This window comes from Kitasatospora sp. NPDC048286 (assembly GCF_043201735.1).
In the GTDB taxonomy this organism is placed as follows: domain Bacteria; phylum Actinomycetota; class Actinomycetes; order Streptomycetales; family Streptomycetaceae; genus Kitasatospora.
The window spans coordinates 229230-286900 of the sequence record NZ_JBICZE010000005.1 but is presented as its reverse complement, the minus strand read 5'-3'; the positions used below and the strand labels follow the sequence as shown (position 1 = coordinate 286900).

46 protein-coding genes, 1 tRNA gene and 1 riboswitch (1 of these 48 only partly in view) are annotated in these 57671 nt (G+C 72.5%); of the genes, 27 read left to right on the top strand and 20 right to left on the bottom strand.

Annotation, left to right across the window (positions count from 1 at the left end; translation table 11 throughout):
* From ACGF13_RS13835 to ACGF13_RS13825, 3 genes are all read left to right on the top strand, one after another.
* On the top strand, positions 1 to 1733 hold the 3' portion of the coding sequence (locus ACGF13_RS13835; RefSeq protein WP_392873367.1) for a UPF0182 family protein. The gene continues 1213 nt to the left of window position 1, outside the view; only the last 1733 of its 2946 coding nucleotides appear in the window; its start codon lies beyond the left edge, outside the window; it ends in the stop codon at positions 1731 to 1733.
* Between the two features lie 64 nt (positions 1734 to 1797).
* Positions 1798 to 1871, top strand: a tRNA-Met gene (locus ACGF13_RS13830).
* Positions 1872 to 2239: 368 nt separating this feature from the next.
* Entirely contained in the window at positions 2240 to 4216 is a 1977-nt protein-coding gene (locus tag ACGF13_RS13825) for a tetratricopeptide repeat protein (RefSeq protein ID WP_392873364.1), read from the top strand.
* A 78-nt stretch (positions 4217 to 4294) separates the two neighbouring features.
* On the opposite strand, the gene ACGF13_RS13820 is transcribed toward ACGF13_RS13825, so the two are convergent.
* Positions 4295 to 4708, bottom strand: coding sequence for a Fur family transcriptional regulator (locus ACGF13_RS13820; RefSeq protein WP_392873362.1), 414 nt, complete (start codon positions 4706 to 4708; stop codon positions 4295 to 4297).
* Positions 4709 to 4812: 104 nt separating this feature from the next.
* On the opposite strand from ACGF13_RS13820, the gene ACGF13_RS13815 reads away from it, so the two are divergent.
* Entirely contained in the window at positions 4813 to 6288 is a 1476-nt protein-coding gene (locus ACGF13_RS13815) for a catalase (protein WP_392873359.1), read from the top strand.
* 163 nt (positions 6289 to 6451) lie between these two features.
* On the opposite strand, the gene hisN is transcribed toward ACGF13_RS13815, so the two are convergent.
* From hisN to ACGF13_RS13790, 5 genes are all read right to left on the bottom strand, one after another.
* On the bottom strand, positions 6452 to 7249 hold the full coding sequence (hisN, locus tag ACGF13_RS13810; protein WP_355259466.1) for a histidinol-phosphatase: 798 nt from the start codon (positions 7247 to 7249) through the stop codon (positions 6452 to 6454).
* A 41-nt stretch (positions 7250 to 7290) separates the two neighbouring features.
* The gene (locus ACGF13_RS13805; protein ID WP_392873356.1) at positions 7291 to 7614 is read right to left on the bottom strand and encodes a DMT family transporter; all 324 of its coding nucleotides are present in this window, start codon (positions 7612 to 7614) and stop codon (positions 7291 to 7293) included.
* A gap of 128 nt (positions 7615 to 7742) precedes the next feature.
* Positions 7743 to 8795, bottom strand: coding sequence for a ribosome small subunit-dependent GTPase A (rsgA, locus tag ACGF13_RS13800; RefSeq protein WP_392873353.1), 1053 nt, complete (start codon positions 8793 to 8795; stop codon positions 7743 to 7745).
* Positions 8796 to 8810: 15 nt separating this feature from the next.
* Positions 8811 to 10142, bottom strand: a complete 1332-nt coding sequence (aroA, locus tag ACGF13_RS13795) for a 3-phosphoshikimate 1-carboxyvinyltransferase (protein WP_392873350.1) — start codon at positions 10140 to 10142, stop codon at positions 8811 to 8813.
* A gap of 92 nt (positions 10143 to 10234) precedes the next feature.
* A complete protein-coding gene (locus ACGF13_RS13790; protein ID WP_392873348.1) occupies positions 10235 to 10960 on the bottom strand; it encodes a M50 family metallopeptidase in 726 nt (241 codons plus the stop codon).
* Positions 10961 to 11111: 151 nt separating this feature from the next.
* On the opposite strand from ACGF13_RS13790, the gene ACGF13_RS13785 reads away from it, so the two are divergent.
* From ACGF13_RS13785 to ACGF13_RS13730, 12 genes are all read left to right on the top strand, one after another.
* Positions 11112 to 11864: an SOS response-associated peptidase gene (locus tag ACGF13_RS13785; protein WP_392873345.1), complete on the top strand. Its 753-nt coding sequence runs from the start codon at positions 11112 to 11114 to the stop codon at positions 11862 to 11864.
* Positions 11865 to 11884: 20 nt separating this feature from the next.
* Positions 11885 to 12523, top strand: a complete 639-nt coding sequence (locus ACGF13_RS13780) for an alpha/beta family hydrolase (protein ID WP_392873342.1) — start codon at positions 11885 to 11887, stop codon at positions 12521 to 12523.
* Positions 12524 to 12676: 153 nt separating this feature from the next.
* Positions 12677 to 13582 (top strand): sigma-70 family RNA polymerase sigma factor, encoded by a 906-nt coding sequence (locus ACGF13_RS13775; RefSeq protein ID WP_392873339.1) that lies wholly within the window; start codon positions 12677 to 12679, stop codon positions 13580 to 13582.
* Complete coding sequence (gene rsrA / locus ACGF13_RS13770) at positions 13579 to 13986, top strand: mycothiol system anti-sigma-R factor (protein ID WP_392873336.1); 408 nt, start codon at positions 13579 to 13581, stop codon at positions 13984 to 13986. Before ACGF13_RS13775 ends, rsrA begins: the two co-directional genes overlap by 4 nt.
* A gap of 412 nt (positions 13987 to 14398) precedes the next feature.
* Positions 14399 to 15814: an HD-GYP domain-containing protein gene (locus ACGF13_RS13765; protein ID WP_392873333.1), complete on the top strand. Its 1416-nt coding sequence runs from the start codon at positions 14399 to 14401 to the stop codon at positions 15812 to 15814.
* 146 nt (positions 15815 to 15960) lie between these two features.
* Positions 15961 to 17223: an HD-GYP domain-containing protein gene (locus ACGF13_RS13760; RefSeq protein WP_392873330.1), complete on the top strand. Its 1263-nt coding sequence runs from the start codon at positions 15961 to 15963 to the stop codon at positions 17221 to 17223.
* 351 nt (positions 17224 to 17574) lie between these two features.
* On the top strand, positions 17575 to 18567 hold the full coding sequence (locus tag ACGF13_RS13755) for a tetratricopeptide repeat protein (protein WP_392873328.1): 993 nt from the start codon (positions 17575 to 17577) through the stop codon (positions 18565 to 18567).
* A 43-nt stretch (positions 18568 to 18610) separates the two neighbouring features.
* Positions 18611 to 19252: a peptide deformylase gene (gene def / locus ACGF13_RS13750; RefSeq protein ID WP_392873325.1), complete on the top strand. Its 642-nt coding sequence runs from the start codon at positions 18611 to 18613 to the stop codon at positions 19250 to 19252.
* 264 nt (positions 19253 to 19516) lie between these two features.
* On the top strand, positions 19517 to 20164 hold the full coding sequence (gene cseB, locus ACGF13_RS13745; RefSeq protein WP_392874242.1) for a two-component system response regulator CseB: 648 nt from the start codon (positions 19517 to 19519) through the stop codon (positions 20162 to 20164).
* Positions 20165 to 20181: 17 nt separating this feature from the next.
* Positions 20182 to 21405, top strand: a complete 1224-nt coding sequence (locus ACGF13_RS13740) for a sensor histidine kinase (protein ID WP_392873322.1) — start codon at positions 20182 to 20184, stop codon at positions 21403 to 21405.
* A gap of 164 nt (positions 21406 to 21569) precedes the next feature.
* Positions 21570 to 22331, top strand: coding sequence for an ABC transporter ATP-binding protein (locus ACGF13_RS13735; RefSeq protein WP_392874239.1), 762 nt, complete (start codon positions 21570 to 21572; stop codon positions 22329 to 22331).
* Between the two features lie 32 nt (positions 22332 to 22363).
* Complete coding sequence (locus ACGF13_RS13730; protein WP_392873319.1) at positions 22364 to 24859, top strand: ABC transporter permease; 2496 nt, start codon at positions 22364 to 22366, stop codon at positions 24857 to 24859.
* 55 nt (positions 24860 to 24914) lie between these two features.
* Here the strand turns inward: ACGF13_RS13730 and ACGF13_RS13725 are convergent, their stop codons facing one another.
* The 6 genes from ACGF13_RS13725 to ACGF13_RS13700 form a co-directional block, all read right to left on the bottom strand.
* Complete coding sequence (locus ACGF13_RS13725; RefSeq protein WP_392873316.1) at positions 24915 to 25976, bottom strand: ferritin-like protein; 1062 nt, start codon at positions 25974 to 25976, stop codon at positions 24915 to 24917.
* 185 nt (positions 25977 to 26161) lie between these two features.
* On the bottom strand, positions 26162 to 27157 hold the full coding sequence (locus ACGF13_RS13720; RefSeq protein ID WP_392874237.1) for a ribonucleotide-diphosphate reductase subunit beta: 996 nt from the start codon (positions 27155 to 27157) through the stop codon (positions 26162 to 26164).
* 20 nt (positions 27158 to 27177) lie between these two features.
* Positions 27178 to 29583, bottom strand: coding sequence for a ribonucleoside-diphosphate reductase subunit alpha (locus ACGF13_RS13715; RefSeq protein WP_392874234.1), 2406 nt, complete (start codon positions 29581 to 29583; stop codon positions 27178 to 27180).
* Between the two features lie 191 nt (positions 29584 to 29774).
* A riboswitch (cobalamin riboswitch) is annotated at positions 29775 to 29934 on the bottom strand.
* 46 nt (positions 29935 to 29980) lie between these two features.
* A complete protein-coding gene (locus ACGF13_RS13710; RefSeq protein WP_392873313.1) occupies positions 29981 to 31645 on the bottom strand; it encodes an ArnT family glycosyltransferase in 1665 nt (554 codons plus the stop codon).
* Entirely contained in the window at positions 31642 to 32730 is a 1089-nt protein-coding gene (locus tag ACGF13_RS13705) for a glycoside hydrolase family 26 protein (protein ID WP_392873310.1), read from the bottom strand. Before ACGF13_RS13705 ends, ACGF13_RS13710 begins: the two co-directional genes overlap by 4 nt.
* 5 nt (positions 32731 to 32735) lie before the next feature.
* Positions 32736 to 34154, bottom strand: a complete 1419-nt coding sequence (locus tag ACGF13_RS13700; protein WP_392874231.1) for a glycosyltransferase family 2 protein — start codon at positions 34152 to 34154, stop codon at positions 32736 to 32738.
* Between the two features lie 435 nt (positions 34155 to 34589).
* On the opposite strand from ACGF13_RS13700, the gene ACGF13_RS13695 reads away from it, so the two are divergent.
* The 3 genes from ACGF13_RS13695 (at position 34590) to ACGF13_RS13685 (ending at position 39153) form a co-directional block, all read left to right on the top strand.
* A complete protein-coding gene (locus ACGF13_RS13695; RefSeq protein ID WP_392873307.1) occupies positions 34590 to 35804 on the top strand; it encodes a ricin-type beta-trefoil lectin domain protein in 1215 nt (404 codons plus the stop codon).
* 388 nt (positions 35805 to 36192) lie between these two features.
* Positions 36193 to 37281: a LamG domain-containing protein gene (locus ACGF13_RS13690; RefSeq protein WP_392873304.1), complete on the top strand. Its 1089-nt coding sequence runs from the start codon at positions 36193 to 36195 to the stop codon at positions 37279 to 37281.
* A gap of 183 nt (positions 37282 to 37464) precedes the next feature.
* The gene (locus tag ACGF13_RS13685) at positions 37465 to 39153 is read left to right on the top strand and encodes an ArnT family glycosyltransferase (RefSeq protein WP_392873301.1); all 1689 of its coding nucleotides are present in this window, start codon (positions 37465 to 37467) and stop codon (positions 39151 to 39153) included.
* Positions 39154 to 39178: 25 nt separating this feature from the next.
* On the opposite strand, the gene ACGF13_RS13680 is transcribed toward ACGF13_RS13685, so the two are convergent.
* From ACGF13_RS13680 to ACGF13_RS13660, 5 genes are all read right to left on the bottom strand, one after another.
* Entirely contained in the window at positions 39179 to 39673 is a 495-nt protein-coding gene (locus ACGF13_RS13680; protein WP_392873298.1) for a GNAT family N-acetyltransferase, read from the bottom strand.
* 116 nt (positions 39674 to 39789) lie between these two features.
* A complete protein-coding gene (locus ACGF13_RS13675; RefSeq protein WP_392873296.1) occupies positions 39790 to 40668 on the bottom strand; it encodes a histidine phosphatase family protein in 879 nt (292 codons plus the stop codon).
* 154 nt (positions 40669 to 40822) lie between these two features.
* Positions 40823 to 42433: a monocarboxylate uptake permease MctP gene (gene mctP, locus ACGF13_RS13670; RefSeq protein ID WP_392873293.1), complete on the bottom strand. Its 1611-nt coding sequence runs from the start codon at positions 42431 to 42433 to the stop codon at positions 40823 to 40825.
* Positions 42430 to 42693 (bottom strand): DUF3311 domain-containing protein, encoded by a 264-nt coding sequence (locus tag ACGF13_RS13665; RefSeq protein ID WP_392873290.1) that lies wholly within the window; start codon positions 42691 to 42693, stop codon positions 42430 to 42432. The genes mctP and ACGF13_RS13665 overlap by 4 nt, the downstream gene beginning before the upstream one ends.
* 393 nt (positions 42694 to 43086) lie before the next feature.
* Positions 43087 to 43878, bottom strand: coding sequence for a GntR family transcriptional regulator (locus ACGF13_RS13660; protein WP_392873287.1), 792 nt, complete (start codon positions 43876 to 43878; stop codon positions 43087 to 43089).
* Positions 43879 to 44215: 337 nt separating this feature from the next.
* Between ACGF13_RS13660 and ACGF13_RS13655 the strand changes: the two genes are divergently transcribed.
* The 7 genes from ACGF13_RS13655 (at position 44216) to ACGF13_RS13625 (ending at position 54019) form a co-directional block, all read left to right on the top strand.
* Positions 44216 to 45487: an extracellular solute-binding protein gene (locus tag ACGF13_RS13655; protein WP_392873284.1), complete on the top strand. Its 1272-nt coding sequence runs from the start codon at positions 44216 to 44218 to the stop codon at positions 45485 to 45487.
* Positions 45488 to 45579: 92 nt separating this feature from the next.
* Positions 45580 to 46599, top strand: a complete 1020-nt coding sequence (locus tag ACGF13_RS13650; RefSeq protein ID WP_392873281.1) for a carbohydrate ABC transporter permease — start codon at positions 45580 to 45582, stop codon at positions 46597 to 46599.
* A complete protein-coding gene (locus ACGF13_RS13645; protein WP_392873278.1) occupies positions 46596 to 47426 on the top strand; it encodes a carbohydrate ABC transporter permease in 831 nt (276 codons plus the stop codon). Before ACGF13_RS13650 ends, ACGF13_RS13645 begins: the two co-directional genes overlap by 4 nt.
* A gap of 6 nt (positions 47427 to 47432) precedes the next feature.
* Positions 47433 to 48986, top strand: coding sequence for a glycoside hydrolase family 3 protein (locus ACGF13_RS13640; RefSeq protein ID WP_392873275.1), 1554 nt, complete (start codon positions 47433 to 47435; stop codon positions 48984 to 48986).
* 458 nt (positions 48987 to 49444) lie between these two features.
* Positions 49445 to 50725: an extracellular solute-binding protein gene (locus ACGF13_RS13635; protein WP_392874228.1), complete on the top strand. Its 1281-nt coding sequence runs from the start codon at positions 49445 to 49447 to the stop codon at positions 50723 to 50725.
* Positions 50726 to 50987: 262 nt separating this feature from the next.
* A complete protein-coding gene (locus ACGF13_RS13630; RefSeq protein ID WP_392873272.1) occupies positions 50988 to 52046 on the top strand; it encodes an SIS domain-containing protein in 1059 nt (352 codons plus the stop codon).
* Between the two features lie 452 nt (positions 52047 to 52498).
* Entirely contained in the window at positions 52499 to 54019 is a 1521-nt protein-coding gene (locus tag ACGF13_RS13625) for a sensor histidine kinase (RefSeq protein WP_392873269.1), read from the top strand.
* Between the two features lie 487 nt (positions 54020 to 54506).
* Here the strand turns inward: ACGF13_RS13625 and ACGF13_RS13620 are convergent, their stop codons facing one another.
* Both ACGF13_RS13620 and ACGF13_RS13615 read right to left on the bottom strand, forming a co-directional pair.
* Positions 54507 to 54758: a WhiB family transcriptional regulator gene (locus ACGF13_RS13620; RefSeq protein WP_014138019.1), complete on the bottom strand. Its 252-nt coding sequence runs from the start codon at positions 54756 to 54758 to the stop codon at positions 54507 to 54509.
* Positions 54759 to 55126: 368 nt separating this feature from the next.
* Positions 55127 to 56098 carry a diacylglycerol/lipid kinase family protein gene (locus tag ACGF13_RS13615; protein ID WP_392873266.1) on the bottom strand — a complete coding sequence of 324 codons (972 nt, stop codon included), beginning with the start codon at positions 56096 to 56098 and terminating at the stop codon, positions 55127 to 55129.
* A 50-nt stretch (positions 56099 to 56148) separates the two neighbouring features.
* Between ACGF13_RS13615 and ACGF13_RS13610 the strand changes: the two genes are divergently transcribed.
* Positions 56149 to 56577 carry a hypothetical protein gene (locus ACGF13_RS13610; RefSeq protein ID WP_392873264.1) on the top strand — a complete coding sequence of 143 codons (429 nt, stop codon included), beginning with the start codon at positions 56149 to 56151 and terminating at the stop codon, positions 56575 to 56577.
* Positions 56578 to 56633: 56 nt separating this feature from the next.
* Here the strand turns inward: ACGF13_RS13610 and ACGF13_RS13605 are convergent, their stop codons facing one another.
* Positions 56634 to 57647 carry an RNA polymerase sigma factor SigF gene (locus tag ACGF13_RS13605; protein WP_392873261.1) on the bottom strand — a complete coding sequence of 338 codons (1014 nt, stop codon included), beginning with the start codon at positions 57645 to 57647 and terminating at the stop codon, positions 56634 to 56636.
* Between the last annotated feature and the right edge of the window lie 24 nt (positions 57648 to 57671).

The following is a 57671-nucleotide window of genomic DNA, read 5'->3' as shown; positions in this document are numbered from 1 at the left end:
ACCGGTACGGCAGCGGGCAGGACAAGCAGGACAGTGTGATCGGCCTGCGTGAGCTGGACCTCAACGGCGTGCAGCGCAACTGGATCAACGACCACTTCAAGTACACCCACGGCTACGGCGCGGTGGTGGCCAAGGGCAACCAGGTCGACGACAAGGGCCAGCCGGTGTTCACCGAGTCGGGTCTGCCGGCCACCGGCACGCTGGGCGACTACCAGCAGCGGATCTACTACGGCGAGAAGACCACCACGTACTCGATCGTCGGCGGCTCCAACAAGGAGATCGACTACACCGACACCAAGACGGGCCAGAACGCGGAGACCACGTACCAGGGCGACAGCGGGGTCTCGCTGGACAACCCGCTGACCCGTGCCGCCTACGCGGTGCGCTTCGCGGAGCCGCAGATCCTCTACGCGGGGGCGATCACCGACGGCGCCAAGGTGATCTACAACCGGACGCCGAAGGAGCGGGTGGAGAAGGTCGCGCCGTGGCTGTCGATCGACGCCGACCCGTACCCGGTGGTGCAGGACGGCCGGATCCTGTGGGTGCTGGACGGCTACACCACCTCGGACGGCTTCCCGTTCTCGTCGAAGACGACGCTGGGCGCCGCCACCAAGGACTCGCTGACCAACCAGCGCGGTGAGCTGCTGACCGCCGCGAACCAGGTCAACTACATCCGCAACTCGGTCAAGGCCACGGTGGACGCCTACACCGGCGAGGTGAAGCTCTACCAGTGGGACGACAAGGACCCGGTGCTGAAGACCTGGATGAAGGCCTTCCCCGGCACCGTCGAGCCGAAGGCGGACATCCCGCGGACGCTGGTGCCGCACCTGCGCTACCCGCAGGACATGTTCAAGGTGCAGCGCGACCTGCTCGGCCAGTACCACGTCACCGACGCCAACTCGTTCTTCAACGGCAGTGACATCTGGCAGACCCCGGTGGACCCGACCAGCGACACCAAGCAGGTCCAGCCGCCGTACTACGTGACGGTGCGGATGCCGGACACCAGCGCCGCGAGCTTCTCGCTGACCAGTACCTTCGTGCCCAACCAGCGGCCCAACCTGGCGGCGTTCATGGCCGTCAACGCGGACCCGGGGGACGACTACGGGAAGATCCGCATCCTGAAGATGACGGGCGAGAGCGGCGCCCCCGGCCCCGGCCTGGTGCAGTCGAAGTTCAACTCCCGCCAGGAGGTGGCCTCGCAGATCACGCTGCTGAAGAGCGGTGGTGACTCCGAGCTGGAGTACGGCAACCTGCTGACCCTGCCGGTCGGCGGCGGTCTGCTCAACATCGAGCCGGTGTACGTGCGCGGACGCGGTGCCAAGTACCCGACGATGCAGAAGGTCCTGGCGGTGTACGGGGACGACAACGTGGCGTTCGAGGACACCCTGGAGGCCGCGCTGAAGAAGGTGTTCGGCGGGGCGCCCCCGGCGACCACCCCGACCGTGCCGACCACGCCCGGTACCGGGACCACACCCGCCCCGACCACGCCGGCGCCGGGCGGGACGATCTCGCCGGAGCTCCAGAAGGCGCTCACGGACGCGGAGAAGGCGTACGGCGACAGCCAGACGGCGTTCAAGAACGGCGACTGGGTGGCGTACGGCAACGCCCAGAAGGCGCTCGGCGACGCCCTGAAGGCCGCCGAGGCGGCGCGCGGCGCCGGTGCCGCGCCGGCCCCGGGCGGCACTCCCGCCCCCGGTGCCACCGGCGCCGGATCGCCCGCCCCGCAGCCGTAGGCCGCTGAGCTGCGGCAACCGTTTTCCGTTCCACCCCGCATCCGTGCTAAGGTTCAATCACCGACGCGGGGTGGAGCAGCTCGGTAGCTCGCTGGGCTCATAACCCAGAGGTCGCAGGTTCAAATCCTGTCCCCGCTACAAAGGCCAGAGGCCCGGAGGATCCTTCCTCCGGGCCTCTGGTGTTTTCCGTGCCGTTCTCGCCCCGGAAGCGGCGGGAACCGCTCCGGTACTATCGACCGTCGCCAAGGACGACGGCAGCGGGGTTTGTGGGGTTGAAGTGTCGGGAAATCGACAAAGCGCCGAAGCAATTCCGTCGGCTTCGGGTCGGCCCCGCCGGAATTCGGCCGGGGCAGGTGTACGCGGGTACTGGGTGATGCGACGATGGGACACATGGGGGACGGTGCACGGCCGCTGACCGGCCGTCGGGTCCGGCGCCTCTCCTGGGAGTCCCCCCGGCCGCGCGCCGGGGCACGATGCCGCGACACTCTGGGGGAGCGGGAGTCGGCATGAGGCTGATCGGCAAGTCAGGCGCCAGGTCCTCGGCGGCCGCCGAGGCGGACACCGACGCCTGGGCGGAGAGCGCCGAGGCCACCGCCAACCACCCCGGAGCCCTGCCCGCCCAGCGCACCAGCGGACTGTCCGAGCGCCCCCCGACCCCGGGCTACGGGCCGGACAGCCTGGTCCACGTGTCGACCCGTCAGTTCGCCGCCGCCGTCGGCGCGTACGGGGAGGACTCCGGCGGGAAGTCGGCCGCCGGCGCCGCGCTCGACCCGGCGGGCCTCGACTCGACCAGCTTCGAGACCGCCCTGGCCGCCCGCGAGTCCGCCGCCCTGGAGGCCCGCCACCGGCAGGCCGCCGACGGCGGCGACCCGGACGCCGCCTGCCGGCTCGGCACCCTGCTGCTGCGCCGCGGGGAGCTGGAGGACGCCGAGCCGTACCTGCGGGCCGCCGCGGCCGCCGGAGTGCGCGCCGCCGCCAACAACCTCGGCGTGCTGCTGCACCAGCAGGGCCACCGGGCCGAGGCCGGCCAGTGGTGGCGCCACGCCGCCGTGGCCGGCAGCGCGCCGGCCGCGCACGCGCTCGGGCTGCAACTGCGCGACCAGGGCGAGGAGGAGGCCGCCGAGTACTGGCTGCACTTCGCCGCCGACCACGGCCACCCGCTGGGCGCGTACGCGCTGGGCGACCTGATGGAGCACCGGCGGGACGTGCGCGCCGAGCGCTGGTTCAAGGTCTCCGCCGACGCCGGGCACCGGGAGGCCTCCTACCGGCTGGCCCGGATGCGCGAGGCCGCCGGGGACAAGGAGACCGCCGAGACCTGGTACCGCACCGCCGCCGCCCGCAGCCACGCCCGCGCCGCGCTGCGCCTGGGCGTGCTGCTGGAGGAACGCGCCCGCACCGACCGGTCGCTGCTGGACGAGGCGGCCCGCTGGTACCGGCAGGCCGCGCAGAACGGGGAGTCGCGCGCGGCGTGCGCGCTGGGCTTCCTGCTGCGCGACTCCGGGGACCTGGCGGCCGCCGCCGAGTGGTGGCAGGAGGCCGCCGAGGCCGGGGACGGCAACGCCGCCAACGCGCTGGGCGCGCTGCACGCGAGCCGCGGCGAGGCCGCCGAGGCCGAGCGCTGGTACCGCGCCGCGCTGGACGCCGGCGACCAGAACGGCGCCTTCAACCTCGGCCTGCTCTGCGCCGGCACCGGCCGTGAGCAGCAGGCCGAGCAGTGGTACCGCCGGGCCGCGTACGCCGGGCACCGGGAGGCCTGCAACGCGCTGGCCGTGGTGCTGCTGCAGCGCGGCGACGAGTCCGGCGCCCAGCCCTGGTTCTCCAAGGCGGCCGAGGCCGGCAGCGTGGACGGCGCGTTCAACCTCGGGGTGCTGCACGCCGGGCGCGGCGAGCAGCAGCAGGCCCACGAGTGGTACGCGCGGGCCGCGGCCGAGGGGCACGGCGAGGCGGCGCTGCAGCTCGCGGTCGTCCAGGAGCAGCGCGGCAACCTGGCCGGGGCGCTGGAGCGCTACCGGCAGGCGGCGGCGGGCGGTTCGGCCGAGGGCGCGTTCCGGCTGGCCTCGCTGCTGGACCGGCGCGGGGACGCGGACGCCGAGGCCGAGCACTGGTACGCGCTGGCGGCCGACGCCGGGCACCGCCGGTCGCAGGTGCGGATGGGGGTGCGGGCGGCCGAGCGCGGGGCGCTGGAGATCGCCGAGAGCTGGTACCGGCGGGCCGCCGAGGCGGGCAGCCGCAGTGCCGCGTTCAATCTGGGGCTGCTGCTGGCCCGGCAGGACAGCGAGGCGGAGGCGATGCTCTGGTACACCCGGGCCGCGGACGCCGGGCACGGTCGGGCGGCGCTGCGTCTGGCGCTGCTGGCGCTGCGGCGCGGGGAGCCGGTGCAGGCGGAGAACTGGTGCCGGCGGGCGATCGACTCCGGGCCGGCCGAGGTGGCCGAGCGGGCCGGGCGGCTGCTGGGCGCGCTCGACGCGGAGTTGAGCGCGTAGCGGCGGGCCCTGCCAAGTCCCGGGCGGGTGGCGGGAGTTCGGTCGGATCCGGCGGTTGGGTCGGATCCGGCGGTTCGGTCAGGGCCGGCAGTCGGGGCACAGGCCGCGGTAGGTGACCTCGGCGCCGGTGACGGCGAAGCCGAAGCGCTCGGTGGCGGGGAGCGCGGCGAGCGGGTCGCCCTGGGGGTGGACGTCGCGGATCGCGCCGCAGCCCGAGCAGACCAGGTGCTGGTGGGCGCGGTGCGTGTTGGGGTCGTAGCGCTTGGCGCGGCCGTCGGTGGCGACCTCCATGACCTCGCCGAGGGCGACGAGTTCGCCGAGCGTGTTGTAGACGGTGGCGCGGCTGATCTCCGGCAACCGGGCCGTCGCGCGGGTGTGCACCTCGTCCGCGGTGAGGTGGACGTGCTCGCCGTCCAGGACCTCGGCCACGACCCGGCGTTGCGAGGTCAGCCGCCAGCCTCTTCCGCGCAGTCTCTCCAGCAGGTCGCTCATGCCATCCAGAGTAGGTCAAGCTCTGAGATTGGTTCCAGTGTTGACTTGGACAAAGTCCAAGTTAGGATCGTGTCATCACGACCGGACATCGCGGAGGCACACCCATGACGACCCAGGACGAGCTGCGCCCGACCCTGACCACGGAGGCGGGTGCCCCCGTCGCCGACAACCAGAACACCGAGACGGCCGGCATCGGCGGCCCGGCGCTCATCCAGGACCAGCAGCTGTTCGAGAAGCTCGCGCACTTCAACCGCGAGCGGATCCCGGAGCGCGTGGTGCACGCCCGCGGCGCCGGCGCGTACGGCACCTTCACCGTGACCGCCGACGTGACGCCCTGGACCCGGGCGGCCTTCCTGTCCGAGGTCGGCAAGCAGACCGAGGTCTTCCTGCGCTTCTCCACCGTGGCCGGCAACCTCGGCGCGGCCGACGCGGTGCGCGACCCGCGCGGCTTCGCGGTGAAGTTCTACACCGAGGACGGCAACTACGACCTCGTCGGCAACAACACCCCGGTCTTCTTCATCAAGGACGCCCTGAAGTTCCCCGACTTCATCCACACCCAGAAGCGGGACCCGTACACCGGCTCCCAGGAGGCGGACAACGTCTGGGACTTCTGGGGCCTGTCGCCCGAGGCCACTCACCAGGTGACCTGGCTCTTCGGCGACCGCGGCATCCCCGCCTCGTACCGGCACATGAACGGCTACGGCTCGCACACCTACCAGTGGCAGAACGAGGCCGGCGAGCACTTCTGGGTCAAGTACCACTTCAAGACCGACCAGGGCATCCGCAGCCTCACCCAGGACGAGGCCAACACCCTCGCCGGCCAGGACCCGGACAGCCACCAGCGCGACCTGCGCGAGTCGATCGAGCGCGGCGAGTTCCCCAGCTGGACGGTGCAGGTCCAGCTCATGCCGGCGGCCGACGCGGCGAACTACCGCTTCAACCCCTTCGACCTCACCAAGGTCTGGCCGCACGCCGACTACCCGCCGATCGAGATCGGCAAGCTGGAGCTCAACCGCAACCCCGACAACATCTTCGCCGAGGTCGAGCAGTCGATCTTCTCCCCGGCGCACTTCGTGCCCGGCATCGGCCCGTCCCCGGACAAGATGCTCCAGGGCCGCCTGTTCGCGTACGCCGACGCCCACCGCTACCGGGTCGGCATCAACGCCGACCACCTGCCGGTGAACCGCCCGCACGCCACCGAGGCCCGCACCAACAGCCGGGACGGCCACCTGTACGACGGCCGCCACGGCCGGCAGAAGAACTACGAGCCGAACAGCTTCGGCGGCCCGGTGGAGACCGGCCGCCCGCTGTGGGCCGCGACCGCCGTCGACGGTTCCACCGGCACCCACGCCGCGCCCTCGCACGCCGAGGACAACGACTTCGTGCAGGCCGGCGACCTGTACCGACTGCTCTCCGAGGAGGAGAAGCAGCGCCTGATCGGCAACCTGTCGGGCTTCATCGCCAAGGTCTCCGCCGACCGCGAGGACATCGTGGAGCGCGCGGTCGACAACTTCCGCAAGGCCGACGCCGACTTCGGGCAGCGGCTGGACGCGGCGGTCCGGGAGCTGCGCAAGCAGTAGGCGCCGGGCCTGGCACGACGGCGGCCCCCTGACCGGCTCCCACCGGTCAGGGGGCCGCGACCGTCGCTCAGGCGCTCAGGCGCTCAGGCGCTCAGGCGCTCGGGCGCTCAGGCGCTCAGGCGCTCGGATGCTCAGGTGCTCAGGCCTCCGAAGCCCCGGCCGCTCAGACGCTCAGCCGGCGCAGGGCCTCCTCGTGCAGCAGGCCGTTGGAGGCGACCGCGTCGGCGCCGCCGGGGCCCGGGACGCCGTCCAGGCCCGTGAAACGGCCGCCGGCCTCCTCGACGATGATGCAGTTGGCCGCCATGTCCCACAGCGACAGCTCGGGCTCGGCGGCGATGTCCACGGCGCCCTCGGCGACCATCATGTACGACCAGAAGTCGCCGTACGCGCGGGTGCGCCAGCAGGCACGGGTGAGGTCCAGGAACGGGTCCAGGCGGCCGCGCTCCTCCCAGCCGGTGAGCGAGGAGTACGAGAAGGACGCGTCCTCGATCCGGGAGACGCCGGAGACGTGCAGCCGGGAGGCCTTGGCCAGGCTGCGGCCGCCGAACGCGCCCAGGCCCTTGGCCGCCCACCAGCGGCGCTGCAGCGCCGGGGCCGAGACGATGCCGACCACCGGGCGCTCGACGCCGTCCGGGCCGTCCTCCAGCAGGGCGATCAGGGTGGCCCAGACCGGGACGCCGCGGATGTAGTTCTTGGTGCCGTCGATCGGGTCGATCACCCAGCGGCGCGGTCCCGAGCCCTGCAGGCCGAACTCCTCGCCGAGGACGGCGTCGCGCGGCCGGGCACGCTGGAGCACGCTGCGCACGAGTTCCTCGGCGGCCTTGTCGGCGTCGCTCACCGGGGTGAGGTCCGGCTTGGTCTCGATCTTCAGGTCGAGGGCGCGGAAGCGCTCCAGGGTGACCGAGTCGGCCGAGTCGGCGAGGACATGGGCGAGTCGGAGATCGTCGTGGTAGTCGGCCATGCCGGAAACCCTAGCCGGTCGGTGCGCCGCGGTGCTCGGTCTCAGCGCGCCGTGCCGCTGAGCTGGAGACCGATGACGCCGGCGATCACCAGCGAGATCGAGACCAGCTTGAGCACCGAGGTGCTCTCGCCGAGGAAGAGCATGCCGTAGATCGCGGTGCCGGCCGCGCCGATGCCCGTCCACACCGCGTAGGCGGGGCCCACCGGCAGGGTCTTCAGCGAGAGGGTGAGCAGGCCGAAGCTGCCGAGGGCGAACACGCAGAAGCTGATGGTGGGCCAGAGCTTGGTGAAGCCCTCGCTGAGCTTGAGGTTGACCGCGAAGCCGGTCTCCAGCAGGCCGGCCAGGACCACCAGGGCCCATGCCATCGGGTGCCCTCCCTGTCGATCGACGGTCGGACCGCGGATGGCCCGACTTTCCTATGATCGCCAGGAGGGGCCGCTCCGACACCTCGAACGGGCCACCAACCCCGGGGAAGAGCGGAGCAGGGCCCGACTCAGTCGGCCTCGCCCTCCTTGCTGGCCAGCAGCCGGCGCAGCGAGTAGAGCCGGGCGGCCTCCGCGTGGCCGTCCGCGACCCAGGCGTCCAGCGCGCAGTCCGGCTCGTCGTGGCTGCACGCGCGAGGGCAGTCGACGGTGCCGGGCTCCAGGTCGGGGAAGGCGTGGATGACCCGGGACGGGTCGATGTGCGAGAGACCGAAGGAGCGGAAGCCGGGGGTGTCGATCACCCAGCCGGGGTTCAGGGCCTTCTTCGAACCCGGCTTGGCGCCGGCCGGCGGGGGCAGCCGCAGCGCCAGGGCGGAGACGGTGGTGTGCCGGCCGCGGCCGGTGACCGCGTTGACGTGCCCGGTCTGCCGCTGGCGGTCCGGGACGAGCGCGTTGACCAGGGTGGTCTTGCCGACGCCGGAGTGGCCGATGAACACCGTGGACAGCCCGCGCAGGTGCTCGCGGACGGCCTCGGCGCCGGTGGTCTCCAGCTCGTCGCGGCGGGTGACCACGTACTTGATGCCGAGCGGGGCGTAGGAGTCCAGCATCGTCGCGGCCGGGGCGAGGTCGGACTTGGTGAGCACCAGCAGCGGCTCCATGCCCGCGTCGTAGGCCGCCACCAGGCAGCGGTCGATCAGCCGCGGGCGCGGCTCCGGGTCGGCCAGCGCGGTGACGATGGCCAGCTGATCGGCGTTGGCGACCACGATCCGCTCGTACGGGTCGTCGTCGTCCGCGGTGCGGCGCAGCACCGAGCTGCGCTCCTCGACCCGGACGATCCGGGCGAGGGTGTCGGCGTCCCCGGAGAGGTCGCCGACCAGGTTGACCACGTCGCCCACGACGACGCCCTTGCGGCCCAGCTCGCGGGCCTTCATGGCGACGACCTGGCGCTCCTGCTTCGTCCCCGGGTCGACCAGGCAGGTGATCCGACCGCGGTCGACGGTCAGCACCATCGCCCCGGCGGCGTCCTCGTGTTTGGGCCGGATCCTGGTCCGCGGCCGGGATCCCCGGCGGGCGGGGCGGTTGCGGATGTCGTCCTCGTCGGCGTCCTTGCCGTAGCGGCGCATGTGCTCAGTCTCCGCTCAGGCGCCCGCCGCCGCTTCGCCGAGCAACTCGGCCCACATCGCCGGGAAGTCGGGGAGGGTCTTGGCGGTGGTGGCGACGTTCTCGACCTCCACGCCGGGCACGGCGAGGCCGAGCACGGCGGCGGCGGTGGCGAGGCGGTGGTCCTCGTAGGTGTGGAAGATGCCGCCCCGCAGCGGGCGGGGGCGGATCCGCAGGCCGTCCTCGGTCTCGGTGACGTCGCCGCCCAGGTCGTTGATCTCCTTGGCGAGCGCGGCGAGCCGGTCGGTCTCGTGCAGGCGCAGGTGGGCGATGCCGTACAGGTGCGACTCGGAGTCGGCGAGCGCGGCGACGGCGGCGATCACCGGGGTGAGCTCGCCGACGTCGTGCAGGTCGGCCTCGATGCCGTGGATCCGGCCGGTGCCGGTGAACTGGAGGCCCTCGTCGGTGAACTCGCAGGCGCCGCCCATCCGGGTGTAGATCTCGCGCAGCTGGTCGCCGGGCTGGGTGGTGTGCCTGGGCCAGTCCCGCACGGTGACCCGGCCGCCGGTGACCAGGGCGGCGGCGAAGAACGGCGCGGCGTTGGAGAGGTCCGGCTCGACCACCAGGTCGCGGCCGATCAGGGCACCGGGGGTGACCCGCCAGACGTCCTTCTCGCCGCCGTCCTCGGGGGCGTCGACCTGGGCGCCGGCCAGCCGCAGCATCTCCACGGTCATCCGGATGTGCGGCAGCGACGGGACCGGGCCGCCGACGTGGCGGACCTCGATGCCGTGGTTGTAGCGGGCGCCGGAGAGCAGCAGGGCGGAGACGAACTGGGACGAGGAGGAGGCGTCCAGCTCGACCGGGCCGCCGTCCAGCGAGCCGGTGCCGTGCACGGTGAGCGGGAAGGCGCCGCGGCCGCCGTCGTCGATCCGGGCGCCGAGCGCGCGCAGGGCGTCGATCACGCCGTGCTGGGGGCGCTCGTAGCAGCGCGGGTCGCCGTCGAAGTGCACCGGGCCGTCGGCGAGGACGGCGAGCGGGGGCAGGAAGCGCATGACCGTGCCGGCGTTGCCGACGTCGACCGAGGCGGGGCCGAGCAGGGCGGGGGCGGGGATGACCCGCCAGGCCTCGCCGCCGCCGGTGCCGCCGGAGTCGTTGTTGACCTTCTCCTCGATGGTGACCCCGAGGGCGCGCAGGCCGTCGGCCATCAGCTGGGAGTCGCGGCTGCGCAGCGGGCGGCGCACCCAGCCCGGCCCGTCGGCGAGTGCCGCCAGCACCAGGGCCCGGTTGGTGACCGACTTGGAGCCGGGGATGGTGACGGTGGCGTCGACGGGGCTGGTCGCGACGGGGGCGGGCCACAGGGTCTCGGTCATGGGGCAAGTCTAGGGCTCGTCGTGTGGACCCCTGCCGGAACAGTCCTGGCGGCGGTCGGACGGCGGGACGCCTGCTGGAGACGGCGGGACGCCTACTGGAGGGGCTGGAGCAGCCAGGCGGTGCCGAGGGCGAGGCAGGCGAGGGCGACGAGCAGGAAGACGGTGACCCAGGCGAGGGCGGGGACGTGGGTGAGCCGGGCGAGCTGGTCGGCGTCGGAGTCGCGGGCCCAGCCGATCCGGCGCTGGTGCTGGAGCTCCAGGACGGGGCGGACGGCGCCGAACAGCAGGAACCAGCAGCCGAGGTAGGCGAAGCCGGCCTGGACCTCGGCGCTGCCGAACCAGGAGACCAGGAGGAAGGCGCCGCCGGCGACGAGCACGCTGAGGAAGCCGAAGGCGTTGCGGATGCGCAGGAGCAGGGCGAGCAGCAGCAGGATCGCCAGCCAGAGCAGCAGGGTGATCCGGTCGGCGGCGAGCAGGGCGGCGCAGCCGAGGCCGAGCAGGGCGGGGGCGGTGTAGCCGGCGGCGGCGGTGAGGACCATGCCGGGGCCGGTGGGGCGGCCGTAGGAGAGGGTGAGTCCGGAGGTGTCCGAGTGCAGTCGGATGCCGGCCAGTTTGCGGCGGGTGGCGACGGCGGCCAAGCCGTGGCCGCCCTCGTGGGCGATGGTCACGGCGTTGCGGGCGACGTGCCACAGCGGGCGGGCCAGGACGGTGAGCAGGGCGGCGGCGCCGGTGGCCAGGACGAGCCAGCCGGGTGGGGCGCTCTGGGTGCCGGTCACCTGGTTCCACAGGTCGCCGAGGGTCCGGTCGTTCGCGTTCATCGGTGTCTCTCCGCCTCCGTCCGCCGCACTGGGCCGTCGCGTTGGGCCGTTCGGGGCAGCCTCCCATGCGGGGACGGGTGGGAGGGGGCGGGTGGTTCTGGCCGGGGGATGAGGAAGTCCTGAGGACGGGCGGCATGGCAAGCTGGCCCGCATGTGCGGTCGGTTCGCAGCGAGCGGCAAGCCCGAGGACATCGTCGAGCTGTTCGGTGTCGAGCAGTGGGACCCCGAGGAGACCCTGGACCCGAACTGGAACGTCGCGCCGACGAACAGCGCCTTCGTGGTGTTGGAGCGGCTGGGCCGGGAGCAGCCGCGGCCGGTGCGGCAGTTGCGGGTGCTGCGTTGGGGGCTGGTGCCGCAGTGGTCGAACTCCGCCGAGACGGCGGTGAAGATGATCAACGCGCGGTCGGACACGGTGCACGAGAAGCCCTCGTACCGGCAGGCCTTCGCCGCGCGCCGGTGCGTCCTGCCGGTGGACGGCTACTACGAGTGGCAGACGGTGCCGGGGGAGCGGGGGAAGGCCCGCAAGAAGCCGTACTTCGTCTCCCGCGTGGACGGGAGCCCGCTGGCGCTGGCCGGGTTGTACGAGTTCTGGCGCAACCGGGCGGTGCCGCCGGGGCATCCGGAGGCGTGGCTGGTGACGTTCGCGATCGTCACCACGGACGCCGAGGAGGCGCTGGCGCCGATCCACGAGCGGATGCCGCTGTTCCTGGACCGGGCGGACTGGGACGAGTGGCTGGACCCGCGGCTGACCGACCCGGACGGGCTGCGCCGGTTGCTGACGCCCCCGCCGCCGGGGGCGCTGCTGGCCACCCCGGTGTCGCCGGCGGTCGGCAGCATCCGCAACAACGGGCCCGGGCTCAAGGAGCCGTGGGCCGAGGCCGAGTACGAGACCACGCTGTTCTGACCACTTCTGGAGTCGCCGAGATGAGCACCACCGAACCGGTCCCCACCGACGCCGGGGAGGCCCGGATCACCTGGCACCGGGCCGCGAAGCCCGTGGCGGTGCTGGCGCTCGGCCACGGCGCGGGCGGCGGGATCGAGGCCCGGGACCTGGTGGCGCTGGCCGGGGCGCTGCCGGCCCGGGGGGTCACCGTGGCGCTGGTCGAGCAGCCCTGGCGGGTGGCGGGCAAGCGGCTCGCTCCGGCGCCGCGGACGCTGGACCTGGGCTGGCGGCCGGTGGCCGAGCGGCTGGCGGGGGCGGGGCTGCCGTTGGTGGTGGGCGGGCGCAGCGCCGGGGCGCGGGTGGCCTGCCGGACGGGGGCGGCGAGCGGGGCGGTGGGGGTGGTGGCGCTGGCGTTCCCGCTGCACCCGCCGGGCAGGCCGGAGAAGAGCCGGGCCGAGGAGTTGCTGGGGTCGGGGCTGCCGACGCTGGTGGTGCAGGGGGCGGCGGATCCGTTCGGCGGGCCGGGGGAGTTCCCGGAGCTGCCGGCGGGGCACGAGCTGGTGGCGGTGCCGTACGGCAGCCACGGGTTCGAGGTGCCCAAGCGGGCGCCGGTGGGGCGGGACGAGGTGCTGGACCTGATCTGTTCGTCGGTGGGGGACTGGGTGCTGCGGCTGGTGTGAGGCCGGGCGGTGGCGGGGCCGCGGGGCCGTGCGCGGACCGCTGCCGTTCGATCACTCGTGCGAGTGAATGGTGCCGGGGGGCGGGAATGCGGGCGGGGTCGGGGTGGTTGTCGTGTCCGTCAGCACGAGTCACCGGTGAGAGAGGCAGGGCAGATGGGTTCGATCGCGTGCCCGGAACGGCCTGAGGAGCGCGAGGCCACCGCGGCGTTCGCCCCCTCCTGGTCGGAGTGGCTCGACGCGGGCGAGAAGCCCGTCAGCCCTATATCCTCCATTTCTGGGCGGCCCGCCGTGGGCCGTTCCCGTCATGCCGAGGAGGTGGGTCCGGTCGTCGGGACCGAGCACGAGGCCGATCCGGGCCGTGGCCCGGGCGACGCCATGCCCGCGGGCGAGGCGCTCACCGGTGAGGAGCTGGCCGAGGCGATCGGTGAGGACACCTACCGGGTGTCGGCGGAGGAGAGCGAGGAGGCCCGGCGGGAGCGCTTCGAGCGCGACGCCCTGGGCTACCTGGATCCGATGTACTCGGCGGCGCTGCGCATGACGCGCAACCCGGCCGACGCGGAGGATCTGCTCCAGGAGGCGTTCGCCAAGGCGTACGCGTCGTTCCACCAGTTCCGTGAGGGCACGAACCTCAAGGCCTGGCTGTACCGCATCCTCACCAACACGTTCATCAACTCGTACCGCAAGAAGCAGCGGGAGCCCCAGCGCACCGCGGCGGAGGAGATCGAGGACTGGCAGCTGGCCCGGGCCGAGTCGCACATGTCGACCGGTCTGCGTTCGGCCGAGACCCAGGCGCTCGACCACCTCCCCGACAGCGATGTGAAGGACGCGCTCCAGGCCATCCCGGAGGAATTCCGGATCGCCGTCTATCTCGCGGACGTAGAAGGCTTTGCGTACAAGGAGATCGCCGACATCATGGGTACTCCCATCGGTACGGTGATGTCCCGGCTGCACCGCGGCCGTCGTCAGCTGCGCGGCATGCTGGAGGATTACGCCCGTGAGCGCGGGCTCGTCCCGGCCGGCAGCGGGGCAGGGCAGGAAGCGAAGGGCTCGGGCTCATGAGCTGCGGCGATCCGCACGAAACCGAGTGTGGCGAGGTCCTCGACCACCTCTATGAATTCCTCGACAACGAGATGCCCGAGGGCGACTGCGTAAAGTTGCGGGTGCACTTCGAGGAGTGCTCGCCCTGCTTGAAGCAGTACGGGCTGGAGCAGGCGATCAAGGCGCTGATCAAGCGTTCCTGCGGGTGCGACGACACGCCGACGGACCTGCGCAGCAAGGTGCTGGCCAGGATCGACTCGATCAGGGCCGGGCAGCGCTCGGGCGAGCAGGTGGTGGTCGCGGTGGAGACCACCGTCGAGGTGCACGCCGAGTCGGCGCGGCCGGCGCCCAGGCCGGGCGGAGCGGCCGGACAGGAGCCGGCGCACCCCGGCGCACCGGTCGAGGCCGGCGCCCAGGCGGAGTGACGGCCCGTCGGCCGAACGTCCGCGCGGTGGTCGACCGGTCGGTCGACGACCGGGTGCGGTAGTCCGCCGGCCCGCCGCCGAGAGCGGGGTCGGTGGTTCGGGCAAGGAGTACAGCGGCCCCGGGAGCGTGAGCTCCCGGGGCCGCTTCCGTTTCCGCCCGCGAGCACCCTCACTCGTTCGGGTGAGTCGGCGGTGCGCCGCCTGTGCCGTTGCGGCATCATGCGTCCCCATGCCCGGGTGGCCGCCTATTCTCCTGACGGTCACTCACCGTCGGTCCGTCCGGCGGGTCGAGGCAGCACGGGGTCCGTACGGCGGGGAGGTCGAGATCGCTACCGACTGTGGAGGATCGGCCCTGCCGCGGGGGGCGGCGCGCTACCTGGCGGCCGTCCCGGCGGCGGCGCTGTGCTGCCTGGTGCCGCTGCTGCCCGCCGCGGCCGCCCCCGGGGTGCCGCACTGGCTCGGCGCGCCGGTGGACTGGCCCAAGGTCGCGCTGCTGGCCTTCCTGCACGGCTGCTGGGAGTCCCTGGCCCAGGGCCTGCCCACGCCCTGCCTGGTACTGGTGCGCCGGCTGCTGCGCCGGCCGGCGCTGCCCGAGCGGGTGCCCGCCCGGCCCGGGGTGAACGCCTTCTTCCCGGTGCTGTTCGCCGGGGTGCTGATGCTCCCGCCGGCCGCCGCCGCCCTGGTCGCCGCCCCGGCCGCGGTGCTCGGCGGACCGAACGGGCGCGGCTGCCGCCCGCGCCAGCTGTTCAACGGCTCCCAGCTCGCGCTGTGCGCCTTCGCCTCCTCGGCCGCCTTCCACCTGCTGCGCGGCCCGCAGCTGCTGCTCGGCTCCCGCTTCCCGGCCGCGCTGCTGCCCGGATTCGCCGCCGTCGCGGTGTTCTGCCTGGTCAACGGGGTGGTGGTGGGTGTCATGCTGATGCTCAGCGAGGGCCGCGGGCCGTGGGTGCTGCTGCGCGGGGCGCACTCGGTGTACGGGCTGCCGGTGCTGGTGCACGCGGCCGGCGGGCTGATGGTCGCGGTGCTCTGGCAGGGCCCGTACGGCGCGTTCGCGGCGCTGCTCGCCCTGCTGCCGCTGTCCATCTCGGCCTGGGTGTTCGCGCAGGGCCAGCGCGAGCGCGACGCGCACCAGGCGACCGTGCAGTCGCTGGTGCAGGCCGTGGAGATCAAGGACTCCTACACCCGCGGCCACAGCGAACGGGTCGGCCTGGCCTCGGTGCTGATCGCCACTCAGCTCGGCATGGAGGCCGAGCGGCTGCGCACCCTGCGCTTCGCCGGCATCCTGCACGACGTCGGCAAGCTCGGGGTGGCCACCGAGCTGCTGCGCAGAAACGGTCCCCTCACCGAGGCGGAGCGCCGGGCGGTGGAGATCCACCCGGTGTACGGGTACGAGCTGGTGCGCGGGATCGACTTCCTCGGCGAGGCGCACGCCGGGATCCTGCACCACCACGAGCGGATGGACGGTCGGGGCTACCCGAGTGGGCTGGCCGGCGAACAGATCCCCGAGTTCGCCCGGATCATCTCCGTCGCCGACGCCTTCGACTCGATGACCTCCACCCGCTCCTACCGGCGCGGACGCCCGGTCGGCGAGGCGGTCGCCGAGCTGGAGCGCTGCTCGGGCAGCCAGTTCGACCCGGTGATGGTGCGGGCGCTGATCGACGCGCTGGCCGGGCACGACTGGCAGCCGGTGGTGCACTCCGAGGACTCCATCCAGGCGGTGCCGGACATCCCGCTCGGGGTGCCCGAGCCGGTCCGGGCGGCGCCGGGCCGGGTGCCGCCGGGTCGGGTACCGCCCCAGGGCGGGAGCTTCCCCCCGGTGGGGCAGCCGTGAGGGCCGCCGGGCGCGGCGACGTGGGCCGTACCGCGGCCGGGCGGACGACCGCCGGGCGGGCGGTGCCGGGGGCCGGGGTGGTCGGGCTCCGGAGGCTGGGGCGCGTGCTCCTGGGGTGCACGCCCCGAGGGCGCACCACGCGCGGGGTGCATGCCGCGGCCGCCGCGCTGTTGGCGCTCGCGCTGGGCGCGGTCGCGGTGCGCGGGGTCGCGGAGCCGGGGGTCGCGCTGGCGTTCACCGCGCTGATCACGCTCGGCGAGTGCGTCCGCATCACCCTTCCGGGCGATCGGGAGCAGGCGCCGATCGGCGCGGCCGCCGCGCTGGCGTACGCCGTGCTCGGGCCGCTGCGCGGAGTGCCGACCGCGCACGGGACGCTCCAGGTGGTCGCGGTGACCGGGGCCGGCCTGCTGCTGGGCTGGCTGGTCGGCGGCGCCGGTCACCCGCACCGCCGCCCGCCCTGGGCCGACCCGGCCCGCCGCGACGGCGCCGCCCGCCGGCTGCTCGCCGTGGGCTTCGCGGCCGCCGTCTTCCAGCCGCTCTACAACGGCGGCATGGTCGACCGCTTCTCGCCCGAGGGCCCGGCGTACGGGGTATTCCTGACCGCCGTGGCCGGGCTGGCCGCGCTCTGCGACGCCACCCTGGCGGCGCTGCTGCGCCGCTCCGGCGGCGGGCCGCGGTTCCCGGCCGCGCTGGAGGACGAGCTGCGCTCGCTGTTCGGCATCGGCTCGGCGATCGTCGCGACCGGGATGCTGGTCAGCCTGGCGGCCGGCGAGGTCGGGCTGTGGGCGCTGCCGCTGTTCTGCACCCCGCTGCTGCTCGCCCAGGTGTCCTTCCGGCGGGCCGCCGCCGTACGGGCCACCACCGGGCAGACCATCGCCAGCCTCGCCCGGGCCACCGAAGTGGCCGGCTACACCCCGCACGGGCACGCGCGCAGGGTCGCGGACACGGCGTGCGCGCTCGGCCGCGAGCTGGGCATGAGCACCCACGAGCTCGCTCTGCTGGAGTACGCCGCGCTGATGCACGACGTCGGCCAGCTGTCCCTGGTCGAGCCGGTGCCGGACGGCGCCACCGCGCTGCTGCCCGGCGCCGAGCAGCAGCGGATCGCGCGCCTCGGCAGCGAGGTGATCAGCCGCACCAGGGTGCCCCGGCAGGTCGCCGAGCAGGTCGCCCGGCTGGCCGACCCCTGGACCGGACCCGCCTCCGGCGAGGGCCAGGTGCCGCTCGCGTCCCGGATCATCCGGGTCGCCAACGCCCACGACGACCTGCTCACGGCGGCCCGCGGCCGGGGCATCGGCGAGGCGGTCGGGCGGCTGGAGGTGCTGGAGGTGCTGCGACTGGGCCGCGGCCGGGTCTACGACGCCCGCGTGGTGGACGCCCTGGCCAGGCTGAACGGTCGGGGCCGCCGCTGAACGGCCGGGGCCGCCGCCGGGCCCGCCCGGCCCGCCCGGCCAGGGCGTCCAGGGGGCGCCGGGGGCTGCCGAGGGGCGCGCCGGGCCCGTGCCGAGCGGGCCCGGCCGCCGCCGTCGCGGCCCCCGGGAACCGGGCCGCGGCCGTCAGGGGTTGAGCGGGCGGGATCGGACAGGCAGGCTGGGGAGGGGCGGGCCCCAACCTCGGCGGTGGGGAGCGCGGGCGGGGGCGGGCGTGGTTGGATGCGGTCGTAGCGTGGAACACCGACCCGGGGCACCGGGCCCCGCACACGTCGGAGGCGGTACGGGCACGGTGGCACGGGACTTGAGCGGACGACGACGGCAGGGACGAACGTGAGGATCTTCCACCGGGCACGGCACCGGCCGTCCGCCACCTGGCGGCAGACGACCGACCGGGCCTTCACGCTGATCGGCGACGGCCGCTACGAGGACGCCGGCGCGCTGCTGGTGATGGCCGCCGACCTGGAGCCGTGGCTCTCCGACTCCTGGTTCAACCTCGCCCTGCTGCACAAGTTCCGCCGGGACTGGGAACAGGCCCGCTCGGCCGGCCTGCGCGCCGTCGCCCTGCTGGACCGCGAACACGGCGCCCCGGACTGGTGGAACCTCGGCATCACCGCCACCGCCCTCCAGGACTGGCCGCTGGCCCGCCGCGCCTGGCAGGCGTACGGCCTGAAGCTGCCCGGCGGCCCCGGCGCGCAGCAGGACGGTCCGGTCAGCCTGGACCTCGGCACCACCCCGGTGCGGCTCTCCCCGGACGGCGAGTCCGAGGTGGTCTGGGGCCGCCGGCTGGACCCGGCCCGGATCGAGGTGCTGTCCATCCCGCTGCCCTCCTCCGGCCGCCGCTGGGGCGAGGTGGTGCTGCACGACGGCGCCCCGCACGGCGAGCGGGTCACCGACGGCGTCGCCTACCCGGTGTTCGACGAGATCGAGCTGTGGGCGCCCTCCCCGGTGCCGACGTACGTGGTGCTGCTCCAGGCCGCCACCGCCGGTGACCGGGACGCGCTGGAGCGGCTGGTCGCCGACGCCGGCTACGCGGCCGAGGACTGGACGTCCTCGGTGCGGCTGCTGTGCCGGGCCTGCTCGGAGAGCCGGATGGCCTCCGACGACGGCGTCGCCGCCCACCACGACCCCCACGACGACGGCGACGCCGCCCACCCAGGCCACCTCAGCCACCTCAGCCAGGGCGGCGCGGCCGGGATGTCCTGGCTGGTCGAGCGCGAGTGCGGGATCGCCGCCCCGGCGCACCTGGTGCGCACCCTGCTGGACCGCTGGGTCGCGGCGGCCCCGGGAAGCCGGGCTTACCGGGATCTCGAAGAGGTGTGCTGAGTACCCTGGTGAGGTAACGCGTACACCTACGGAAGCGGAAGACATGGCGGAGCAGGCCGAGCAGCACGAGCACGAGCACGACGTGGAGGGGACGGCGCCCGAGACGCCCGTGAAGGTGATCGGTGAGGAGCCCGACCTCAGCAAGGGCACCGCGCGTCCGATCACCGTCGTCGGCAACCCGGTCCTGCACCGCGAGGTCAAGGACGTCACCGTCTTCGACGGCGAACTGTCCGCGCTGATCGACGACATGTTCCAGTCGATGTACGCCGCCGAGGGCGTCGGCCTCGCCGCCAACCAGATCGGCGTCGACCTCAAGGTCTTCGTCTACGACTGCCCGGACGACGACGGCGTGCGCCACATCGGCCACGTGATCAACCCGGTGCTGGAGGAGTACCCGGCCGACCGCCGCCGCGTCCTGGACGACGGCAACGAGGGCTGCCTCTCCGTCCCGACCGCCTACGCCGAGCTGGCCCGCCCGGACTACGCCGCCGTCACCGGCGTCGACAAGGACGGCAAGGAGATCCGCGTCGAGGGCACCGGCTTCTTCTCCCGCTGCCTGCAGCACGAGACCGACCACCTCTACGGCACCCTCTACATCGACAAGCTGTCGAAGCGGGACCGCAAGGACGCCCTGCGGCAGATGGCCGAGGGCACCCCGAAGTACGCGACGGTGCCGAACGCGTAACGCCCGGAGGCGAGTCGGGGGCCGGCACGGGGGAATCCCGGGCCGGCCCCCGCGTTTCGTATCGGCCGGGTATCAGGGGGCGCTCGGCCCGGCATCGACGTGGGCGGCGGGGCCTTCGCGTCCGGTTTCTGCCGTATCGTTCCCCTGGTCGCCGCCCCCTGCAGCGGACCGTTCCGTCCCGTGAACTGGAGCCCTCCGCCCGTGTCCTCGCCCGAGTCCTCCCCGCGCCCCGTCCGTGTGCTGCTGGTCGAGGACGACGAGCTGATGCGCCGCTCCTTCACCGTCGCCCTGGAGCGCTACGGCTACGAGCTGCGGGCCGCGGCGGACGGCCTCACCGGCCTGGAGCTGTTCCGGGACGAGCCGTTCGACCTGCTGATCCTCGACGTGATGCTGCCCGGCCTGGACGGGATCGGCCTGTGCCGCAGGGTCCGGGAGAGCAGCCTGGTGCCCGTGCTGATGATGTCCGCGCGCGGCGACGGCCTCGACGTGGTCGCCGGCCTGGAGGCCGGGGCCGACGACTACGTGGTCAAGCCGGTGGACACCTATGTGCTGGTGGCGCGGATCCGCTCGCTGCTGCGGCGGGCGACGTACGCGGCGGCCGCGCCGCCGGAGGAGGCCGCCGGCGGGGAGGTGCTGGTCTTCGGGGACCTGGCCGTCGACACCGCCGGGATGGAGGTGTCCGTCGGCGGGAAGCCGGTGGCGCTGACCCCGACCGAGCTCAAGCTGCTGCTGGAGTTCGCCGCCCACCCCGGGGTGGTGCTGGAGCGGCACACCCTGCTGCGCAACGTCTGGGAGTACGGCTGGGACGGCGACAGTCGGGTCGTCGACCTGTGCGTGCAGCGGCTGCGCCGCAAGCTCGGCCGGGAGCGGATCGAGACGGTCCGTGGCTTCGGCTACAAGCTCAGGCGCTGAGCGCGGTGCGTGCCCGGATGAAGCGCCCGGCGTCGCTGCGCCGGAAGATCGCCGCGCTGGCCGCCGCCACCGCCTGCCTGGTCGCGGCGGCGGTCGGGCTGCTGGTGCACCTGTGGACGGCGCAGGACATCCGCGCCCGGGCCGAGGCGCGGGCCTTCAACGCGGTGTACTCGGCGATGGACGTCTACCGGCGCACGGGCGCACTCGCGGACGGGGCCGAGCTCGACCCGCCCGACCTGCCCGCGGAACTGCGGCACCCGGCCGACGACCGGCGGCACACCGCCTACGACGGGCGGGCCGAGGGGAACGTCGGCCCGAGCTACTGGGCCGCCCAGCGCACCGGCGGGCCGGGCAGCCCGGTGCTGGCCGTCCGAATCAACATGGCGCCGGAGCTGTCCGACCTGCCCCGGCTGGACGTGGCGATGGCGGTGGCCTCGCTGGTCGCGCTCGCGGTGGCGCTGCCGCTCGCCGGGTACGGGGCCGGGCTGCTCGCCCGCCGGCTGCGGCGGGTCGCCGAGACCGCGGGCCGGATCTCCGCCGGGGACCTCGACGCCCGGACCGGCCCCACCGGGGGCGGCGACGAGGTGGCCGAGATCGCGGCGACGGTGGACGCGATGGCCGACAGCCTCGGCCGACGGCTGCGCACCGAACGGCAGTTCACCGCGGACGTGGCGCACGAGCTGCGCACGCCGGTCGGCGGGCTGCTGGCCGCCGTCGACCTGCTGCCGGACGGGGAGACCGAGGACCTGATCCGGGCCCGGGTGCGGGACCTGCGGGGACTGGTCGAGGACCTGCTGGAGGTCTCCCGGCTGGACGCGGGGGCGGAGCAGCCGGCGCGTGTCCCGGTGCCGCTGGGGGAGGTCGTGCGGGAGGCGGTGGCGCGGACCGGGTTCGAGGCCGAGGTCTCCGTGAAGGGCGCGGAGCCGGTGGAGACCGACCCTCGGCGGCTGGAGCGGATCGTCCAGAACCTGGTGGTCAACGCCCATCGGCACGGCGCGGCCCCGGTGCTGGTCACCGTCGAGGGCCGGACGGTCGTCGTGCGCGACCACGGCCCCGGCTTCCCCGCCGAGCTGTTGCTGCACGGTCCGCGCCGGTTCCACACCGGCGCCGCCGAGCGGGGCGCCGGGCACGGGCTGGGGCTGACCATCGCGGTGGGGCAGGCGCGGGTGCTGGGCGCGGAGTTGAGCTTCGCCAACGCGGGGGACGGCGGGGCGGTGGCCACGCTGCGGCTGCCGGGCTGAGCGCCCGGCCGCTACCGGACTGCCGCACAGCGGAGCGGTCCCTGATACACGGCGGGCCGGGGCGCTGATACGTGGCTCGGACACCATCCGAAGTGCAGTGATTCGCACTTCGGACAGGAGCCCCCCACGTGATCGCCACCCCCCTCGGCCCGCAGAACCCGAACGTGACGCCGGGAATCGCGGCCGCCACCGCCGACCTGACCAAGGTCTACGGCGGCGGCGACACCCGGGTCACCGCCCTGGACGGGGTCAGCGTCGCCTTCCGGGAGGGCGAGTTCACCGCGATCATGGGCCCGTCGGGCTGCGGCAAGTCCACCCTGCTGCACTGCGCGGCCGGGCTGGACACCCCCACCTCGGGCTCCGTGCGGATCGGGACCACGGAACTGGGCGGCCTGAACGACCGGCGGCTCACCCGACTGCGGCGCGACCGGGTCGGGTTCGTCTTCCAGGCGTTCAACCTGCTGCCCACGCTGACCGCGCTGGAGAACATCACCCTCCCGCTGTCGCTGGCGGGGCGCAGGCCCGACAAGGCATGGCTGGACCGGGTGGTGGCGATGGTCGGCCTCTCCCAGCGCCTCGGGCACCGCCCGGCCGAGCTGTCCGGCGGGCAGCAGCAGCGCGTCGCGGTCGCCCGGGCGCTGGTCGCCCGCCCCGCGATCGTGTTCGGCGACGAGCCGACCGGCAACCTCGACTCGCGCTCCGGCGCCGAGGTGCTCGGCTTCCTGCGGGACTCCGTACGGGAGTTGGGGCAGACGGTGGTCATGGTCACCCACGACCCGGTGGCCGCCGGGTACGCGGACCGGGTGGTGTTCCTGGCCGACGGGCGGCTGGTCGACGAGATGGCGCACCCGACGCCGGACCGGGTGCTGGACGTCATGCTGCGTTTTTCCGGGGGGAACCCCGAGACCCCCGCCTTCGCCGGCTGAACCCGCGCCCCCTCTACCTCCGAAAGCTGCTCATGCTGACCACAGCCCTGCGCAACGTCCTCGCGCACAAGGCCCGGCTGCTGATGACCGTGCTCGCGGTCTGCCTCGGCGTCGCGTTCGCCTCCGGCACCCTCGTCTTCGCGGACTCCACCGCCGCCGCCCAACGCGCCGCCGCGTCACGGAACTTCGCCGACGTCTCCGTCACGGTGACGGGCAAGGAGCCCGGCGTCCTGATCGACGCCCTCGCCCGCCGGCTCGCGGACGTGCCCGGCGTCGCGGCCGTGCGGCCCACGGCGGACGGGAGCGCCACCCTGAACGCGGCGGACGGCACCCCGCTGCGGGTGAAGCGGGGAGCGAACCTCGCCGCCGCGTACGAACCCGGGCGCCACCCGCTGGTGGAGGGCCGGGCCCCGGCCGGTGCCGAGGAGATCGCCGTCGACCGGGGTACGGCGGACGCGGGCCGCTTCCATCTGGGCGACACCGTCACGCTGGCCACGGACGGCCCGGTGCTCACGGCGCGCCTGGTCGGGATCGTGAGCACCGCCGACACCCGGGTCACGGCCGGCGCCACCCTCACCCTGTTCGACCGGGCCACCGCGCAGCGGCTGTTCGCGGCGCCCGGGGAGTACACCGGCATCGACCTCGTCGCCGCTCCGGGGACCGACGAGTACGAGCTGGCCGAGCGGATCGGGGGGATGCTTCCCGCCGACCGGGCCGAGGCCACCACCGGGCGGGCGCAGGCGGAGCAACAGGCCGTCTACGTCGGCACGTTGACCCGCGGCTACCAGAAGATGCCGATGGTCTTCGCCGGGGTCTCGCTGTTCGTCGGGTCGTTCCTGGTGGTCAACACCTTCACCATGCTGGTGTCGCGGCGCAGCCGGGAGATCGCGCTGCTGCGGGCGGTGGGGGCGACCCGGCGCCAGGTGGTGCGCTCGCTGCTGGCCGAGGCGGCGCTGGTCGGGCTGGTGGCGTCGGCGGTGGGGTTCGCGCTCGGGCTCGGCATCGCGGCCGTGATGCCCGGGCTGCTGAGCGGGGACGGCAGCCGGCTGCCGGAGGGCCCGCTGGTGATCGGGGCCCGGCCGGTGGCGGCGGCGCTCTTCGTCGGGGTCGGGGTGACGGTGTCGGCGGCCTGGCTGCCGTCGCGGCGGGCGGCGCGGATCGCGCCGGTCGAGGCGCTGCGGGCGGCCGCGCGGCCGGCGGGCGGGTCGAAGGTGCGGGTGGTCGTCGGAGCGGTGCTGTTGCTGCTGGGCGTCGGGTTGTCGGTCTCGCTCGCCGGCTCGGCGAAGGACGCCTCCGAGGAGAACCTGCGCAGTGCGATGCTCGGCTGCGGGGTGCTGGTGGTGGCGCTGATCGTGCTGGCGCCTTCGCTCGCCGGCCCGGTGATCCGGCTGACGGGACGGCTGACCGGCCGGTTCGGCACCGCCGGTGTCCTGGCCCGGCAGAACGCCCTGCGGGACCCCCGCCGTACCGCGGCGACCGCCGCCACCCTGCTGATCAGCACGGCGTTGGTCAGCGGGCTCGCCACCATCGGCAACTCGACCGGGCAGGCCCTGGACCGGCAGGCGGCGGACGGGCTCGGCGCCGACTACGTGATCAGCACCGGCGACACCATGACGGGCATCGACCCGGCGGCCGTCGGGCGGGTGGCCGGTGTGCCCGGGGTGCGGGAGGCGAGCGCGGTCGCGGACTTGACGGCGGTCGTCGGGGGGCGGGTCCGGGAGATCTCCGGCGTCGACGCCGGCGCCGTCGGTCAGGTGATGAAGCTCGACTTCGTCAGCGGCTCGGCCGAGGACCTCGGGCCCGGCCGGATCGCCCTCTCCGGCAGCGTCGCCCGGGAGAGCGGGGTGAGCACGGGCGGGCAGGTCGACGTCCGGGTCGGCCGGAGCAAGGAGTTCGCGAAGTACACCGTGGCGGGCGTCTACCGGGACAGCCCCACCGCACGGGACGCCGTCGGTGCCCGGGAGGACGTTCAGCGCGACAGCTACAGGCCCGGCTCCGTCCAGCGGATCCTGGTCCGGGCCGACGGCACCTCCACGGACGCGCTGCGCGCGGCGGTCGGCAACAACCCGCTGCTGAAGGTGCAGGACCGCTCGCAGCTGGTGCACGAGGCGGCGGGGACGACGGGCGACCTGCTGACGCTGATGTACGGGCTGCTCGGCATCGGTGTGGTGATCGCCGCGCTGGGGATTGTGAACACCCTGGCCATGTCGGTCGCCGAGCGGACGCGGGAGATCGGGATGCTGCGGGCCATCGGTATGGATCGTGGCGGCGTCCGTCGGATGATCCGCCTGGAAGCCGTGACGGTCGCCGCCTTCGGCACTCTGCTGGGGTTGGCGGGCGGCCTGTTCGGCGCCTGGGCGGTCGGCGCCCTGGCGGGCGGCGCGATGGACGGGTACGCGCTCGCCCTGCCCTGGGGGACGCTGGCCCTGGTCTGCCTGGGCTCGCTGGTCATCGGCGCGCTGGCGGCCGCCCTGCCGGCGCGGCGGGCGGCGGCGCTGAGCCCGCTGGAGGCCGTCGCGGAGGGGTGACACACGACTCGGCCCCCGCCCGGCGTTCGTGCGCCGGGCGGGGGCCCGCGTGCGGTCAGCCGGTGACGAAGAGCCACTCCGGGCCGTAGGTGAAGCGGGGGTCCGCGGGGAGTTTGATGGCGTTGATCCGCTGGGCGGTGTCGGCCAGGTCGCTCATGTTCCCGATCGCGGTGAAGAGCTCGTTCGGGTTGCCGCCCCAGGCGTGTTCGAGGGAGGTCAGCATGGTGCTGTAGGTCGAGTTGAAGTCGTGCAGCAGGGCGGCGGTGGACTGGTCGGGCGCGTTGCCGGGGTCGTTGGCCCAGCCGCCGGCGGGGACCCGGGCGACCGGCGAGGTGTCCGGGAGCGGCACGTCGGGGCCGGTGAACTCGAACGTCCCCGTCGCCGGGTTCTGCACGAGCTTCTTGCCGACGGCGATCTCCTTGAACGCGTAGTAGTGGGCGAGTTCGCCCGGGGCGCCGGGGAAGGGATTGTCCGGGGAGGCCGTGGTGCCCTCGCCCTGGGCCTGGATGATGTCGATCGCCTTCAGGACGTCGTCGATGGTGTTCATCGCGACGATGTCGTTGCCGGCGCCGTGGCCCGACCCGAGCGGGAAGGTCACCTGGTTCTGCCCGGTCAGCAGGTGGGCGAAGTTCGGGAAGACATTGGCGATCCGCTGGTAGAACGCGCCGATCGTGTTCCCGTCGGCGGCGAAGGCGAGCGGGTTCTCGGGCTTCTCGATGTCGGAGAAGAGACCCGCCGACTCCCGGGTCAGCCCGCCGAGGGAGACGATCAGCCCCGGGTTGACCCCGCCGGGCAGCTCGCCCGGGTACTTGGGGACGGTGGCCGGGTCGGTGAGGACGACGGTGCCGCCGATGCTGGTGAGCATGTTGCAGACCAGGCCGAAGTGCGACATCTCGTCGAAGACGATCTCGCGGATCGTGTGGCGGACGGGCTGGGAGTCGTCCTGGCTGGTGATCGACCAGAGCGCGGTGGCGTAGGGCGGGATGGTGGAGAGCTCCAGCATGATCGCCCGCTGCAGCGCGTCCTTGAGCTCCTGCTCGGTCCAGTCCCCCTCGGCCATGCTCATGAGCTGGACGATCGCGTCGCTCTCGTAGTCCAGGATTCCGGTCGCCGCCATGGTGTTCCCCTTTCGCTCGGCTGTGCGCCGGACCGTAGCCGGAGGCGGGCCGTGCCCGGACGCATGCCACCGGTGCGGCCGAGGAGTTCATCCGGACGGGCGGCGCGCGGAGCGGGCGCCTGAAACGACAGTGGTGCCCCGCACGGGCTGTCGCCGTGCGGGGCACCACTGTCATGCGCTCTTCTTTAGAAGTCGTCGTCGAAGGACACCGAGCCCTCGACGGCCACCTGGTACGCCGACACGCGGCGCTCGAAGAAGTTGGTCAGCTCCTGGACGTTCTGGAGCTCCATGAAGCCGAACGGGTTCGTCGACCCGTACCGGATCGGCAGGCCCAGGCGGGCCAGGCGCTGGTCGGCGACGGCCTCCAGGTACTGGCGCATCGAGGCGGTGTTCATGCCGGGCAGGCCGTCACCGCACAGGTCCTGGGCGAACTGGAGCTCGGCCTCGACGGCCTCCTCCAGCATCTCGGTGACCTGCTTGGCCATCTCGTCGTCGAAGAGGTCGGGCTCCTCCTCGCGGACGGTGTCGACCACGGAGAACGCGAAGTCCATGTGCATGGACTCGTCGCGGAACACCCAGTTGGTGCCGGTGGCGAGGCCGTGCAGCAGGCCGCGGCTGCGGAACCAGTACACGTAGGCGAACGCGCCGTAGAAGAACAGGCCCTCGACGCACGCCGCGAAGCAGATCAGGTTCAGGAGGAACGCGCGGCGGTCCTCCTTGGTCTGCAGCGAGTCGATGTGGTCGACCGCGTTCATGTACTTGAAGCAGAACTTGGCCTTCTGCGCGATGGAGGGGATGTTCTCCACGGCGGCGAACGCGGCCGCGCGGTCCTCCGGGTCGGGCAGGTAGGTGTCCAGCAGCGTCAGGTAGAACTGCACATGGACGGCCTCTTCGAACAGCTGCCGCGAGAGGTACAGCCGCGCCTCGGGCGAGTTGATGTGCTTGTAGAGGCTCAGCACCACGTTGTTCGCGACGATCGAGTCACCGGTCGCGAAGAAGGCGACGAGGCGGCCGATCATGTGCCGCTCGCCCTCGCTCAGCTTGGCGAGGTCGGCGACGTCGGAGTGCAGGTCCACCTCCTCCACCGTCCAGGTGTTCTTGATGGCGTCCCGGTACCGGTCGTAGAACGACGGGTAGCGCATCGGGCGCAGGGTCAGCTCGAAGCCGGGGTCGAGCAGCATCTTGCGGTCTTCAGGGGTGCTCACTGGCAGGCCTCGCAGGACTCGGGGTTCTCCAGGGAGCAGGCGATGGCGGCTTCCTGCTCCGGGGTGAGGGAGGGGGTGTTCACGGGCACCGGCGCGGCGGCCCGGGCGGTGCCGGACGCGGCCTGGGCGATGCGGGTGGCCGGGCGCGAACGCAGGTAGTAGGTGGTCTTCAGACCGACCTTCCACGCGTAGGCGTACATCGAGCTGAGCTTGCCGATGGTCGGCGCCGCCATGAACAGGTTCAGGGACTGGCTCTGGTCCAGGTACGGCATGCGGGCCGCGGCCAGGTCGATCAGGGCGCGCTGCGGCAGCTCCCAGGCCGTGCGGTACAGCGACCGCACCTCGGCCGGCAGCCAGTTCAGCTCCTGGACGGACCCGTTGGCGTCGCGCAGGGCGTCGCGGGTCTGCTGGTCCCAGACGCCGAGCTCCTTGAGCTCGCGCACCAGGTACGGGTTGACCTGGAGGAACTCGCCGGACAGCGTCTCGCGCTTGAACAGGTTGGACACCTGCGGCTCGATGCACTCGTACACGCCGGCGATGGAGGCGATGGTCGCGGTCGGCGCGATGGCCAGCAGCAGCGAGTTGCGCAGGCCGGTCTCGGCGATCCGGGCGCGCAGCGCCGTCCAGCGGTCGGCCCACTGCGGGGCGGCCGTCGGGAAGTGGTCGATGTGCAGCTCGCCGCGGGCGGCGCGGGTCTCGCCGTACGCCTCGTGGCGGCCGAGCTGCTCGGCCAGGTCGGCGGAGCGCTCGTACGCGGTGAGCATGATGCGCTCGGCGATGAGGGTGGAGAGGGTCTTGGCCTCGGCCGAGTCGAAGTCGATCCGCAGCTTGAAGAAGACGTCCTGGAGGCCCATCACGCCGAGGCCGACCGGGCGCCAGCGGGAGTTGGACGTCCCGGCCTCGGTGGTCGGGTAGAAGTTGATGTCCACCACGCGGTCGAGGAAGGTGACGGCGGTGCGCACGGTGGCGTCCAGCCGCTGCCAGTCCATCGCGCCGATCAGGTCGTCGGCCGAGGCGCCGGCGGCGACGTGGGCGCCCAGGTTGACCGAGCCCAGGTTGCAGACGGCGGTCTCGGAGTCGTCCGTGACCTCCAGGATCTCGGTGCACAGGTTGGAGGAGTGCACCGTGCGGCCCGGCAGGGCGGTCTGGTTGGCGGCGCGGTTGGAGGCGTCCTTGAAGGTCATCCAGCCGTTGCCGGTCTGCGCCAGGGTGCGCATCATGCGGGCGTACAGGGTCTGCGCCGGGATGGTGCGGACGGCCTTGCCGGCCTGCTCGGCCTTGCGGTAGGCCTCGTCGAAGTCGGCGCCCCACAGGTCGACCAGCTCCGGCACGTCGGCCGGGGAGAACAGCGACCAGTCCTCGTTGGCGTTGACCCGGCGCATGAACTCGTCCGGGATCCAGTGCGCCAGGTTGAGGTTGTGGGTGCGGCGGGCCTCTTCGCCGGTGTTGTCGCGGAGCTCCAGGAACTCCTCGATGTCGGCGTGCCAGGTCTCCAGGTAGACGCAGGCCGCGCCCTTGCGGCGGCCGCCCTGGTTGACGGCGGCGACGGAGGAGTCGAGGGTGCGCAGGAACGGCACGATGCCGTTGGACTTGCCGTTGGTGCCGCGGATCAGGCTGCCGCGCGAGCGGATGCGCGAGTAGGACAGGCCGATGCCGCCGGCGTGCTTGGAGAGGCGGGCGATCTGCGCGTAGCGGTTGTAGATCGAGTCCAGGTTGTCCAGCGGCGAGTCGAGCAGGTAGCAGCTCGACATCTGCGGGTGCCGGGTGCCGGAGTTGAAGAGCGTCGGCGAGGAGGTCAGGTACTCCAGGCGGCTCATCAGGCCGTACAGCTCGGCCACCTCGCGCACCGACTGCTCGCTGTCGCCGACCGCCAGGCCACAGGCGACGCGGAGCAGGAAGTGCTGCGGGGTCTCGATCACCTTGCGGGTGATCGGGTGGCGCAGCAGGTAGCGGGACTGCACGGTGCGCAGACCGAAGTACTCGAAGCGGTCGTCGCCGGTGGTGTCGATCAGCGCGTCCAGGGCGGCGGCGTGCTTGGCGACGAAGTCCGCGGTGGTGTCGCCGATCAGGCCCTCGGTGTGGCCGACGGCGATCGAGGCGGAGAAGGACACCGAGCCCTGGCTGTTCGCCTCGTCGACGATCTCCAGGGCGAGCAGGCGGGCGGCCAGCTTCGAGTACTGGGGGTCCTCGGCGATCATCGATGCGGCGGCGTCCACGGCCAGCCCGCGCAGCTCGGCGAAGTCCGAGCCGGCGTGGCGGCCGCGCAGCGCGGCGGCGGCGACATGGCCGGGGTCGACCTCGGTGAGGTCGGTGCTGCGGTCGGTGAGCAGCCGCAGCAGGGCGCCGCCGGGGTCGGAGACCGTCGGGTCGGTGAAGGCGGTACCGGTGCCCTGGGTGGGCAGGGTGGCTGAGGCGGCGGTGGTCAAGGCGCTCTCTCCTGGCGGCGATCGGCGGCGGTGATCGGGGGCCACCGGGCCGATCGGGGCAGGGGAGCACGGCACGAACGCAGACGGCGTCGCGCGACGGTGACTCCCCGGCCCGCCCGCGAGGCCCGGAGGGGTACTGCTCGTGCCGGCGCGGCCTCTGCGGGAGGGCCGTGGCGCACGCTGCCGGCAGGTCATCGGACTCGCGGGTACGGCTGCTGGAGCCGCCCGCACACCGCTGCGGGGCAGTCCCGGATTCGCACCGGGTTCCCCTGCATCGACAGCAGAAGCGAGCATACATGTAGTGCCGCCAGACTGTGGCGGCACCATATGTTGTGCCTGTCGTGTCGCGGATGTGCGTGGGACGGGCGGCTGGTCAGTGCTTGAGATAGACCTTGTACGTACTCGAATCGCCGGTCGACGACGTGAATTGGGCGACCAGCCGGTAGTGCCCGGCGGTGGTCAGGGCCTCGCTCACGGCCCGGTCCGTGGCCCTTGGCGCGGTGCTGTCGAGGACGACCATCGTGAACCAGCCGTCCCGGATCGCGGCCACGCTGCCGTCGTCGCCGTGGTGCTGGACGCCGGCCCCGTCGCGGTACTCCGTGCCGGTGCGCGCGGAGACCCACTGCTCGGGCTTGGAGACGCTGCCGAGGTAGTACTCGGCGAGTCCGTCGACCTCGGTGAGATAGCGGCCCTGGGGCTGCGTGTGGGCCGCCAGGACGGCCAGCAGGCGGCCGGAGTCGGGCCCGTTCTGGTAGCGCAGGGCGGACTGTTCCAGGCCGAGGGCGAGCAGGGCGACCCAGACCAGGATGCCGAGCTGGGGATGGCGGAAGTGGGCGCCGACCAGTCGGGTCAGGCCGACCCCGGCGAGCGGGGCGGCGAGCAGCATGCCGTAGCCGAGGTGGCGGAACAGCGCGCCGGACGTGCCGGTCCACAGGTGGGCGGCGGGGATCAGCAGGGCGGTGACGGTCAGGGCGGCCCCGAGCAGGGCGCGCGGGCCCCGGGTGGTGGGGACGGCGTCCTTCTCCGGCGCGTCGTGCTCGTTCATCTGTTCGCGGCGCGCGTAGGCGATGGTGCCGGCTACCGCGAGGACGGTGAAGAGGCCCGCCCACTGGAGCGTGGCGAGCAGGATCGAGCTGGCCGAGCCGGGGGCGTTGCCGCGCGAGGGTGACCACCCGGCGACCTTGCCGAGGGTGCCGTACGGGAGCAGCAGGACGAGGGTGCCGACGGCCGCCAGCAGCGCGCGCAGGCCGGCCGGGCCGACCCGGCGGTACGGCCGGGCGCAGGCGAAGGCGAGGGCCACCAGAGCGGGGACGGCGAAGGCCGCGGAGTAGGCCACGGCGCAGGCCAGCGCCGTGGGCGGGGCGGCGAGCAGGGCCAGGGCCGGATGGCGTCTCGCGGTGAACACCGTGGTCCAGGCCGCGAGGGCGACCAGCAGGACGGCGAGGGACTCGGGCGCGGCGTAGAAGCCGACCACGACGGTGGACTGGAGGACGGCGTACACGGCGATCGCGCAGATGGCGACCCGCTCGTTGAACAGCCTCCGGGTCAGCGAGTACAGCAGGACGGTGGTGAGCAGCGCGAAGCCGAGGCTGAGCAGCCGGGTGCCCCAGATTCCGTTGGCGTCGGCGGCGGCGCCGGCCAGTGGTGGGTAGAGCCAGGGTGAGCCGTGCACCCGGTCGAGCAGGTCGGTGGTGACGGGGGTGCCGTGCAGGAGGTGGGCCAGCTGCTGGCGCCCGGCGACCATGGCGGCGGCCTCGTCGGGGTGTGCGGCGCCCAGCAGGCGCAGCGAGAGCGCGGCCTGGACGGTCAGGACGGCGCCCAGCAGGCCGAGGGCGATCCGGCGGCGGCGGGGGCTGGCGCCCGGGTCCCAGCCGATCGCGGGGACCCGCGGGATGGTGTACGGGGCGAGCTCGACGCCGTCGGGGTTGTCCACCGCCACGGCCGCGCGGGGCCCGGCGGGGTCGGGCTCCGGTTCGGTGGTCCGGCCGTGGGCGGAGCGGCCGTGTGGGGCGGGAGGGAAGTCGGATTCAGTGTTCATCGGGGGTTCCGGATGTCGAAGCCGTAACGGGGGTCGGACACGCGCTGCTTGAACGCGGCGAGGGTGTCCGGGACGGCCTCGACCCGCCAGTCCGCCCGCTTGACGATGTTGAACCAGACGAAGCCGACGATGTCGTCGTGCGCCTCCAGCCCGGAGAACAGCTGGTCGATGTCCGCGTGCTGGCGCTTGCCCTGCTCGGAGGCGGTCTCGCTGATGAAGAAGGGCTTGTCGGAGAAGGTGCGGATCTCGGCCATGGTCGGCCCGTAGAGGGTCTCGAAGGTCTTCGGCCCGGTGCGGGTGAAGTAGCCGGTCATGCCGGCCCAGTCGACGTAGGTGTCGCCGGGGTAGTACGGCGCCAGGCGGGTGTTGGGCGCGGGGTCGGTGATGTTGGGGCTCCAGACCCAGATCACGTTGGTGGCGCCGGCCTGGTCGAAGAGGTCGTGGACGTGGCGCCAGGCGGCCACGAAGTCCTGGGGGGTGGTGGCCTGACGGCCCCACGGGTACCAGTCGCCATTCATCTCGTGGGCGATGCTGATGGCGATCGGCAGGTTGAGCTTGGCGACGGCCTTGGCGACGCCGCGCACGTAGTCGTCGGTGTCGCCGGCCGCGATCGAGGCGAGCGAGCGGTCGTGCGGCTCCCAGGCCATGAAGGGCAGTGCTCCGGCCTCGTGGATCCGGCGCACGCCGGCGGTGTCGAAGCCGCCCTTCCAGTGGGCGTAGTACTCCAGGACGTTGGGCTGCTTGCCGATCGCGGAACTGTAGCCGGGCAGCGCGTCCATCGTGGCGGGGACGTCGGGCAGGGCGGCGCCGAGGTACTTGTGGCTCGGCTTGAGCAGCGGCGTGACGTCGTACGGGACGCCGGCCGGCAGGGCCTTGGGCCGGGCGGGCGCCGCCGGTGCGGCGCTGCCGGTGGCACCGGGGGGCGCGGCGGCAGCGGCGGGGGCGGCCTGGGCGAGGTCCTTCTGCATCGCGAAGCCGGGGTCCTCGGGGCCGCACGCGGTGACGAGCAGCAGGCCGGCGGCGGTCAGCAGCGGGAGCGCCAGCCGGCGACGGAGTCGGCAGGCCCGCCGGAGGGGGGCGGTCATGGCGATCACACTGCTTCCGTGGGGCGCGGCTGGACGAGGACCCGGCCCACGATGGTGGCGTAGAAGAGGCCGGAGGCGAGGACGAGGGCGAAGTTCAGGGGGCCCATGGTGAGCATCCGCCAGATGCTCAGCAGTACCCAGAGCAGGGCCGTTCCGCCGCCCCAGACGATGACGCCGATCCAGAACCGGCGGGTCTTGTTCCTCTTGGCGCCGCTGGAGCCGGTCGGCTGCCAGGCCATCCGGTTGCGGCGCACGATGTCCCAGATGGCGAAGACGTGCGCCCAGCCGTACATCATGCGGGCGGCCCAGGCCTCCAGCCGGTAGGGGTTGCGGTGCCAGAGCGGGAAGACGATCGTCGCGTAGATCAGGCCGGGCAGCACCAGCGCGGTGTTCTCCCAGCGGATCAGGTCGGGGCGGGCGAGCAGCAGGACGATCGGTATGAGGGGGGAGACGACGGTGAACAGCGCCGTGTGGATGTAGTAGAAGAAGCCGGACAGGTAGCAGGCCCGGGTGACCGGCCGCAGTTTGGTCCGCCAGAACTTCCTGCTGCCGAGCAGGCTCATCGAGCCGGTGCACCAGCGGTACTGCTGGTTGAAGAAGCCGCCGACGTTGTCCGGGCAGACGCCGGTGGCCAGTGCGACGGGTACGTACTGGAGGTCCCAGCCCAGGCGGCGCAGGTCGAAGCCGGTGTGCACGTCCTCGGAGTGGCCGATCAGGGTGGTGCCGCCGTTCTCCTCCAGCGCCGCGCGTCGGTAGACCGCACAACTGCCCACGCAGATCGCGCCGTCGTTGCGTTGCCGGGAGACCTGGACGGTCCGGTAGAACAGCTCCTGGACGGCGCCGGCGCCGCGTTCGATCCAGTTCTGCGAGTCGAGGATGCGGAAGAACTGCGGGGACTGGACGATGCCGAGGCGCGGGTTGGCCTCCATGTAGGGGAGCATCTCGTTCAGCAGGTCCGGTCGGGGCGCGAAGTCGGCGTCCAGGATGAGGATGTAGTCGCTGTCGGAGTTGCGGAAGCCGAACTGGAGGTTGCCGGCCTTCTTGAACCAGCCGAGCTTGTCGCGGGTGCCGTAGACGAACTCGAAGTCGACGGCCATCTGCGCGAGCTGCGGGCTGTTGCTGTCGTCGAGGACGTACGGAGTGACCTCGCCCGGGTACTGGTCGCGCAGCCGGGCCACGTGGGTCCAGGTGTTGTGCAGCACCTCGATCGGCTCGCCGGCGACGGGCAGGAAGATGTCGACGGTCGGGTAGTGCTCGGGCTGCCACGACTTGACCAGGGCGCGGTGGGCCGACAGGTCGAACGTCTCGTTGAAGCCGTGGACCCAACGGGAGATCAGGTAGTAGACGATGGTGAAGGCGAGCGGCGGTATGAAGAAGAGGAACCACGGCGTCGCGCTCAGCAGCCCGATCTCGCTGGCCACCATGCAGACGAAGCTGATGAGGGAGAAGCAGGTCAGCACCCACAGGTTGGTGCGGGCGTAGAGGTACTTCTCGGTGTTGTCCGGAGGTTGGGGGAGCAGGCCCCACCGGTTGCGGGCGGCCGGGTCGCGCCGGCTCCGGCGTCGTGAGACCGGCGGCTGACCGCCTCCCGCGAGTCGCGCGCTCTCGGTGACAGTCACGTGCTCTACTCCCCCGAAGCCGTACTGAGTCTGAACCGTCCCCGTACGGCGGCCGTTGTCGCTCGGGCACCAGGGGACGCCAGGATCGTACGGGACCGATCGCTCGGAGTTCGCTCCCCCCTCTTCGGTCGGTCGTCCGGAACCGATATCGAGTTCCGATCGTGATGTGGACGGGGGTGCGGCCGGAGCGCTTGTGTACGGTTGTCCGCTCGACGGTCGAGAACGGGTCGGGGAAGAGTGATGATCATCGAGGACGGCACGGCCGGGCGCGTGGCGCGGGGCCTGCGGGCGGTCGCCGCGTTCGGTGCGGTCGCCGCGTTGCTGGCCGGGTGCAGTGGCGAGGTCGGGGCGGTGGAGCCGCCGGCCGCCACGACGACGGCGTCCGGGCCGGGTCTCTGCTCGACCGCGCAGGAGCCGTTCCCCAAGCTGGCGTTGGACGGCGGCGCCAAGATCCTCGAACCGAACCCGTGGAACACCGCCGGCACGGTCTGCGTGGACCCGGTCGGGGAGAGCGGGTTCTCGCTGTCCCGGACCGATGACTTCGTCCCGAGGAACCCGCTCGCCCCGGGCGCCTACCCCAACGTGTCCACCGCGCCGGGCGCGAGCGGACTGCCGGTGCCGGTCAGCGCCCTCGGCGACGCCACCGCCGACTGGGACGCCAATGGCCGGGTGAGCGGCTCCTTCAACCTCTCCTTCGACCTCTGGTACGGCTCCAGTCCGGACAACTGCCTCCCGGGGGAGAGCGCCGAGGTGATGATCTGGCTGGACGCCACCGACAACGTGCGGCCCGCCGGTGACAAGGTGTCGGACGCCCTGCCGTTCGGCGACGCCAGCTACCACGTCTACCAGGCGCCGATCACCGGCCCGCACAGTGTGATCAGCTACGTCCGCACGGCACCGACCCACACCACCCGTGGCCTCAACCTGCGGCTGTTCACCGCCGACGCCATGGCGCGCGGGTACGTCCCCAAGGGCTCCTACCTGTGTCGGGTGCAGGCGGGTTTCGAGGTCTGGAGCGGCGGGACCGGCCTGCGCAGCAACTCCTTCGCCTTCCACAACCGGGTCGGCCTGCCGGCGGGCGAGGTCCCGGCGGGCGCTCCGGGGATCTGCCTGCGGCACGGCGGCGGGATCGCCGGGGCGCCGGTGACCGTCGGATCCTGCGGCGACCAGGCCGTCTCGACCGGGTGGACGGTGGGCAACGACGGTTCGCTGCGCGGGGGAGCGGCCTGCCTGGCACCGGCCGCCGACCGCACCTCGGTGACGCTGGCCGAGTGCACCGGCGGTACCGCGCAGCGCTGGGCCACCGCCCCCGGGCAGCGGCTGAAGCACCAGGACAGCGGGCTGTGCCTGGGCACCGCGGGCGGTGCGCTCGCGGACGGCACGCCGGTGCTCCTGAGACCGTGCGCGGACACCGTCTCGCAGCGCTGGAAGCTGCCGTACAACGGAGTCGCGTGAGTCGGCGTCGCCCACGGGAAACCGCCGCCGCGCTGACGTTTCGTCCGCGCACCCCCCATGGGCGTGGCGGGGTGGATGCCCTAGCATTCGGGCCATGAGCGATCGACCGGTACCGAGTGGCGAGCCGGGCCAGCCCCCCACGCCACCGCAGCAGGCACCGGCCGGGGGGGCCGCTCCGGCCACCGGTGTGCCACCGCAGTCCCCGAGCGGAGCCTTCGGCCCCGCGTCCGGTTACGGGCCGCCGCCTGCCGCGCCCGCGCAGCCTCAGCAGCCGACGCCGCATCCGGCCGCGCAGCCGGTGCCGCCGGTTCCGCAGTCGGGCGGGGGACCGGCTCCGCTGGCGCCGGGGCCGGTGCAGCCAGGCCCGGTGATGCCGCAGCCAGGCCCGGTGACGCCGCAGCAGGGACAGCCCGTCCAGCCGCAGGCGCCGATGCCGCAGCCCGGCCCGCCGGTCGGCGGGCAGCCCTTCCCGCCGGGCGCGCAGCCGGCCCAGCCCGTGGCGCACTGGCAGCAGCAGGGCGGCTTCCAGCCGCCGGTCCCTCCGTCCGGCCTGCCGGTCGCCCAGTCCAGCACACCGGACTGGGCGGCGCTGGCCGAGCAGAACGAGCAGTCCGCCAAGCGCGGCCGTCGGCTCAAGCTGATCGGCGTGGTGACCGCCGTGGTCGTGGTGGCCGCCGCCGGTGGCGGCGGGTACTGGTACCTCCAGCACGGCAAGGAGAAGGAGCCGGTGGCCCAGGGCCCCGACAAGCCCGGACCGACGTCCCCCGGTCCGTCGAGCCCGCCGGTGAGCGCACCGCCGGTCAAGGGCATCGACAGCCCGCCGACCGTCGGCTCGCTGCCCGCCAAGAAGGGCTCGGCCGCGCTCAACCTGGGGGCCGACGCCAAGCAGGGGACGATGGCCGGCTTTTCCGGGCAGGTCCTCAAACTGCCCAGCGGCCAGGACTCGTTCGCCTCGACGTCCACCTCGGTCATCGACGTGAACAAGAGCTTCACCGTCTCCGCGCGGGTGCTGGTCGACGTGCCCAACGGCAACCGCAGCGCGGTCAGCCAGGGCGACGGCCAGTACTACTCGTACTCGCTGGGCCGGGCCGGCAACAACGGGCACGACCAGTGGTACTTCAAGGTCCAGGTGCCGGGCGGCGGTTCGGTGATCGCCTGGTCCAAGGGCGACGCGACGGTCAACCAGTGGGTGCTGCTGACCGGCGTGTACGACGACCCGTCGGGCCAGCTCACGCTGTACGTCAACGGTGCTCCGCAGTCCTCGGCCAAGTCCGCCGGGGTGCAGCCGAGCGGCACCAACTCCCTGCAGGTCGGCCGGCTGAGCTCCAACTCGCAGTGGGCCGACCCCTGGCACGGTGCCGTCGCGGACATCCAGGTGTGGGACCAGGTGCTGCCGGAGGCCGACATCGTCAAGATCGTGGCCGGCCCGAGCTCGCCGCCGTCCATCGCGCCGATCGCGGCCTGGCTCGGCGGCTGAGCCTGCCGGGGGCGGGTCCCGTGGTCCGGTGAGCACGACCCGCAGGAGCCGCCGCAGGGCCGACCGGCCCTCGTGAACGTCCGGCCGCCGTCCCCGGCAGTGTGGGGCGGCGGCCGAATCGCGCCCCGGGACGCGGGCTCAGGGTCCGTCCGGATGCGAAGTCCCAGATGAGGAGCAGTACTGATGAGCGCGGACGGCCGCTGGATCCGGCCCGAGTCCACCCGCAAGCCCGTCCTCGGCGGGGCCAGGCCGGCCGGGGCGGCGCTCGGCGCGCGCGACCGGACGGCGACCGGGGCGGCGCAGGCCTACCCGGCGGCCGACCGGCGCCGCCGCAAGCCCGGGCTGCCAAGGGTGCCGCACCCGGCCCGGCCGGCGCTGCGGGCCGACTGGCTGCCGCTGGCCGCAGTGCTGCTGATCCAGGCGGCGCTCTCTTACCACCTGATCCTCAGCAACACCGCCTTCATCGACGAAGGCACCTACATCTACGCGGGCTACCAGGAGATCGCGCACCTGCGACACGGCACCCCAGTTGCGACGTACGAGACCTTCTTCTCCGGCTCCCCGCTGATCTACCCGGTGGTGGTGGCCGTCGCGGACTTCCTCGGCGGGCTGAACGGCGCCCGGCTGCTGAGCCTGGCGTTCATGCTCTCCGCCACCGTCGCCGTTCACCTGGCCACCCGGCGGCTGTACGGATCGCTCGCGGCGTTCTGCGCGGCGACGGCCTTCGTCGCGCTCGGCCCCACCCAGTTCCTCGGCGGCCTGGCCACCTACGACGCGATGGCGCTGGCGGTCCTCGCCTGGGCCGGGTACTTCGCGGTGCGGCTGACCACGGGCGGCGGCCACCCGAGCCTGGTCGCCTCCGGGCTGCTGCTGGCCCTGGCCGGCGCCACCAAGTACGCCGCGCTGCTGTGGGTGCCGGTGGTGTGCGGCATCGCGGTGCTGGCCGGGCCGCGCGGGTCGCTGCGTCGCTGGGAGGCCTGGCGGCGCGGGCTGCTGGTGCTGCTGACCTTCGTGGTGGCGGTCGGCGCGGCGGCGCTGGCGGCCGGCGAGAAGTACGTCAACGGCTTCAACCACACCACGCTCAAGCGCGCCCCGGGCCACGACTCGTACTCCTACGTGGCCTCGGAGGCCGCCCGCTGGGTCGGCCCGCTGCTGGTGGTCGCGCTGGCCGGGGTGCTGGTGCAGCTGGTGCGGGCGCGGCGGCGCGGCGGTGCGGACTGGCCAGGGTTCTGGCTGGCGCTGCTCCTGCTGCTGGCCGGACTGATGGCGCCGGTGAACCAGATCCGCATCCACACCTGGCTGTCCCTGCAGAAGCACGTCGACTTCGGCGCCTGGTTCTCCTGCATTGTGGCGGGCCTGCTCCTGGCCCGTACGGTGCTCTGGCTGAAGGGCCGTCTGCACCTGGTGGCCGGGGTGGCGGCCGCCGTCCTGGTGGTCGGCCCGCTGGCTTGGGTGGGCTCGGCCCAGGGCCGCGAGATGTACGGCGAGTGGTCGAACTCGAAGGAGTTCGTGGCCGCCCTGGAGCCGTACATCGTCAAGGGTGAGGACCGGTACCTGGTCGAGAACTACAACGTCCCCGCGTACTACCTGCGCAAGCAGACCAACTGGCAGCAGTGGCACGACCTGGTGGCCGTCTTCCGCCGGGACCCGGCCACCGGTGAGATGCAGAACGGGGTGCCCGCGATCCAGGCCGGCATCCAGGCCCACGAGTGGAAGGTCGTGGTCCTGGACTTCACCCAGACCGCGGCCATCGACAGGGCGATCCAGCCCACCCTGAAGGCCGCCGGGTACCGGGTGGTCACCGTGGTGACGAGCGGGAAGCATGGCCGGTACACCGTCTACGTCGCGCCCGGGTACGACAAGAAGCCGTGACGGACGTTCAGGGCGGGCCGCCCGCTCAGAACGCCATGGTGTAGACCATCAGGTCCATTCCCGGGTACGGGGCCCAGTCCCGCTCGGGCGTGCGGCGGAAGCCTATTCGCTCGTAGACGCGGTGGGCGGTGGTCATCTCCGGGCGGGTGGAGAAGGCCATGCCGGCCAGGCCGAGTTCGTGGCTGCGGGTGACGGCGGCGCGGACCAGGGCCTCGCCGACGCCGCGGCCGCGGGCGGCGGGGGCGGTGGCGAGCATCCGGATCTCGCCCTCCCGCGGGGTGGCGATGTCCGCCCACTCGGTGCCGCCGACGGCGAAGGTCACGCAGCCGAGGACCCCGGCTCCGGCCGCGTCGACGGCGACCAGCAGCTCGGCCTCCCGGGCCCGGCGCTCCGAGTCGCGCAGCAGCTCGACGTAGCTGCCCGTGGGGTTGGTGAAACCGTCGCCGACGAAGGCCTCGACGGTGATCCGGCCGGCGTCGGCGAGGTCCTCGGGGAGGGCCTGGCGGATGAGGAAGTCCATCGGGCCAGTGTGCCGGAGCCCGGTGCGGGGCGGTTCTGCGGGGTCGAACGGACCCGGTGGGCGGCAGGGCGGGTGGCAGGGCGGGCGGCCGGGAGGCCCGCCGGGGAGGGCGGCCGTCAGTCCTCCCCGAACGCCAGGTGCCCGACCCCGTTCCAGCCGTCCGGCCGCAGCCGCCCGTCCTGGGCCCGCCAGAGGCTGGTGGAGCAGTTGTGCACCGGCCCGAGCGCGGTGAGCTGGTCCTCGGTGAGCCGGTCCAGCGCGTAGCGGAGCATCAGCACCGTGCAGTCGTGGGCGACCAGCAGGACGGGCCGTCCGGCCTCCTCCTCGCAGAGGTCCCGCAGCAGGCTGCGCACCCGCAGCGCGACGTCGGCCCAGGACTCGCCGCCCGGCGGGCGGTAGTACAGCTCGCCCATCTTGCGCCGCCGGGCCGCCTCCTCCGGGTGCTTGGCCTCGATCGCGGCCTTGGGCAGCATCTCCAGGACGCCGAGTTCGCGGTCGCGCAGCCGCTCGTCGTAGCGGACGGCCAGGGTGACCGGGACGGCGCCGAGCCCGGCGGCCTGGGCGAGCGCGATCCGGGCGGTTTCGGCGGTGCGCACGTACGGCGAGCACCAGACGCTGCGCGGGCGGTCGGCGCTGGGCAGAGCGGCCCACCAGTGGCCGAGCGCCTGGGCCTGCCGCCGGCCGTTCAGTGACAGCGGGATGTCGGCGTCGCGGCAGCTGATCGGGACGCTGAGGGCGCCGACGGCCTCGGCGAGCTGGAACTCGACGTTGGCGGTGGACTCCCCGTGCCGGGTGGCGATCAGTACGGACGGCAGCCGGCCGGCCGTCGGCGGGCGGTGGGCGGCGGCGTGCTGCCCGTGACCGCCGGCGTGCGGGCCGTGGCCGGTGCCGTGCTGGCCCGGGGCGGTGCCGTGCTGGCCCTGCGTGGTGGCGTGGTGGTGCTGGCTCTGGGTGGACTGGTGCTGGCCGTTGAGGGTGGTGCCGAGTTCTGCCATGGCCGCGAGCTCCCCGTGGTCGATCAGGTCCCGGCCGGATGCCGGTCCGGTCTGGTGGTGCCCGGCGTGCACGCCTGTTCATACATATGATCGCGCCGCCTTCTCCAGTGTTCACGGAGAAGGCGGCGCGATCACAGGGCGCGTACCGCGTCAATCAGTGCGCCGCTACGGGCTCCGGCGCGTTCTTCGGCTCTTCGTCGCCGGCTTCGGCGCTGTAGTCGGACGGCTTGGTCTCGTCCGGGAGCTCCGGTGCCTTGGCCGCCCGCAGCACCAGGGTGAGCACCACCGAGACGATCAGGTTGAGCGCGAAGGCGGTCAGGCCGATGTAGCCGATCTCGCCGATGACGGGGATCTCGGCCGAGTTGCCGCCGAAGTGCTTGGTGGCCTTGCTGGAGATCCCGTACGCCTCCCAGGTGCCGTACACCATGCCGGCCGCCCAGCCGGCGAACAGCGCCCAGTGGTGGAACCAGCGGGTGAACAGGCCGCCGACGATCGACACGAAGGTCTGCAGGATCCACAGGCCGCCCAGCAGCTGGAGGTTGATCGCGGCCTGCTTGTCCATGCCGAGCACGAAGACCAGCGCGCCGACCTTCACCAGCAGCGAGACCAGCTTGGCGATCCGGGTCTCGTCGGCGGGGGTGGCGGCGGGCTTGAGCCACTCCTTGTAGACGTTGCGGGTGAACAGGTTGGCCGCCGCGATGGACATGATGGCGGCCGGCACCAGCGCGCCGATGCCGATCGCGGCGAAGGCCACGCCGGTGAACCAGTCCGGGAACATGTCCGCGAACAGCTGGGGCACCGACAGCTGGGAGTTGTAGCCCTTGACGCCCTTGCCGACGCCCGCCGCGACCGCCATGAAGCCGAGCAGCGCCAGCAGGCCCAGCATCAGCGAGTAGGCGGGCATGATCGCCATGTTGCGGCGCACGGTGTTGCGGGACTTGGAGGCCAGCACGCCGGTCACCGAGTGCGGGTACATGAACAGCGCCATCGCCGAGCCGAGGGCGAGCGTGGCGTACGTCCACTGCTTGTTCTCGGGGATGGTCAGCGAGCCGGCCTTGGCCTCCTTGAAGTGCTGGGCGGTGGCTTCGAAGATGTGCCCGTAGCCGCCGAGCCGGATCGGGATGTAGATCACCGCGACGATGATCACGATGTAGACCAGGGCGTCCTTGACGAAGGCGATCAGCGCCGGGGCGCGCAGGCCGGAGGAGTAGGTGTAGGCGGCCAGCACGCCGAAGGCGATGAACAGCGGCAGGTCCTTGACGAACCAGTTGGCGTTCTCCCCGCCGCCGACCCCCAGCACGTCCAACACGGCCTGGATGCCCACGAGTTGCAGGGCGATGTACGGCATGGTGGCCAGGATGCCGGTGAGCGCGACCACCAGCGACAGCGGCCGCGAGCCGTACCGGCCGCGCACGAAGTCGGCCGGGGTCACGTAGCCGTGCACCCGGGAGACCGACCAGAGCCGGGGCAGGAAGAGGAAGACCAGCGGGTAGGCGATGATCGTGTACGGCACCGCGAAGAAGCCGGCCGCGCCGGTCGCGTACACCGCCGCCGGGACGGCGACGAAGGTGTACGCGGTGTAGAGGTCGCCGCCGAGCAGGAACCAGGTCACCCAGGTGCCGAAGCTGCGCCCGCCCAGGCCCCACTCGTCCAGGTGCGCCGCGTTGTCCGCGCGGCGCCAGCGCGAGGCGAGGAAGCCCATCACCGTGACCAGGGCGAAGAACAGCACGAAGACCACGAGGGCCGGCACGTTGACGTCCTTCATCGCGCACCGCCCTTCCGGGCCGCCTTGCGGGCCTTCTCGTCACGGTTGATCAGCAGGTAGGCGGCCACGGTGAACACGGCCGACACCGGCACCCAGAGCAGTTGGTACCAATAGAAGAACGGCATGCCGGCCGCCGCCGGGTCGCTCTTGTCGTACGAGGACACCCAGAGCATCGCGACGATCGGCACGAGCAGGGCCAGACCGGCCAGCACCCGTTCGGGCGTCACCGCCGGGACGGGCCTCCCGGCTGGCTCGGGCATGACATCTTCGACGGTGAGGGGATCAGACGGCATCTTCGGCTCCGCTCCGGAGGGTTCCCCGTCGGCGCCGCAGCCCGGTCGGCGCCGAGCGCCGTACGGGCCCGCCGAGCAGCACCATCGGTGATCGGCAGTCAGGTCTGTACGGCTGCGCAATCTAGAGCATGGGGTGATCCATGTCACCGGAATTGACGCAACTTCCCACCAGACGGACGCGAGCGGCCGATGTCCGCCCCCGTGCGGCGGAAACGCGGCGGGAGCAGTGGCGGAAACGCGGCGCACGTACGGCGGGAAGGCGCTGCCGGCGCGGGACCCGGAGAAGCCGTCGCGGAACGCGAAGGGCACCGGCGCGCGGGTCGCGCGCGCCGGTGCCCGAAGTGCGGTGGGGGAGTGCGGCTACTCCGGACGCTTCAGCCGGGTGATGAACTTGTAGCGGTCGCCGCGGTAGATCGAGCGGACCCACTCGACCGGCTCGCCCTCGGCGTCGAAGGAGTGCCGGGAGAGCTGGAGCATCGGCAGGCCGAGGTCGGAGCCGAGCAGGCCGGCCTCGCGCGGGTTGGCCAGGGTGGTCTCGATGGTCTCCTCGGCCTCGGCCACGGTGACCCCGTACACCTCGCGCAGCGCCGCGTAGAGCGAGTTGTGCTTGGCCAGGTTGCGGCGCAGGGCCGGGAAGCGCTTGGCGGACAGGTGAGCGACCTCGATGGCCATCGGGTCGCCGTTGGCCAGCCGCAGGCGCTCGATCCGCAGCACCCGGCCGCCCGGCTTGATGTCGAGCAGCGGGGCGAGCCGGTCGTCGGCGGTGATGTAGCCGATCTCGATCAGCCGGGAGGCGGGCTCCAGGCCCTGGGCGCGCATGTCCTCGGTGTAGGAGGTCAGCTGGAGGGCCTGGGCGACCTTGGGCTTGGCGACGAAGGTGCCCTTGCCCTGGATGCGCTCCAGGCGGCCCTCGACGACCAGCTCCTGGAGGGCCTGGCGCACGGTGGTGCGCGAGGTGTCGAACTGGGCGGCCAGTGCTCGCTCGGGCGGCACCGGGGTGCCGGCGGGCTGGGTCTCGGTGAGCTGCAGCAGGTGCCGCTTCAGGCCGTAGTACTTGGGGACGCGCGCGGTCGGATCGGTTCCGGCCTGCGTCGGGAGGCTGTTCACCTCGGGGTCGTCGACCTGGGCGGTGGATCCCCCGTCGCTGCTCATCGGACCTGTTCTCCCGCTTCTCGCGAGGTCCTCACTGACCCCGCCACATCGTTAACGGCTCACATCGTTGCATGTATGGCTACGGAACGAATACCTCATCACGCGATGAACGATGTGCGGTGTCGGCTTGATAACGGGTGGTCGAGATCGGTCGAACAGCCGTTGACAGGCCCATTGGTCTAGGCCAAGCTCCAGGCAGCTGGTCTACACCACTAGGCCGGTAACTATGAATCCCCCCACCCGTTCGAAGGGGTCCGCGGCACCATTCCCCCCGCTTTGTGTGGGTCTGCCGCTGCCGCCCGACGGGGGCAACCCAGGCATCCCTCAGGAGGATGGCGTGAAGCGTCAGCTCATCGCGGCGGTCGGCGTCGCAGCAATGGTCGTCGGCGTGGCGGCTTGCGGCTCGGACGACAAGAAGGAGGGCGGTTCCTCCTCGGCGGCCAAGAACTACGACGGCAAGACCCTCACCGTGTGGCTGATGGACGGCTCGGCCCCCAAGGGCTGGGAGGACAGCGTCAAGGCGGACTTCGCCGCCGCCTACCCGGGTGCCAAGCTGGAGATCCAGACCCAGAAGTGGAACGGCATCGGCCAGAAGGTCACCGCCGCCCTCTCCGAGGGTTCGGTGGACGTCCTGGAGATCGGCAACACCCAGACCGCGGGTTACGCGGCCACCGGTGGTCTGCTCGACATCACCAAGGACAAGGCCGACCTGGGCGGCGCCGACTGGGCCGCCAACCTGAGCGAGTCCTCGATCATCGAGGGCAAGCAGTACGCCGCCCCGTGGTACTTCACCAACCGCGTGGTGACCTACAACAAGGACATCTGGACCAAGGCCGGCATCACCGCCCCGCCGAAGACCCTGGACGAGCTGTACCAGGACCTGGACAAGGTCAAGGCCGTCCCCGGCGTCAACGACGCCCTCTACATGCCCGGCCAGGAGTGGTACGTCTACTTCGGCCTGCTGCAGAGCGAGGGCGGCAAGCTCGCCAAGAAGGACGGCGACAAGTGGGTCGGCGGCCTGTCGAGCCCCGAGGGCCAGAAGGCGTTCGAGACCTACAAGAAGCTGCAGGGCTACTCGGCCACCGCCCCGAAGGACAAGGACGAGGCCACCCCGCAGCAGAAGGACATCTTCGCCAAGGGTGACATCGGCACCATCATCGGCCTCGGCTGGGAGCTCCCGAAGCCCGAGGAGCTGGCGGCCGACAAGATCGGCTTCTTCGCCCTCCCCGGCAAGACCGCGGACAAGCCGTCCAGCGTCTTCCTCGGCGGCTCGAACCTGGCGATCGCCCAGCAGAGCAAGAACCCCGAGCTCGCCAAGGGCTTCATGAAGATCGCCATGAGCGACAAGAACGAGGGCCTGGTCGCCTCGTCCGGCCTCATCCCGAACAAGGTCGCGCTCAACGGCCAGGTCACCGGCGACTTCGCCAAGGCCGCCCTGCCGGCCTCCGCCAACGGTGCGACCACCCCGAACGTCCCGACCTGGACCAATGTCGAGAACGAGCCGAACCCGATCAAGGACTTCCTGACCTCGGCGCTGACCGGCGACTACGCCGCCGCGGCCAAGAAGGCCGACGACGAGATCGCGAAGCGTCTCAACCAGAAGCAGTAAGGCAGTCGAGCGGCGTCGCTCACCGGCTCCCGGCGGGGGGGCCGGTGGGCGGCGCCTTCCGTCGTGGTCGGGTTTGCAAGGAAGAGAGAGCGATGGCTGCGCAGTCGGAACGGGTGCAGACACAGTCCCCGGAGCCAACGAAGTCCGTGGTGGCGTCCACGCCCACCACCCCCGGTGCCGAGCGCACCCCGAGCAGGGGCGGCAGACCGTCGGACGGGCCCGGCGTGGCGTCCAGGTTCGCCCCGTACCTGCTGCTGCTGCCGGCCATCGCGGTGACCCTCGTCCTGCTGCTCTGGCCGTTGGTCGAGACGGCCGTGGTGTCGTTCCAGAACCTCAACAAGCGGCAGTTCATCCAGCACCTGACCGAGTGGAACGGCTTCGGCAACTACACCGACCAGCTCACCGGCTCGGAGTTCTGGACGATCACCCTGCGCACGGTGATCTTCACGGCGGTCAACGTCGTGCTGATCATGGTGTTCGGCACGCTGATCGGCCTGCTGCTCAACACCCTCGGCAAGTGGATGCGGCTGGCGCTCTCGGTCGCCCTGCTGCTGGCCTGGGCGATGCCGGTGGTCGCCGCGACCACCGTCTACACCTGGCTCTTCGACCAGAACTTCGGCGTCGTCAACTGGTTCCTGGACAAGCTGGGCTGGCACTCCATGGCCCACTTCAACTGGACCGGCGGCCAGTACTCCACCTTCTTCGTGATCATCCTGCTGATCGTGTGGCAGTCGGTCCCGTTCGTGGCGTTCAACATGTACGCGGGCCTGACCACGATCCCCAAGGAGCTCTACGAGGCCGCCCGGATGGACGGCGCCGGCTCGGGCAAGATCTGGACCTCGGTGATCTACCCGATCATGAAGCCCTTCCTGCTGGCCACGACCTTCCTGGAGGTCATCTGGGTGTTCAAGGCCTTCACCCAGGTCTACCTGATCAACAAGGGCGGACCGGACGGCCTGACCCGCACCCTGCCGGTGCACGCCTTCCTCGAGGGCATCGGCTCCCAGCGCTTCGGCGTCGGCTCCGCGATCGCGGTGCTCACCATCCTGATGCTGGCCGCGCTGATGGCGTACTACTTCCGCATCATTCTCAAGCAGGAGGACGAGCTGTGAGGCGCTCGCTCATCGGACGCACCTGGCCGAACCTGATCGCGGTCGTCCTCTTCGTCTTCTTCCTGTTCCCCGTCTACTGGATGTTCACGACGGCGTTCAAGCAGAACAAGGACATCGTCAGCCGGGACCCCGTCTTCCTGCCGCTGAACGGCACGTTCGAGCACTTCGACCGCGCCGTGCACGTCCCGCACTTCTGGACGTACGTCACCAACAGCCTGATCGTCACCGTCGGCGCGGTGCTCGGCTCGCTGGTGATCGCCACCCTGGCCGCCTTCGCGATCGCCCGGATGCGCTTCCGCGGCCGCAAGGGCTTCGTCCTGGTCGTGATGGCCGCCCAGATGGCGCCCTGGGAGGTCATGGTCATCGCGGCGTACCTGATCGTCCGCGACAACGACATGCTCAACAGCCTGGTGCCGCTGACCGCCTTCTACCTGATGATGGTGCTGCCCTTCACGATCTGGACGCTGCGCGGCTTCATCGCCGCCGTGCCGAAGGAGCTGGAGGAGTCGGCCATGGTGGACGGCTGCACCCGCACCCAGGCCTTCGTCAAGGTGATCTTCCCGCTGCTCGCTCCCGGCCTGATGTCGACCTCGCTGTTCGGCTTCATCACCGCGTGGAACGAGTTCCCGCTGGTCAACATGCTGAACAAGAAGGAGGCGGCGCAGACCCTCCCGCTCTGGCTGTCCTCGTTCCAGACCGCGTTCGGCACCGACTGGGGCGCGACCATGGCCGCGTCGACCCTGTTCGCCGTACCGATCCTGATCCTGTTCATCTTCCTGCAGCGCAAGGCGGTCAACGGACTGACCGACGGCGCCGTGAAGGGCTGAGTCCACGTGAGCATCCTCGTTCCCACCGTGCCGGACAGCGACCAGCTGCACCGCGACGCCCTGACCGTCCTCCAGCCCGGCTTCGTCGGCACCGAGCCGCCGGAGTGGCTGCGCCGCCACCTCGCCGCGGGCCTCGGCTCGGTCGCGCTGTTCGACCGCAACGTGGTCGACCTCGGCCAGCTGTCCGCGCTGACCGGGGCGCTGCGCGCCGAGAACCCCGACCTGCTGATCGCCATCGACGAGGAGAGCGGTGACGTCACCCGGCTGGAGGCGGGCTCCGGCTCGTCCTGGCCCGGCAACCTCGCGCTCGGCGCGATCGACGACCCGGCGCTGACCCGGGACGTCGCCCGCGAGCTGGGCCGGGCGCTGGCCGCGGCCGGCGTCAACTACAACTGGGCGCCCACCGCGGACGTCAACTCCAACCCGCGCAACCCGGTCATCGGCGTCCGCTCCTTCGGCGCCGACCCCGAGCTGTGCGCCCGGCACACCGCCGCCTGGGTCGAGGGCCTGCAGTCGGCCGGCGTGGCCGCCTGCTCCAAGCACTTCCCGGGCCACGGCGACACCGCGGTGGACTCGCACCACGGCCTGCCGGTCATCGACGTCGACCTGGACGTGCTGCGGGCCCGCGACCTGATCCCCTTCCAGGCGGCGATCGCGGCCGGCACCAAGGCCGTGATGACCGCCCACATCATGATCCCGGCGCTGGACCCGAAGCTGCCCGCCACCCTGAGCCCGGCCGTGCTGCGCGACCTGCTGCGCGCGGCCCCGGCCGACGGCGGCCTGGGCTACCAGGGCCTGATCGTCAGCGACGCCATCGAGATGGGCGCCATCGCCGACACCTTCGGGATGGGCGAGGGCACCGTGCTGGCCCTGGCGGCCGGCGCGGACGCGATCTGCGTCGGCGGCGGGCTCGCCGACGAGGAGACCGTGCTGATGCTGCGCGACGCCATCGTGGCGGGCGTGCGCTCCGGCCGGCTCGCCGAGGAGCGGCTGGCGGACGCCGCCGAGCGGGTCCGGGCGCTGGGCAGCTGGGGCCGGATCGCGGCCCAGGGCGAGCGGATCGAGCCGGACCTGGCGGTCGGCCTGCGGGCCGCGCGCCGGGCGCTCCGGGTGGTCCGGGCGCCGGGCCTGGTGGTGCCCCCGGTGAGCGAGCGCCCGTACGTGGCCTCGTTCTCGGACGAGCCGAACATCGCGGTCGGCGACGTCACCCCGTGGGGCGTGGCCGGCATGCTGGCCGACCGCTTCCCCGGCACCCGCACCCGCGAGGTGTCGGCGGCCGAGGCCGCGCCGGAGCTGCTGGACGCCCTGGTCGGCGAGCTGGTGGCCGGCGCCGAGGGCCGCCGCCTGGTGCTGGTGGTCCGGGACGCGCACCGGCACGCGTGGATGTCCGCCGCGCTGGGCCGTCTGGTGGCGGCCAGGCCGGACGCCGCCGTGGTCGAGATGGGCCTGCCCCAGTCCGAGCCGGTCGGCGCCCTCCACATCGCCACCCACGGCGCCGCCCGGGTCTGCGGACTGGCGGCCGTGGAGGTCCTCACCGGACAGCCGGGAGCGGTCGGCTGAACCGACCGACGAGGCGTCACCGGCCGTGTCCGGGGACGTCGGCCCACGGGCCCGTCATGCGCATGTCGCATGGCGGGCCCGTTCCGTTTCCCGGGCGTCGACCTGCGGATCCTCCGGGTGACCGTGTTCCCTCAAGCAGGCCTTAAATCCACCTTAAGATTCACTTGGGGTGACGGAACGGCGACTGGCCGCCACGCGGTACAACAGCTCTGCAACGGCCGCCCCGAGGAGGGCTTTTGGTCGTTGACACCACCTATGGTCTAGGCCAGAGTCCAGTCATCCGGTTCGAGATTCAACCTCGCCGGATGTGGTATCGGCCCTCCCCGAAGCTCTTCGCCGCCCCCTGTCCGGACTCTCCGCCACGGGCGACGCCAATCACGCTGCCGGCGGGCAACACGGCTCTACAACCCTCGGAGGATGGCGTGAAGAAGCGTCAGCTCATCTCGACGCTCGGGACCATGGCACTGGCGGTCGGTCTGACGGCCTGTTCCTCGGCCGCGAAGCCCGCGGGCGGCGGCGCTCCCGCCGGCTCCGCGGACGCGAAGGGCGCCGCCGGCACCGTCACCGTCTGGCTGATGGACGACGCCCAGAAGAACTGGCCGGACCTGGTCCAGCGGGTCAACGACGAGTTCGCGGCGAAGTACCCGAACATCAGCCTCAAGCTCGTCTACCAGGGTTGGGCCGACAAGGTCGGCAAGCTCGACAAGGCCATCGCCGACGGCAGCGCCCCCGACGTGGTCGAGCTGGGCAACACCGAGACCATGAAGTACGTGCTCTCCGGCGCGCTGGCCCCGGTGGACCGCAGCACCTTCGACAACTCCGACACCTGGATCAAGGCGCTCGCCAACACCTGCACGTACCAGGACAAGCTCTGGTGCGTGCCCTACTACGCCGGCTCCCGGGTCGCCATCTACAACTCCACCGCCTTCCAACAGGCCACCGGCAGCGCCGACTTCCCGAAGACGGAGACGGAGCTGCTGGCCGCGCTGGACAAGATCGCGGACCGGAACAAGGCCGACAAGACCTTCTCCCCGCTGTACCTGCCCGGCCCGTACTGGTACGCCGCGATGAGCTACGTGGCCGCGTACGGCGGCGCCATCGCCAAGTTCGACGGCTCCGGCAACTGGCACGGCACCCTGCACGACCCCAAGTCCCAGCAGGGCATAGCCCACTTCGTCGACCTGGTGCGCAAGTACAACAAGGGCGACCTGACGGTCAACGAGCAGAACCAGTTCGAGTCGATGGCCCGCGGGCACGCCGCGTCCTTCTACGGCAACGGCTACGAGGCGGCGAGCGTCACCGCGCCGGTCACCGGCGACCCGAGCCTCAAGGACGCCGTCAAGGTGGCCACCATGCCCGGCCCGGACGGCAAGCCGCTGCCGACCTTCATCGGCGGCTCCGACCTCGCCCTCACCGCCAAGTCCCAGCAGGCGGCGGCGGCCGCCGACTGGATCCGGATGTTCACCGGCACCAAGTCCCAGCAGGCGCTGGCCGACAAGGACATCCTGCCGAACAACCTGACCCAGCTGAACCCGCTGAAGAACAAGCCGACCACCGCCGCCGCGGCCAACGCCGTCCCGGACGCCTGGTTCACCCCGCTGGCACCCGGCTGGGGCGCGATCGAGAAGCAGAAGATCATCCCGGACATGCTGGCCTCGATCCTCAAGGGCAAGTCGGTGGACCAGGCCACCAAGGAGGCCGACGCCGCGATCGACCAGCTGATCAACAAGGCGTCCTGACCTTCCGTCGCGGCCCGTCGCGGTGCGCCCCTCCGGCTTCCGGAGGGGCGCGTCCGTCCGGAAGCCGGAGGGGCGCGTCCGTCCGGCCTCCGGGGGCGCACTCCGTCCTCGCGGGGCGCGCGGACGGAGTGCCCGGCGGCAGGTGCGACCGTAGGATTGCCGCACGAAGTACCGCAGCGAGTGTGCGGACTCGCCGCCGTGGAGGTCCCCGCCGGGCAGCCGCCCGAGCGGGGTCGAACCGTCTCATCGGAGGCAGACCCAGATGTCCGACCCGCAGACTGTTTCCGTCCCCGGCCGGATCATGGCGGCGGAGATGGCCGAGCAGCCGGCCGTCCTCCAGCGCATCCTCGACGAGGGTGCCCCGAAGATCCGCGAGGTCGCCGCACAGATCGCCGCCCGCAAGCCGCGGTTCGTCCTGCTCACCGCGCGCGGCACGTCCGACAACGCCGCGCTGTACGCCAAGTACCTGATCGAGATCCTGCTGGGCAAGCCGGCCGGACTGACCTCGATGTCCACCACCACCGCGTACGGGGCCAAGCCGGACCTCACCGACGTCCTGGTCGTCACCGTCAGCCAGTCCGGCGGCTCGCCCGACCTGGTGGCCTCCACCAAGGCCGCCCGCGAGGCAGGCGCCGTCACCCTCGCGGTGACCAACAACGCCGCCTCGCCGCTGGCCGAGGTCTCCGAGTTCCACATCGACGTGCTGGCCGGCCCGGAGAAGGCGCTGCCGGCCACCAAGACCTACACCGCCGAGCTGCTGGCGCTCTACCTGCTGGTCGAGGGACTGCGGGGCGGTGACGGCTCGGCCGCCGAGGGGCTGCCGGGGCTGGCCGCCGGGGTGCTGGCGCGCAGGGCCGAGGTGAAGGCGCTGGCGGAGCGCTACCGCTTCGCCCAGCGCCTGGTGATCACCTCGCGCGGCTACGGCTACCCGACCGCCCGCGAGGCGGCGCTCAAGCTGATGGAGACCACCTACATCCCGGCCACCCCGTTCTCCGGCGCGGACCTGCTGCACGGTCCGCTGGCCATGGTGGACAACGTCTCGCCGGTCATCGCGATCGTCCCGGACGGCAAGGGCGGCGAGGCCCTCCAGCCGGTGCTGGACCGCCTGCGCGGGCGCGGCGCGGACCTGGTGGTGGTCGGCCGGCAGGCGCAGGTGGACGCCGCCTCGGCGGGCTTCGCGCTGCCGGCCGGCGTGCCCGAGGAGGTGCAGCCGATCCTGGAGATCCTGCCGCTGCAGCTGCTGGCCTACGAGGTCACCATCGCCCGCGGCCAGGACCCGGACGCCCCGCGCGCCCTGGCCAAGGTCACCGAGACGCGGTAGCCCGCCCCGGGCGAGGAGTCGGCCCCCGGTCCACAGGCCCTGTGGACCGGGGGCCGACTTCCTGAGCGGCGGACAAGTGGTTCCGGGGGTGGAAAGCACTACGGGCCACGGCGCCGACACGGGACCCTCAACCCGTGCGGCACCGCAGCCCGGAGCTGTCGTCGGGCGCCGGAGTCGGTCGAGAACTGTGCGGGGTCCTCGATCTGTGGCGTCCGACCGAGGAGGGGTCGCGCGCGGTCAGGGCAGTTGCGCGCGGGCCTCTCCTTGGTGCTCTTTCATTGTGGACTAGACCAATCTCGGTTGTCCAGGCCTCTCGGCAAATTGGTCTAAACAACTCCGGGGGTGGCGGGACCCCGCGCCGGGCCTCCCGCCGGACCCCGCCCGGGCCCTCCCGCAGGCCCGCTCCCAGGTCCGCCGCGCCCCGCCGGGACCGGCGGCGATACGCTCGCCATGTGCCCTCGCTGAACGAACTCGTCCGCCGCCACACCACCCTCACCGGGGCCGACGTGGAATGGCTCCACCACCTGGTCTCGGAGTGGCAGCTGCTCTCCGACCTCTCCTTCGCCGACCTGGTGCTGTGGATCCCCACCTGGGACGGCATCCGCTACGTCTCGGTGGCGCAGATGCGACCCAACACCGGGCCCACCTCCTACCAGGACGACATGGTCGGCCACCTCGTCCCGCGCGGCCGCCGCCCGCTGCTGGACGCCGCCTTCGACGAGGGCCGGATTGTGCGCGAGGGCGACCCGGAGTGGCGCGAGGAGGTCCCGGTCCGGGTCGAGTCGATCCCGGTCCGGCGCGAGGGCAAGGTGCTGGGCGTGATCGCCCGCAACACCAACCTGCTGACCGTCCGCACCCCGAGCCGGCTGGAGCTCACCTACCTCCAGAGCGCCTCCGACCTGGCCCAGATGATCGCGGCCGGCTCCTTCCCGTTCCCCGACGTCGAGCAGGCCGACATGGACGCCGCGCCCCGGGTCGGCGACGGCCTGATCCGGCTGGACGCGGACGGCATCGTCACCTACGCCAGCCCCAACGCCCTCTCCGCCTACCACCGGCTCGGCCTCACCACCGACCTGGTCGGCAGCCACCTCGGCCGGGCCACCGCCGACCTCGCCCCGCCGTCCCGCTCGGCCGTGCACGAGGCGCTGGTGAAGCTGGCGAGCGGCTGGGCGCCCCGGCAGACCGAGGTCGAGGCGCAGGGGGGAGTGGTGACCCTGCGGGCGATCCCGCTCAAGCCCAAGGGCACCCTGACGGGTTCGCTGGTGCTGTGCCGGGACGTCACCGAGCTGCGCCGCCGGGACCGCGAGCTGATGACCAAGGACGCCACCATCCGGGAGATCCACCACCGGGTGAAGAACAACCTCCAGACCGTCGCGGCCCTGCTGCGGCTGCAGTCCCGCCGGATGGACTCGGAGTCCGGCCGGGCCGCGCTGGACGAGGCGGTGCGCCGGGTCGGCTCGATCGCGATCGTGCACGAGACGCTCTCCCAGGCACTGGACGAGCAGGTGGCCTTCGACGAGATCGCCGACCGGGTGCTGGCGATGGTGATGGAGCTGTCCCAGGACGGCCGGGTGGCGACCCGCCGCACCGGCAGCTTCGGCATCCTGTCCGCCGAGGTGGCGACCCCGCTGTCGATGGTGCTGACCGAACTGCTCCAGAACGCCCTGGAGCACGCGTTCGGCCCGACCGCCTCCGGGAACCTGGAGGTCAGCGCGCTGCGCGGCCGGGCTCCGGCGACGGGGAAGGGCTGGTCGGACAGCTGGAACGGCGGCGCCCGGCCGGAGGAGTACCTGCTGATCACGGTGCAGGACGACGGCCGCGGCATGCCGGAGGGGTTCGACCCGAAGACGGCGGGCAACCTCGGGCTGCAGATCGTCCGGACGCTGGCCACCGGTGAGCTCGGCGGCACCTTCGACATGGTGGCCGGCCCGAACGGCGGGACCAAGGTGATCCTGGAGATCCCGGTCCGCTGAGGCCGCGCGAAGGTGCGCGAAGGTGTGCGACGTTGCGTGAAGGTGCGTGGCGGGGGCGTGCACGCGGCGGAAGCGCCGGGTGCACGCTCCACGCACCGGCGTGCGGAGCGCGGGACCGGAGTGCGGAACCAGGCGCGCAACCGGGTGCACAACCGGGGGCGGAAACAGAAACGAGGCCCTGTCGACCGGGGGGGGTGGGTCGACAGGGCCTCTCAACCCGTTCCGGCCGTCGGGGGGAGTCGGCCGGAGCGGGGGCTCTGGGTGGTGCGACACCTCGCCGGTGCGTTGCACACGGTGAGCGCCATAGCTCCACAATATTGCTCTAAGTGAACAGTATCAAGTGCCTGGGCGGGTCCGGTGTCGCGGGACCTGGCTGGGCGAGGTCCTTTGTGCGGAAGGCTTCACCAGGAGGTGCAGGGAAGCCTTTGATCATGTGTCGATCGGTACTGCGTTGCTGCTGGTGCTACGGCGTGTGATCGCCGGGCGATCAGGCGGTGCGGGCGCGGTTGCGGGCGGCGCGGCGCTTCATCGCGCGACGCTCGTCCTCGCTCATGCCGCCCCAGACGCCGGCGTCCTGGCCGGTCTCGAGCGCCCACTGGAGGCACTGCTCCATCACCGGACAGCGGCGGCACACGGCCTTGGCTTCCTCGATCTGCAGCAGAGCAGGACCGGTGTTCCCGATCGGGAAGAACAGCTCCGGGTCCTCTTCGCGGCAGACAGCGCGGTGGCGCCAGTCCATGGTCGTCCAACTCCTCCTGCCGCGGGGGGTGGCCCGATCGGCACAATCGAATGGCTTGTGAATGTGAACGCTTTCACGAATCCCGCAACAGCAAAAGAGACCAGAGGCCCGCCGGGCCCGGGTGGTCTGTGCTGAGGGGATTCGGCGATTCGAGGGACGAACCGCGGTCGGCGCTCCTGTGGTTCCGGAGTTGCCGTCGCTGCGATGTGTCCCGATCGCCATGTAGAGGTTCGCAAACCTCGGGCTCGGATACAACCCCCTTCGGGGAGGAATTTTGGATTCTTCGGTGTCGCCTAGCTCACAGCCAGTACTTCTATGGAGTGAAGGGGGCTTGTGCGTTCGAGAAGAAGGAGGAACCCCCCTTCCAGTCACACAATCACACGCAGTGCCCGCCGTACGCCTGTGAAACTGACGCGACTCCTGTCTCCAAGATGGTCCCCGTCGACCTGGAACGGGGCCGCTTCCTCCGAAACCAAGGTGAAGTGTCTGACGTCGTGATAGGAGACGACGTGCTTCCCGGAGGGGCCGGCCGGAGGGGTGCCGTCGCTCGAAGGTGCGTACGACCGCAGGATCTGACGGACCGTTCGAGCCGTGCCGAACGCCGTCATCCGGGTGATGCCGAAGACGTCCAGATCCGTGTCGAAGGAGGCGAGCGGTGAGGGGTAGACCGGACGGTTGCCGAGGAAGGTCCACGGCGAGGTGTTGCTGACTATCGACAGGACCAGGCCCGAAACCCGCTCGCGGCCAGGCAGCTCAAGGGAGACCGGGCCGGAACGGCGCTGCTCACGCTGGGTGAAGTAGTGCCGCAGGGCCTGGCCGACGTACAGGGCGTGGGTGGACTTGCGCCCGGCCCGTCGCTGCTCCTCGACCCGGCCGACCACCCCGGCGTCGAAGCCGAGGCCGGCGGTGAAGGTGAACCAGCGGTCCGGCAGCCCCTCCGTCATCGCCTTGCCCAGCCCGATCGGCCGCTCCCGGCCGTGCTCCAGCGCGTCCAGCAGGGCACCGGTGGCCTCCACCGGGTCGTTGGGCAGGCCCAGCGCGCGGGCGAACACATTGGTCGAACCGCCCGGCACCACGGCCAGTCGCGGGACCTTCTCGCCCGGGCCGTGCGCCAGCAGCCCGTTCACCACCTCGTTGACGGTGCCGTCCCCGCCCAGCGCCACCACCAGGTCGACCGTGCCGTCCTCCGCCGCCTCGCGGGCCAGGTCGCGCGCGTGGCCCCGGTACTGGGTCTCGGCGACCTCCAGCTTGAGATCGCTGCGCAGGGCGTGGATCAGGACGTCCCTGGTCCGGCCACTGGTGGTGGTGGCCTTGTGGTTCACGACCAGGAGAGCGCGCATGGGGAAAGCCTACGGGTCGGTACGGACCAACCGGCGGCTACCCTGCTGGAGTGACCGCAGAAACCTCCGCCCCCGCACCCTCGGCCGGCTCCGGGCGCCCGGCCTCCCTGACGCTGGGCGCCGCCATCACCGCCCTGGAGGGCATCGCGCTGGCCCTCGTCGGCGTCTCGGACATGGTGTCCGCGCTGTCCGGCCAGGCCAAGCAGCTCGCCCTGAACGAGTTCGGCGGAGCGGTCATCGTGCTGCTCGGCGTGCTGCCGGTGCTGGCCGCCCGCGCGCTGCTCAGGGAGCGCCGCTGGGGCCGCAGCCCGGCCGTGCTGACCAACTCGATCTGCCTGCCGGTCGCCTACTACATGTTCGAGAGCGGCGGCGCGATGATCGCGGTTGGCGCGCTGGTCGGCGTGCTCGGCCTGGTGGGCATCGGCTGCCTGCTGAACCCGAAGTCGACGGCGGCCCTGTACGCCCCGTCCGAGGACTAGGGCACACAGGGCCGGGAGTCGTACGCGCGGCCGCCCGAACTGAGCGGCCGTCAGTCCTACTCCTCCACCAGGAGCTTCTCCCGCAGCTGCGCCAAGGTCCGGGCGAGCAGCCGGGACACGTGCATCTGGGAGATCCCCACCTCGGCGGCGATCTGCGACTGGGTCATGTTCCGGAAGAACCGCAGCACCAGGATCTTCTGTTCCCGGGGCGGCAGTTGGGCCAGCAGCGGCTTGAGCGACTCGCGGTACTCGACGCCCTCCAGCGCCTCGTCGGTGGCGCCCAGGGTGTCCGCGACGGCCGGCGACTCGTCGTCGCTGTCCGGCACGTCCAGGGACAGCGTGGAGTACGCGTTGGCGGACTCCAGGCCCTCCAGGACGTCCTCCTCGGAGATCCCCAGGTGCTCGGCCAGCTCGTGCACCGTGGGGGAGCGGCCGTGCCGCTGGGAGAGCTCGCTGGTCGCCGTGGTGAGCGACAGCCGCAGCTCCTGGAGCCTGCGCGGGACGCGCACCGCCCAGCCCTTGTCGCGGAAGTGCCGCTTGATCTCCCCGACGATGGTCGGCGTCGCGTAGGTGGAGAACTCGACCCCGCGCTCGTGGTCGAAGCGGTCCACCGACTTGATCAGGCCGATGGTGGCGACCTGGGTCAGGTCGTCCAGCGGCTCGCCCCGGTTGCGGAAGCGCCGGGCCAGGTGCTCGACCAGCGGGATGTGCATCCGCACCAGCTGGTTGCGCAGCTCGACCCGCTCCGGGGAGCCCTCGGGCAGCGCGGACAGCCGGACGAACAGCGCGCGGGCGGCCTCCCGGTCCGGGGCGCCGGTGCGGTGCGAGCCCTGGGTGGGGACGGTGCCGTGCAGCTCGGCCTCGCCCGCCGGGTCCGTCCCGTCCGCCGGGTCCGGCGGGGGCGCGGCGGCAGGCGTCGGCTCGGACGTCGGCTCGGTGGGGTGGCTCATCCGCTGGGCGTCCTTCGGGTGCGCTTCGTCGTTGGCGGCGAGGCCGGGAACGCTCGCCTGGGTCGGTACGGCAGGTCCCGCCGTCGCGAGGCCGGTACGGTCCAGATCACTCACGGCCATTCCCCCGTTCCGTTCCGGGAGCAC

Excerpts from the sequence above, each read along its gene's own strand:
- ACGF13_RS13825 (WP_392873364.1), top strand. The coding sequence starts at position 2,240 with ATGAGGCTGATCGGCAAGTCAGGCGCCAGGTCCTCGGCGGCCGCCGAG.
- ACGF13_RS13820 (WP_392873362.1), bottom strand. The coding sequence starts at position 4,708 with ATGAGCGACCTGCTGGAGAGACTGCGCGGAAGAGGCTGGCGGCTGACC.
- ACGF13_RS13815 (WP_392873359.1), top strand. The coding sequence starts at position 4,813 with ATGACGACCCAGGACGAGCTGCGCCCGACCCTGACCACGGAGGCGGGT.
- hisN (WP_355259466.1), bottom strand. The coding sequence starts at position 7,249 with ATGGCCGACTACCACGACGATCTCCGACTCGCCCATGTCCTCGCCGAC.
- ACGF13_RS13805 (WP_392873356.1), bottom strand. The coding sequence starts at position 7,614 with ATGGCATGGGCCCTGGTGGTCCTGGCCGGCCTGCTGGAGACCGGCTTC.
- rsgA (WP_392873353.1), bottom strand. The coding sequence starts at position 8,795 with ATGCGCCGCTACGGCAAGGACGCCGACGAGGACGACATCCGCAACCGC.
- aroA (WP_392873350.1), bottom strand. The coding sequence starts at position 10,142 with ATGACCGAGACCCTGTGGCCCGCCCCCGTCGCGACCAGCCCCGTCGAC.
- ACGF13_RS13790 (WP_392873348.1), bottom strand. The coding sequence starts at position 10,960 with ATGAACGCGAACGACCGGACCCTCGGCGACCTGTGGAACCAGGTGACC.
- ACGF13_RS13785 (WP_392873345.1), top strand. The coding sequence starts at position 11,112 with ATGTGCGGTCGGTTCGCAGCGAGCGGCAAGCCCGAGGACATCGTCGAG.
- ACGF13_RS13780 (WP_392873342.1), top strand. The coding sequence starts at position 11,885 with ATGAGCACCACCGAACCGGTCCCCACCGACGCCGGGGAGGCCCGGATC.
- ACGF13_RS13775 (WP_392873339.1), top strand. The coding sequence starts at position 12,677 with ATGGGTTCGATCGCGTGCCCGGAACGGCCTGAGGAGCGCGAGGCCACC.
- rsrA (WP_392873336.1), top strand. The coding sequence starts at position 13,579 with ATGAGCTGCGGCGATCCGCACGAAACCGAGTGTGGCGAGGTCCTCGAC.
- def (WP_392873325.1), top strand. The coding sequence starts at position 18,611 with ATGGCGGAGCAGGCCGAGCAGCACGAGCACGAGCACGACGTGGAGGGG.
- cseB (WP_392874242.1), top strand. The coding sequence starts at position 19,517 with ATGCGCCGCTCCTTCACCGTCGCCCTGGAGCGCTACGGCTACGAGCTG.
- ACGF13_RS13740 (WP_392873322.1), top strand. The coding sequence starts at position 20,182 with ATGAAGCGCCCGGCGTCGCTGCGCCGGAAGATCGCCGCGCTGGCCGCC.
- ACGF13_RS13730 (WP_392873319.1), top strand. The coding sequence starts at position 22,364 with ATGCTGACCACAGCCCTGCGCAACGTCCTCGCGCACAAGGCCCGGCTG.
- ACGF13_RS13725 (WP_392873316.1), bottom strand. The coding sequence starts at position 25,976 with ATGGCGGCGACCGGAATCCTGGACTACGAGAGCGACGCGATCGTCCAG.
- ACGF13_RS13720 (WP_392874237.1), bottom strand. The coding sequence starts at position 27,157 with ATGCTGCTCGACCCCGGCTTCGAGCTGACCCTGCGCCCGATGCGCTAC.
- ACGF13_RS13710 (WP_392873313.1), bottom strand. The coding sequence starts at position 31,645 with ATGAACACTGAATCCGACTTCCCTCCCGCCCCACACGGCCGCTCCGCC.
- ACGF13_RS13705 (WP_392873310.1), bottom strand. The coding sequence starts at position 32,730 with ATGACCGCCCCCCTCCGGCGGGCCTGCCGACTCCGTCGCCGGCTGGCG.
- ACGF13_RS13700 (WP_392874231.1), bottom strand. The coding sequence starts at position 34,154 with ATGGTGGCCAGCGAGATCGGGCTGCTGAGCGCGACGCCGTGGTTCCTC.
- ACGF13_RS13695 (WP_392873307.1), top strand. The coding sequence starts at position 34,590 with ATGATCATCGAGGACGGCACGGCCGGGCGCGTGGCGCGGGGCCTGCGG.
- ACGF13_RS13685 (WP_392873301.1), top strand. The coding sequence starts at position 37,465 with ATGAGCGCGGACGGCCGCTGGATCCGGCCCGAGTCCACCCGCAAGCCC.
- ACGF13_RS13680 (WP_392873298.1), bottom strand. The coding sequence starts at position 39,673 with ATGGACTTCCTCATCCGCCAGGCCCTCCCCGAGGACCTCGCCGACGCC.
- ACGF13_RS13675 (WP_392873296.1), bottom strand. The coding sequence starts at position 40,668 with ATGGCAGAACTCGGCACCACCCTCAACGGCCAGCACCAGTCCACCCAG.
- mctP (WP_392873293.1), bottom strand. The coding sequence starts at position 42,433 with ATGAAGGACGTCAACGTGCCGGCCCTCGTGGTCTTCGTGCTGTTCTTC.
- ACGF13_RS13665 (WP_392873290.1), bottom strand. The coding sequence starts at position 42,693 with ATGCCCGAGCCAGCCGGGAGGCCCGTCCCGGCGGTGACGCCCGAACGG.
- ACGF13_RS13660 (WP_392873287.1), bottom strand. The coding sequence starts at position 43,878 with ATGAGCAGCGACGGGGGATCCACCGCCCAGGTCGACGACCCCGAGGTG.
- ACGF13_RS13650 (WP_392873281.1), top strand. The coding sequence starts at position 45,580 with ATGGCTGCGCAGTCGGAACGGGTGCAGACACAGTCCCCGGAGCCAACG.
- ACGF13_RS13635 (WP_392874228.1), top strand. The coding sequence starts at position 49,445 with ATGGCACTGGCGGTCGGTCTGACGGCCTGTTCCTCGGCCGCGAAGCCC.
- ACGF13_RS13630 (WP_392873272.1), top strand. The coding sequence starts at position 50,988 with ATGTCCGACCCGCAGACTGTTTCCGTCCCCGGCCGGATCATGGCGGCG.
- ACGF13_RS13620 (WP_014138019.1), bottom strand. The coding sequence starts at position 54,758 with ATGGACTGGCGCCACCGCGCTGTCTGCCGCGAAGAGGACCCGGAGCTG.
- ACGF13_RS13615 (WP_392873266.1), bottom strand. The coding sequence starts at position 56,098 with ATGCGCGCTCTCCTGGTCGTGAACCACAAGGCCACCACCACCAGTGGC.
- ACGF13_RS13605 (WP_392873261.1), bottom strand. The coding sequence starts at position 57,647 with ATGGCCGTGAGTGATCTGGACCGTACCGGCCTCGCGACGGCGGGACCT.